Genomic DNA, 57,671 nt, shown 5'->3' on the forward strand with positions numbered 1-57,671 from the left:
GAAAGCGTTCTCCTCCTCCAGCCGCGCCACTTCACGTTTGAGCCGTGCATGTTCGGCCAACTCCAAGCGTTGTGCCTGATCGTCCTGGTCGTGCCGCCGCGCCTGGGCGCGCCAACTGTACAGCTGGGCAGGCTGCAACCCCAGATCACGAGCCACCGTGGTTACCCCTTCTGTGGCCGCTCGCAACAGTGCCTGCTGCCTGAACTCCAGGCTGAACTCCTGCCCCTTTCTGCCTGCCTTGCTCTTGGTCATCGTCCACCTCCTATTGCGATAGTTAATCGCTTATAGGGGTGTCCGTGAAACGGGGGCAAGATCACGTTCCCAAGGGAACACCCCCATGAGCATCGTGATAGGAGAAGAGATCAAACGCTGGACCGCCCGTCGGAAGTCGGCGTTGGTCCTTGAAGTGATTCAAGGTAAGACGTCGATATCGGAAGCCAGTCGTCAGTTCGACCTGCCGCCCTCGGAGATCGAGGGCTGGGTCGAGGATGCGAAGCGCGGCATGGAGAATGCCCTGCGTGCTAAGCCCGAAGACGTCCGCGAGCAGTACGAGCGGCAGTTGAAGGACCTTCATGAAGCCTATGGCGAGGCCATGCTGGAGCTGCGCGCACGAAAAAAATTGAGCTCCCTGCTGGGCAAGGACGAGACCTGATGGTTTCCCTTCAGCAGGGATTGCTTGCCGATGGTTTCGAGGTCTCGATGGTCAAGCTCTGTCGCTGGTTTGGTGTGGCGAGGCGGACGGTCTATTACCGCCCGACCAAGGCATTGCCGAAGATCCACGAGGCGGTCGCCGCGCCGGTGAAAGCCCTTATCGAAGCGGAGCCATCCTTCGGCTACCGGACCGTCGCCGGCCTGCTTGGCATGAACAAGAACACGGTCCAGCGCATTTTTCAGCTCAAGGGCTGGCAGGGGCGCAAACGGCCGGCTGGTCAGCGTCCACGTATCCAGGCACTGCCGTCGGTCGCCACCCGGCCGGACGAGCGCTGGTCAACGGATCTGTGCCGGGTCTGGGGCGGCAAGGACGGCTGGCTCAGCTTGGCTTTGGTCATCGATTGCCATACCCGCGAACTTCTTGGCTGGCATCTGTCGCGCAGTGGTCAGGCCAGCACGGCCGCCGGTGCGCTGGAGCAAGCCTTGATCAGCCGCTTCGGCACCCTGGGCAAGGTCAACGCGCCCTTCCTTCTTCGATCGGACAACGGCTTGGTTTTTACCAGCCGTAAATACACCAGTCCGGTCCGCAGCTATGGCTTGCAGCAAGAGTTCATCACGCCGCATTGCCCGCAGCAGAACGGCATGGTCGAGCGGGTCATCCGTACGTTGAAAGAGCAGTGCGTGCATCGTCATCGGTTCGAAAGCCTGACCCACGCCATGCGCACGATCGGCGATTGGATCCACTTTTACAACCACCGGCGACCGCATCAGGCGCTGAAGATGAAAGCACCCGCCGAGGCGTATGCGTTAGCGGCCTGACCTGTGCAGGATGTGCTGGGTCATTACACCGCGGCGCTCGATCGTCTGGATGGGATCATCGACCAGTGGGCAGTGGATGTGCCGATCATTATCGAGGCCGTGAAGGCGCGTTGATCCCTTGTCGCGAGGTCACCAAGGGCGCCCAAGGCAGAGCCATGCGCCCCAAGAACGCTACCTATCACGGCATGCGTACCCGGCGTCGTTAGCGTAGGTTCCGGAGCACCGGGCGTAGCGGTTGGAGGGTGGGCAACAGCCTGGCCAGGTACCTTTCGACCGGGAACAGGAAGAGTCCCCGGAAGTTCACCAATCCCTCCTGTACCGGCGCGATATGGTGAAGATGGTCCGGCACAGCGAGTGCGGCCATCTCTGGCGGCAGGGTCGTGAGGGAGGCCTGGATCCGGGCCGTCGTCCATCCCATCACGATGTTGCTGAGCAGGGTGATGGACGACGACACGCTGCGAAGGCGGCCGGGCATACGAATCTGATGCCGCGGTACTTTACCCGTCTCCAACGCATGCTCCAGCACATGCACGCGCTCGCCGTGATTGAGCGTGCGCAGAATCTCGCGGCGAAACGCGGGCCGTGTGAACCAGCGGCACAGGTGCAGCGTGAGCAACAAGCGCCCGATCTGGACACCGGCGTCATAGATGGATTCCCCCGCAGCGGCCGACCCGAAGCGCGACAGGATATCCACGGCACTGGCCTTGCCCATCGCCGTGGAGGCAGCGATGCGCACGCATTCATCCCAGAGCGGGTCGAGCTTTTCCGGTTGAGCCCGCCGGGTGGCTAGCACATCGCTCAGGCGGGCCGGCACCACCATGCCCTGCGTGGCATAGAGCTTATGCCCGCTGGCGTCACGTAACCGCGGGCACAGGTCCTTCTGCAGCAATTTGCCCATGAATAGGCCAAATTCGGTTTGACCGTGCGTGTCGACAGCCAACTGCCGGATGACCAGCGCCGATTGCCGAAGCACCCCTTCCAACGCTACGCCCACCTGGCGTTCCCCCAGAACGACCGGTTGATCGTGGAAAATGCCCCAACGGTCATGGATATGGGTGTAGATCCCGATCGACCGTTTCTTCGTCCGCGGATCCCGCCGGTGAAGACGGCTGCCTTTGGCGACCTCCCGGCTCATCATATCCGCGGACGCCAGATCGGCCCGTCCCCAGGTTTCGGCGACGGGATGGCTTTGCATGTACTCGAAGACGGCCGTATTCGCCTCGCGCAACCGCTTTTCCTGCGCCGTCCAGCGCATGCTGTGATGGATGGCTTCCGCCGAGAGGCCGGGCATCATACGTGCCATGTCCGCACCCGACAAGGCGGTGCCGTGGGCCAGGAGACCGGCGTACACCAACCGCAGCTCATCGACCGAGCGCGGCTCGCGTCCCAGCAGAATCCAGCTAAACCGCGTGTGGCTATCCACCTCCATCATGACCGTCGGCAGTTCGGCTGTGCCGATGCGATCCATCAACGCAGCCCGCAGCGGTTTGACCTCTTCCGGCACGTCTTCGGCGACCTGTTTCGCCAGGTGGATACCCTGCCGGTCAATGGCAATCTCGCCGGCATGGGCAGCGTCATCCAGACGCCGCAGTTCGCGCTCGACCTCTTCCACCAAGGGGCCGGTGAACTCCTTGACGTCCCGCGGCAATCTCAGCCGTGCGTAATGGTGTGTCTTGGTCTTAACCCATTCCGCAGGCGGAATCATCATGCTTTCCCGGCTGCGGAAGCCAAAGCTGTGCGCGATGTACACGCTGCCACTTTTCAGGGCGCGCCGGGTCGCCAGCAACGTGGCGACCTCGAAGGCCTGTAAAGCCCGCTGCCGATCGACAGCACCGAGCAGGTCGTCCCACACCTTGCCCAGATGGACGGGAATCGTCTCGGGCAACATCGGCTTTCGTTGTTGGTACAGTTCACGCAGGGCATCCAGCGCCTGAATGACCGGATGCGGTGTCGCGCTCTCGAACGGGAGTGCGCAGAGCATTTTCAACAGCGATCGCGAGTGGCGACTGTTCTGCACAAGAAGCTGTTCGCGCGTCAACTGGGCACGGGTGATTTTCTTATTGCCGCCCACTTTTTCCACCGCGCTCAGAATGGCCGAGCGTAGCTCGTCTTCGCCCAGGGAGCGGTTAAGCGCCAATTGGCGCATATCCTTCGCGAAGGCCGTGAGCGTTCGAACGCGCTCCTCGGCCGACTTGACCACGGCACGTACCCCACCGCTCCAAAGGTCGGCGATATGCTGTCGTGTCATCGCCAGCAAGGTGTCGGTAGCCGTGCATAGCGCGGTTTGGAGAAAACAGGCCACTTCGACCGTCCGGCGCGCTTCGCTGATACGTTTGCTCACCGAAGGTGGACGGTCGATCATCGCGGTGGCGTAGTGACGCTTGATGTGATCCGAGATGGACGGCATCGTGTGCACGGCAACGCCGAGCTGAGTCAGGCGCTGGATTCGCTCGTATTGCTCACGAAGTTGAGGGAACGATTGCCGTCTCGGTGCCTGTGCAAGCCACTCCTGGAGAGAGAGACCCGAGCGATGGGGCTCATCACATGTACTCCGCCAAGCAGCAAGAACGGTAGCGGGCACCTCCTGTTGAATGGATGTACCTAGCCCTTCCTCGGCCAGTTGTAAGGCGACGTTAATCGTGCTTTTTAGAGGACGCTCGCCCTCAATGAGGATGTGGTTCTCGTAGAGCCAGGTTTTGACGTGCGTCATCAGCCGGTGGCGGTCAAACTCGGAGAGGACTTCGATACGCAGATGCCGAACCAGGGCGCGACGCTGGTGTTCGGACATACGAACGAAGCCTAAGGTCTCCATCGCCAGCTTCTGGTGCGTAAACAACGTGCGGCGACCACGGTACAACGACCGCAGCGAAGCAATGTCCGGCGCGGCAATGCCGAGGGTCTCTCCAAGGTGTTTCCATAAGTCCGAAGGGACCATTTTGACGGAGGCGAGTACGCTGCCTGTCAGCCGGATAAATCCCATCTGCAATGCCAACCCGAGGCGATGCAGGGGTTCACGCTTGGCCAGAATGACTCGGCGTTCTTTTGGGGAATAGGTGAAGAAGGCATTGACCTCGAACTGGTTGAGCGCTTTAGGCAACGAACTCAGCCCAAGATAAGGCTTTTGCCAGTGCTGCATGCCCGCCTCCAACCTTCCGAAAGGGAAGGTAAGAGCCTAACAGTAACCATTTGATTTTACGCTAGTTTTGCCAGCAAATCATAAATATAATCATATATTTCAATGAGTTGCGTCATGCAGGGGGCGGCACTATTTGCACGGAAATCAAGGTAACACCATCCACGCCATGGCCTTGCCCGCGTTCTGCGGCCCGACGAGGCCGATGCCCAAGGCGAACGCCCCGGTGACGATCAGGCTTTCCCCACAACCGAGCAGCAGGCGGCCCGCCAGCAGGACGCCCACGGACACATCAGGACTGCCCAGGAACGCCAGCGACATCAGATAGACCAGGCCCGACAACGAGGCGACGACCAGGCCCAGGAGCATCGACGGTCGCCCGCCCCGCGTGTCCGCGAAGTTGCCGGCCCATGCCCGGGACAGCAGGGCCGCAGCGAACTGGATGCCGATCACGGCGCCCACCACGGTGGTGCCCAGGCCCAGCGTTTCATGAATATGCACCGGGAGTACGGGCAAGGAGATGCCGATGGTGAGGAAGCCCACGAACACGGCCAGGGTCAGCGGGATGAGTCGGGAAATGGCGCGCACGCCAGGATCCAGGGCAGCGCCCTGGTGTGGTTGGGTTTGAGACACAAGGAATTCTCGCTCGGGAAAGAAAAGGCTTTTTTCCAGCATAGGTGCGATCCAGCACTTCGGAAATTCGCGTTGCAGGCGCCCTTTTTATTCACTTTATTTTATTCAAATACAATGCATTACATATATTTCATGAAGTGAATTCGAGTCGACTATTCGCGTTCCGTATGGCGACACAGCGGCCCGACCCCTTCGATACCTTCGTCTCGGTTGCTCCGTCATGACGTAATCCATACAATGAGAATGATTCGCGTTCTTGGCGTCCAGAATCCCCTATCCCGACGATGAGCCCCACTCCGACATCACCGCAGCGGTCGCCCCTCGTCGACGCGTTCCAGACCCATTACCACGCCCTGCTGACGGCGGCGGCCCGGGTGCTGCGGTCGCGCGACTGCGCCGCCGACGTGGTCCAGGACGCCTACCTGAAAGTGGCGGCCATGGACGACGTGGCCTCCGTGACCAATCCACTGGCCTTCCTCCATCGCATGACCCGCAACCTGTCCATCGACGTGTTGCGGGAGCGGGAGGTTCGCGACCGGCACATGGAGACGGGCCAACTCCCCGAGCACGTAGCCGACGCCACCCCGGGCGGCGAGCGCCGGGCGATCGCGCAACAGCGACTCGCCCTGCTGGCCTCCGTCGTCGACGAGTTGCCGCCACGCTGCCGCGAGGTCTTTTTCCTGCGCAAGGTGGAACTGCTGCATCCCGAGGACATCGCCAACCGGCTGGGTATCAGCCGGAACATGGTCGAGAAGCATCTGCGCAAGGCGCTGGTACACTGTCAGGCCCGCCTGGAAGAGCTCGAACGATGATGCACGCGCGCCGCAAGGCCGACGCGGAAGCTCTGCGTGACGTGGCGGCCGAATGGGCCATCCGGATCGACGTCAACGACCTGACCGATGCGGACAACGCCCGGCTCGACGCATGGCTCGCGGAGAACCCCGCCCACGCCCCCGCACTGCAGCGGGCCTTGCTGCTGTGGTCGGACCTGGACGCCGCCGCCACCGTGGCGGTGAGGCGTCGCCGTACCCAGTTCCGCGGCATGAAGCGTGGGCATGGCCCGCGGCGTCGGCGCGCATGGGCGGCCGCAGCGATCGTCGTCGGCATCTTCGTGCTGGCATCGGGCGTAGTCATGCGTGACGAGATCGGCTACCGGTTGCGTGCAGATGTCTACACCGGTACCGGCGAGAGCCGCATCCTGCCGCTGGCCGGCGGCGGCACCCTGAAACTGGACGCCCGCACGGCCATCGCTTACCGCGACGACGCCGGGCATCGCGGCATCGAGCTGCTGACCGGCCGTGCACAAATCGAGGTGGGCCATGGGGATCCGCGCCCGTTCCACCTGCTGGTCCGTGGCGCCGAGATCGTGGATACGGGCACTATCTTCCAGGTCGACGCGCGCGACGAGGAGACCGAAGTCAGCGTAAGCCAAGGGGGCGTGAGCGTCAGCGCGGCCGGCCACACGATGATCGCTGGCGCGGGCGAAAGCCTGCTCGTGGACGCCGACGGCATCCCCGGCCATGCCACCACGGCGGACGTGTACACCCTCACCGCCTGGACCCGTGGCCGCCTGGTCTTCGAAGACCTGCCGCTTTCCGATGTCGTCGCCGAGATCCAGCGCTATTACCCGGGCCGCATTGTCCTGCTCGACGCCCGCGCTGGCGAACGCCGCGTCAGCGGTGTCTTCGACGCCGCGCGTCCCTTGGACGCCCTCCACATCATCGAGCGAAACCTCGGGCTACGGCTCAAGCAATGGCCCGGGGATATCGTGACGCTCGACGTCTGATCCGGGACATCCTCTTTTCGGTGGCTCATCCGTCATAGGAATGAGTCTCACTTCCCGGATCCTTCCGAATGCCCGTTTCGCCCCGTCGACACCTTCGTTCCTCGCCCCTGTTCCGTCGCGCCATGAGCCTGGCCATCGTCGCCGCGCTGGCCGTGACCACGGGTGGTGTCAGCGCCGCCGAGTCCGCCCCGCGCGCCACCGAATTCCACATCCCGGCCGGCCCGATGGCCCAGGCCCTGAACCGCTTCGCCCAGCAGAGCGACCTGACCCTGCTGTACGACGCCTCGCTGACCCGCTACCTCCAGGCACCGGCGGTGGACGGCACCTATGAGCCGACGCAGGCGCTGGACCGCCTGCTGGCAGGCTCGTCGCTGGTCGCGCGCGTCGGCGCCGACGGCTCGGTCCGCATCGAGCACGACACCGCCCCGGCATCGACCGCCCCCTCGCCCCAGAAGACGACGCGTCCGAAGATGACGTCGCACGGACGCGTCGAAAACCTCGATGCCGTGGACGTCCGCGCCACCTCGGTCGGATACGCCGCACAGCAGATCAACTTTGGCAAGCTGCCAACCGACCCGCGCGAGATTCCCAGCTCGGTCTCCGTCGTCACCCGCCAGCGCATGGACGACCAGAACATGATCACGGTGGCGGAGGCGCTCAACCGCTCCACCGGCATCACCGCCGTGCCCTACGGCATGGGTACGTCGTATTTCCAGGCGCGCGGCTACCAGCCCGACGTGCAGTTCGACGGCATCCCCGCGAACAACGGCCTGCAATACCAGTCGCAGTTCGACCTGAACATGTACGACGCCATCGAGATCTTTCGTGGTCCGGCGGGCATCCTGCAGGGCCAGGGCAGCCCCGGCGGCGTGGTGAATCTGCTGCGCAAGCGTCCCGGCGATACCTACTCGCTGCTTGGCGCCGTTTCGGCCGGCTCCTGGAACAACTTCCAGGGCAATATCGATATCTCGGATCGCCTCAACGCCTCGGGCACGATCCGTAGCCGGGCGGTGGTTTCCGCGCAGGACACCGATTACTTCTACGACAAGGCCCACTCCGAGCACCAGCTGTTCTACGGCATCGTCGACTTCGACCTCACGCCGGACACCACGCTGACGCTGTCCGGCGCCTGGCAGCGCGAGGACCACGGCCCGCTCGACTGGGGCCAGTCCGTGCTGGCCATCCCCCCGCACGGCAAGGTGCTGGAAGCCCCGCGCTCTCAGTTCTACGGCACCGACTGGAGCGCCGACCAGCCCCATATGAGCGACCTCTACGCGGAGCTGCGCCACGCGTTCTCCGATACCTGGCAGGCCAAGGTCGCCGTGGATCGCCGTTCGAGCACAGATCACACCACCTACGGCTATATTGACGGCCTGATCTCCCCGTTTGAGAACCTTGCGGGGTACTGGTTGCAGCGGCAGCAGACGAAGCTGGCCTGGACCGGCGTGGATGCCAGCGTCTCCGGCCAGTTCGACCTGTTCGGACGCACGCACGAGACGACCTTCGGCATCGACTACGCGCAGAAGCGCAACGACGGGTATAGCGGCGGCTTCGCGGCCAACAACCACATCCCCGTCGACGTGCTCAATCTGCCGGACATCCCCGCGCCAGAGATCCCCTTCGATTCGCACAGCAAGACGCTCACCAAGCAGTACGGCGTGTACGGCGAAGTGCGCCTGCACCCGACCGACGAACTGAGCGTGCTGGTCGGCAGCCACTTCACCTGGTATCGCAATCGCACCCAGTCCGGGTATCCGTACCTGGCTGGCTGGAATAACGACCCCGATGTGAATCACAAGGCGGCGCCCTACGTCGGCCTGGTCTACGACATCAACAAGAACCTGTCGGCCTACGCCAGCTACACGGACATCTTCGTACCGCAGAACAATCCCCGCTACGGCGGCGGCACGCTGAAGCCGCGCACCGGCAAGCAGTACGAGCTGGGCCTCAAGGGCGCCTTCCTCGACGGCATGTTCACCGGCTCCCTCGCCGCCTTCCGCATCCGCGACGAGAATCGCGCGATCGACGACCTCGCCCATCCGAACTACTTCCTCTCCGCCGGGCGTGCGCAAAGCCAGGGCTGGGAAGCCGAGATCAACGGTCGTCCGCTGCCGGGCTGGGATGTGTACGCCGGTTACACCTACCTGCTGACCCGCGTGCTGTCGGATCCGACCGGCCCGGGCAGCATCCTCGACACCGAGGAGCCCAAGAAGACCTTCAAGCTCTGGACCACCTATCGGTTCACGGGCAATGCGCTGGACGGCTTCCGCATCGGTGGTGGAGCGCGTTCAGTCAGCAGCACCTCGCGCGGCACCGTCACTCAGAAGGGTTATACGGTGTTCGACGCTCAGGTGGGTTACCAGTTCAATCCGTCCTGGCTGCTCACACTCACGGTGAACAACGTCTTCGACAAGAGCTATTTCGCTCGCGTGCCCGCCCAGTACTACGGCATCTACGGCGATCCGCGCAGCACGATACTGACCCTGCGCAAGACGCTCTGACCCGACGATGGCCAACGGACGTTCCATTCGTCGCTGGCAGTGGGTGCACACGTGGTCCAGCCTCGTGTGCACGCTGTTCCTGCTGCTGTTGTGCATTACCGGCCTGCCCCTCGTCTTCCACGACGAGATCGACGACTGGCTGCATCCGTCGCCCGTGGCTGCCGGGGTCGACAACGTCGCCCCCGGCGTGCCCATCACGGGCATCCTGGCACGGGCGCAGGCGCTCTATCCGGGCGAGGCCTTTTCGTTCCTCAGCTTTCCCGACGACGAAGCCGTGGTGACGGTCGGCATGCTCTCGCATCCGGGAACGCCGGACGAGCGCAATCATTGGCTCAAGTTTCATCCCGTCACCGGCGAACTGCTAGACGACCCGATGGAACACGGGCGTCGACGCATCGAGTTCATGGACGTGATGCTCAGCCTGCACAACAGCCTCGTCGCAGGACTGATCGGCACGCTGTTCCTCGGCGTCATGGGCCTGCTGTTCGTCGCGGCGCTGATCAGTGGCCTGGTGCTCTATGTACCGTTCATGCGCAAGCTCGCCTTCGGCACGGTACGAATGGCGCAAAGCCGTCGCGCGGGGTGGCTCGACCTGCACAACCTGCTTGGCATCACCGCCCTGGCCTGGATGACGGTGGTCGGCCTCACGGGCGTCATCAATACGCTCGAGCGGCCGTTGTTCGCCGTGTGGCAGGCGTCCGATCTCCAGGCGATGCTGGCCAACACGGGGCGCTCCGCCCAGGTTGGTGGCCAGTGCACGCCCGAGCGCGCGCTGGCCGCGGCCGATGCCGCTACCGACGGTCGTCGTCGCACCAGTGTGCTGTTCCCCAGTGCCACCGCGCATCATCCGTACCATTACCTGGTCTGGTCGCATGGCGATACGCTGGTGACGAAGGAACTGCTGAGTGCGGTACTGGTCAGCGCAGATACTTGCCGCATCGATGCCCGCGGTGAATTGCCCTGGTACCTGCGCACGCTGGAACTGTCGCGGCCCTTCCACTTCGGCAACTACGGCGGGCTGACGCTGAAGCTTCTTTGGGCCGTGCTGGACCTTGCCACCATCGTGGTGCTGGTCAGTGGCCTGGTGATCTGGGTCGGCAAGCGTCGTGGCCGCAAGGAGGTGATCGCATGAACCCGTTGCGCGGCGCGCCGACCTGGTGCGCGATCGCCACGCTCGCCGGCCTGGGCGTGGCCCTACTGGGGCCGACCTTTCTGCGTTTCCCAGCCGTCTTGCTGGTGGCCGTACCGGTGGCGGTGATGCTCTATCACCTGTTGCGCAGACGCTCATGAACAAGGCGGGGGCCTTCGCCCCCGCCTGTTTCTTCAGTTTGCCTTGACGGTCGGCAATGCGATGTAGGTCGGATCGCTGCCGCCGCGGAACACCTTTTGCGTCGCCGACTGATAGTCGCCCGGCGAGGCCAGGAGGATGTTCGGTACGAACTTCTGCGGGTTGCGGTCGTACAGGGGGAACCAGCTCGACTGCACCTGCACCATCACGCGGTGGCCCGGCAGGAAGACATGGTCCACGTTCGGCAGGCTGAAGTCGTACGGTAGCGCCGCGCCCGCCTTGAGTGCCTGGGGCTTGTCGAAGCCCGTGCGGTAGCGTCCACGGAAGATGTCCATGGCGATACCGAGCTGGTATCCGCCCATCTCCGGCTGCACACCCACCCGGTCCGGATAGACGTCGATCAGCTTCACTACCCAGTCGCTGTCCGTACCGCTGGTGCTGGCAACCAGGTGCACGGCCGGCGCGCCGTTGATATGTAGCGGCGCGGTAAGCACGGCACTGGTGTACGTGAGGACGTCCGGTCGCGACGAGGCTTCGCGCTGGTCGGTCGTGAGCCAGTGCTGCCAGGACGGCCCCTCCATCGCGCCGACGGGGCGTGGGACATAGGGCACGGGATGTGCCGGATCGGAGACGTAGCTGTCGGAGCCGGCAGTCGAGGCGGTGCCGCCGATGTCGAGGCGGCCGTTCGCATCGGGCGACAGGCGCACGGCGGTCGTCGGCGACAACGGCCATGCATCGCCACTTTCCCAACGATTATCACCCGTGACGAAGGCATTCACCGGCGCGATCGTGGCCGGTGCGTCCTTGAGGTAGTGCGCGAGGAACGGACGCAGGATGTGTTCACGGAAGTAGCGCGATGTGTCGCTACCGAACTTCACCGCACCCAGGCTGCTGCCGTCGCGGATCTCCTGCCCATGGAACCAGGGGCCGACCGCGAGGAACAGGCGATGATCGGTGTCGTGCTCCTTCATGGCGTGGTACACGGCGAAGGCGCCGTAGATGTCCTCCTGGTCCCACTGGCTTGCCACCAGCATCGTGGGCACCGAGACCGGTTCGCGGGCAAGCGCCTTGTCCACGGCCTGATCTTGCCAGAAGGCATCGTAGGCCGGATGCTTGACGAGCTTGTTCCAGAAGCCGAGCTGCTCCATGCCGTAGCTCTTCGCGACCGCACCGGCCGACACGCCTTCAAGGAACAGCTGGTAGTCGTCCGCGTAGTTCGACCACCACTTCTCGGTGCTCTTGCGCGTGGACGTCTGCTGGTAGATGTAGAGCAGGTTCTGCTGGCGGAACGCGCCGTTGTGGAACCAGTCGTCACCACGCCAGCCATCCACCATGGGGTTCATCGGCACGGCGGCCTTCAGGGCCGGGTGCGGGTGCACGATCGCCATGAGCGGCTCGAAGCCGTCATAGGAGATGCCGGCGATGGCGACGCGGCCATTCGACTCGGGCACGTTCTTCACCAGCCAGTCGATGGTGTCGTAGGTATCCGTCGAATCGTCGACCGGCGTCGGGTTCTGCGGCCCACGTAGCGGGCGGTTCATCACGTAGTCGCCTTCCGAGCCGTACTTGCCGCGAATGTCCTGCACGACGCGGATGTAGCCATCCTCGACCAGCACGTCGGTGGCGAGATCGTCGTGGCTCAATGCCACGTCCAGCTTGCCGCTGTCGACGCCGCTGATCATCTCGGTCGCGTTGTACGGTGTGCGCGTGAAGACGATGCCGGCGTTCTTCGCGCCCTTGGGTACCACGATGACGGTATGCAGCTTCACGCCGTCGCGCATCGGGATCATGACATCGCGCACGTCGTAGTCGTAGGCGGTGCGTACGGGCGTGAAATGTTCGGGAATCTCGCTGGGCAGCGACGCGTAGGTGCCTTTCGCGGGCGGCTCGGCAACGACGGGCGTGGCTAGGGCGATGGCAAGCGCGGCGGTAACGAGCCGACGGCGCAAGAGGATGGACGGATTCAATGGAGGGTCCTGTGATGGCCGGATGGCCTGTAACCCCCTGGTTATATTATAACGCGGCAAGCTGAAACAAGACGCCTTGCAAGCGCAAGAACCTGTTCGTACAACAACGCTTGCTTCGTCCAACATGATCGCAAGCTTTTACGGCAACAGCGGAGGCCGAGGCCTCCGCTGTTGCCTCGTTTCACTGCTTCTCGCGGAAGTTCTCGATCACATCGAGCTGCGCATCCTCCACGCCCTTCGCACCCTTGATCTTGGCGAGCGCCGCCTGTGCGTCCGCGACTGAGGCATAGCGAATCAACGCGCTGCCATCCAGGTCGGAAGCCTGCACGACCTCACCGCCGGTCGTGGCGGCGAGCTTTCTCGATGTAGCCGCATCGTTGGCGAACACCTTCACGCGCGGCGCGACCACCACGGGCTGTCCCGATCGCGTATTCACCGCGACGCCGAACGCGTCGAGATTGCCATCGGCTGTCTTCGTGCTTGCCGCGCTACGAGACGTCGCCGCCCTTTGCGTGGCAACACCCGGCTGGCGCGGCACGATGACGAACGGCCCCACGCTGCCTAGCGCATCCGCGTTCTGGCTCTGCGTTCCACTGGAGCGATTCATCCTCGCGGAGGCCGCCGGCGCGGTACCCGAAGGCGCTGCACGCTGGATGCCCGCATCGGGGATGATCCGGAAGGTCGTGCTGCCGACGGTGAACTGCGGACCGGTCGCGGCTTTGTTCAACGCCTCCGAGTAGTCGTTCTGCGCATGCGCCGCCATGGCGGTGAACAGGCCCAGCGCGATGGCGAGTGCTGTCTTTTTCATCGGTTAGTGCCCCACGACGCGAAGGTTGAAGGCCTGCAGCTGGGCGCTGCCGGACGAGTCGTTCATGTCGAGCAGTTGCAGGGTCCAGGTACCCAACGCCGGTTCGTCGAGGAAGGCGTTGCTGGAGCTCAGGTCCACCGCGAAGCCGCCGGACGTGGCCGACAAGGTGGTGAATGCCGGCAGTACATAGCTCTTCGTGCCGCTGGGCGAGGTCAGGATCGCACGCAGGTTGCGCGGCGTCTTGTGCGTGGTGGTAAAGCCGAACTGCACCGCCTCGACCTTCATGCGCTTGGTCACGGCGACCGTGAGCTTGCTGTTCTGGCTGCCGATGCCCTCGATGGCGACCGGCTTGTCCGCCGTGGCGAGCCAGCCGGAATCCTGCAAGGCCGGCAGCGACTTGAAGTTGCGTGCCTTTTCCACGGCGGCCGAGGCATCCGCCAGGCCGAAGCCGTACCAGTTGCTGAAGTGATGGCCGGCGGCGTTGGTGATCCAGCCCGGGTCCTGCACGGCGCCCTTGTACACGGCCTTCGGCTGCAACGGATCGATCTGGCGGGCGGTAGTCGCGAGGATGTACTTCACGTCGCGCGCCGAGAGTTTCGGGTTCACGCCCAGCACCAGCGCCGTCACGCCGGCGACGGTCGGTGTGGCGGCGGACGTGCCGTTCATGCCGGCCCAGTAGTTGCAGGTCTTGTCGATGGTCGACTGGCTAGTGTCCAGCGCGTTGTCGACTTCACCGTTCGCGCGGTCCGCGTTGGAGCCCGCCGCGCACCCGGTGAGATCGGTAGTGACAATGGCCGGCTGGTAGAAGGTGGCCTTCGCCCAGTCGCCGATATTGGTCAGGTCCGGGTAGTACTTCTTCTGGAAGCCATACTCACCGCCAATGCCCGACACCCATACCGCCGAGCCCGGTGACGAATAGGAAGACCGTATGCCATCCGCGTTCACCGCCGCCACGACCGTCGTCGTGATGTAGTTGTTGGTGGGGTCGGTGTTCGCCAGCGAGCAACCGACGTTGATGGTCAGGCTGTCGGCAGCGCAGAGGTTGAAGCGGAAACCGAGGAAGCTGACGATGAGGGCGCTGAAGTTATTGCCCGCCGCCTTGAGGTAGACGCCACCCTTGCCGTTACGGGTAGACGACATCAGCTTTTCCCAGGACTTCGTTTCCGCGACGTTCACTGCCGGGAACGAACTCGTGCTGATGCCCCAGCTGTTATTGAACACCTGCGCGTCGCGCGCTTCCGGGCCGTTGCCCCACGAATAGCGGATATTGGTGTCCTGGTCGGTCTCGATGCCGTCGGCATCCGACGAGAGGAAGTTGAAACCCTTGAGCTTGGCTTCCGGTGCCACGCCACGGCCACCGACGCCATTCCAGCCCACCTCCGCGATGATGCCGGCAACGGAGGTGCCGTGTTCGCTATTGGGATTGGTGGGCGTGGGATCGTTGGAGCCGTCGACGAAGTTCTTCGAGCCGCCGATGACGACGTTGTCGAGAAGATCGGGATGGCGGATTTCCAGGCCGTCGTCGACGACCGCGACGATCACGCCAGTGCCGCGCACCTTCGCGTCATGCAGCGTGCCGATATCGAGGTCCACGCCCGGCACGGGGCGCGTATCCGCGAAGACTTTCTGTCCCTGGTTGCTCAGGTGCCATTGGTATCGGTACAGCGGATCGCTCTTGGCCTTTGCCGTCGCGGCCTTCGTGACCGCTACCGTGTTTTCCGTCGCATGGGCATGGACACTGACCATGCCGGCAGCCGCCATGGCGAGCAGCCATACCGATCGTTTCCGTATAAGCATCGCGTTGTTCCCCTCGAGGGTTGGTCGGGTTGATGCACACCTCACCTTGGGACAAGGCGGAATGCCTGTCCCATCCCTCTTTACAACGCGATGTCGCCTTGCTTACCTACCCGTGAAAACGTGACGGGGTTGGCGATTGAGCGTGCTGCATCGCACGAGCCGGCTCACTTCGGATGGGCGAGCGCGTAATCGATGGCCGCGCGCACCGCCACCGCCTGGGCCTCGTCGCACTGCTCCGGCGTGGCCTTGGGGCTATCCGGATACACCTCGGTGGTGGTCGTGTAATGCGCGCCGGTGATACCGGCGCAAAGACCAAGATCGTGCAACGGATACTCGATGACGCCGTGCGCCACCACCGGCGAACCGATGATCTCGCCCTGCTCGTCGGCCGGCGCGATATGGGTGACCTTCTCCACCTGCGCGATCACCGCCTGCTGGAATGCCGGCTGGCGATTGGCGGTGTCGTCGACCAGATAGAAACCATCGGGAATGCCGCCTGGCACGAAGGGCTTGCCATCGCGCGCGGCCAACGCCGGACGGAACTCGCTTTCGTCGGAGTCGGTCGTCTCGTGCAGGTCGATATGCAGCGCGAAGCGGCCCCGGTACGGCTTGACCAGCGCCATGAGGGCGGCCGACTCGCGTGCGGGGCTGCCTTCACGGAACGAACGATTCGGGTCGAGCGCGTCGTGATTCCAGCGCTGGATGCGTTCGTACGCCCAAGGGCTCACGCACGGAGCGATCAGCAGGTTGGCACGGCCCGCGAAGGCTTCGGCATAGATTTCGACGAAGCGTAGTGCGCCGTGCACGCCGCTGGTCTCGTATCCATGGACGCCGCCGGTGACCAGCACGCATGGCAGGTCATCATGCCAATGGCGGCTGCGGATGGCGAACAGGTCGTACGAGTCCAGCCCGTATTCGATATGACCGTAGCTGTGTACGTCGAAGCGCTCGCGCAGGGCCTCGATCTTCGGAAGCACTTCACCGGCATACAGGCGCTTGCGGGAGAGCGTCTCCCGCCACTGCGCAACCTCTTCCGGCCCCCAGGGCGTGCCGGGTTTACCGATGGACAGGGGCGTGGCTGCGGTCGCGGTCATGGCGTCGTTCGCTTCGTCGGGACGGGAGAACCACGCAATGTAACACCACCCCTGCCCGACTTCAGCCGCTCCGCCCGGACAACGCCGGGTCGCTCAGCGACGGATGCCCCGTTTCGAGGTGGCCCGCGAAGCGTCGCAGGAAGCGCGGGTCGGTGTCGCAGGTGGCGCTGAGGTCGTACCAGTGCTCACAGGACGCCAGGTTGCGAACGATCTCCAGCCGTGCGCCGGGAGCGAGCGGATAATGCGACGGCGAAGCCTCCGCGTAGTGGTTCGCCGTGAGAGTAATGGTGCAGGCGCGCTCACCCGGGTTCACCAGCAGAAGCTTCAGCTCGTCGGGTCGATGGCCGGCGACGATGCTCACCTCCGGCAGCGCCAGCGTGGCCTTGTCGGCAGCGGCGTCCGGCTGGCTGCCGCCGAACTGGCGGAAGAAGCCGTTGGGACCATGCACGGTCAGGTCGTAGGCGTTGCCGCTGTAGATGCTGGTCCAGTAATCGGAAAGCGACTTGCCAGCTTCCACCGTATAGGTCCACGGACCATCCGATCGCGATACGGACGAGACATGGAAGAACGCGCCCGTACCACCCGTGTTGCTGAAGTCGAGCCAGTAGCGGCCATTGTCGATATCGACTCGACCCGAGGCCTCCACCATGTAGGACAACGGCCGGGTACGTCGACGCCCGGGTTCCTGCTTCGGCAGGTGCTGCTCCGTCGGCGGCGTCGGGACGAAATCGGTGTGGTGCTGGCGGTCCGGCACATAGGACGTGGTGTCGGGCAGATGCGGTACGCCGCCTTCAGGGTGGGTGAAGTCGAAGGCACTGGTGAGGTCGCCGCAGATCGCGCGACGCCATGCCGAGATATTCGGCTCGTGCACGCCGAAGCGCTTCTCCAGGAAACGGATGATCGAGGTGTGGTCGAACACCTCCGAGCAGGCCCAGCCACCCTTGCTCCATGGCGAGATCACCAGCATCGGCACGCGCACGCCAAGGCCGTAGGCGCCCGACACGAAACCACCGCCTCCCGGGTAGATCTCGCCATCGATGCTGACGGTGGACAGGCCCTGCGATCGCGCGGCCGCCGGATACGGCGGGACGACATGGTCGAAGAACCCGTCGTTTTCGTCGTAAGTGATGAACAGGGCCGTCTTGCTCCAGACCTCCGGATTGGAGGTCAGCGCGTCCAGCACTTGGTCGATGTACCACGCGCCATAGTTGGCCGGCCAGCTCGGATGCTCGGTATAGGCTTCCGGCGACGCGATCCACGATACCTGCGGCAGGCGGCCCGACTGCACGTCGTTCTTCAGCAGCTCGAACAGCGATTGGCCGTCCGATGTCTTCGTTCCCGTACGGGCCTTTTCGTACAGCGGGTTGCCCGGCTGCGCGTTACGGTAGTTGTCGAAGTACAGCAACGAGTTGTCGCCGTAGTTGCCGATGTACGGATCGGACGTCCAGCCCCAGTGACCCGCGGCATCGAGACCCTGCCCCACGTCCTGGTAGATCTTCCAGGACACGCCGGCCTGCTCCAGGCGCTCGGGATACGTGGTCCACGAATAGCCCTTCTCGGCGTTGTCCAGCACCGGGCCGGCACCCTTGCCGTCGTTGCCGACGTAGCCGGTCCACATGTAGTAACGATTGGGATCGGTCGAGGACAGCAGCGAGCAATGGTAGGCGTCGCAGACCGTGAAGGCATTGGCCAGCGCGTAGTGGAACGGGATGTCCTCTCGCGTCAGGTAGGCCATGGTGGTCGTGCCCTTGCTCGGCACCCAACCGTCGTAGCGCCCCTGGTTCCAGGCGGCGTGCGTGTCGTTCCAGCCGTGCGGCAGGTCGACGATGAACTGCAGGCCGAGATCGTCGGCCACCGGGCGGAACGGCATGAGGTAGTCGTCGCTACCGGCCTTGACCGGCTGCTCCCACACGCTGCGATCGGCGCTCAACATGAAGGGGCGCGGGTCGCCAAAGCCGCGGACACCACGCAGGCTGCCGAAGTAGTGGTCGAACGAGCGGTTTTCCTGCATCAGGATCACCACATGCTCGATGTCGGCCAGCGTGCCGGTGCGCCTGGCCGCCGGCACGGAAAGCGCCCTGGCGATCGATGGCGGCAGGAGGCCCGAAGCCATGGCCGCGCCTGCGGCGCCGAGGGAGAGCTTGAGGAAGTTCCGGCGGCCGTTCTCGGTCATGGGGTTTCCGTGGGTGCGTGATGATCGGACCGGCTGGCCCTTCGGTCGCATTGTCGGGAGGGTGTATGACAATCGTGTTTGGAGCCCCGTGCATGGATCACGGATTTGTCGATTGGTTCCGTCGCCGGCATTAGACAATTGGCGAACTAGTCGGCGCCATGGGCGACGGATACGCTCCGCCCACCCTCCCCACGCCGGAATCGATTCCCATGAAAAAGAGCGCCATTCAACGTGCTTCCGTGTTTTCTGGTTTCATGCTGGTCGCGGCGCTCAGCGACCCGGCGGCAGCCGTGGTCCGCGTCGCGGTATCGCCCAAAGATGCCTCGCTTCCGGCCAACGGGCAACTGACCTTCTTTGCCGACGTCACCGGTGGCGCGTCCCGCGACGTGGTCTGGACGGTGAACGGCGTCCCCGGTGGCGCACCGGCCATCGGCACCATCGACGAGCATGGCGTGTACCAGGCACCCGCCGGCGAGCCGGGCAGCGTCAAGGTATCCGTCGCGGCCACCTCGAAGGCGGATCCATTGTCATCCGATACGACGACGATGTCCGTCGCCGCGCCGGTGGTGACCGGGGCCACCTACTACGTGGCGACCAACGGCAACGACGGCGGCGCCGGAAGCAGCGACGCGCCGTGGAAGACGATCCAGCATGCCGTGGATACGGTGCCGGCCGGATCGACGATTCAGGTGGCGGGCGGTGTGTACAACGAACGAGTGACCGTGGCCCGCTCCGGCTCGGCCTCGGCCGGCTTCATCACCGTCACGGCCGATCCGAACGACCCGGCCATTCTCGATGGCGAGGGGCGTGCGCCGGAGGGCTCGCCCGGCACCGTCGGCCTCATCACGCTCAACGACGTCAGCTACGTACGCATCCAGAACCTCGAGCTGAGGAACTTCGAGTCCACGGATGCCTCCACGTTTGCGCCGGCCGGTATCTATGTGCAGGGCTCAGGCAGCCATATCGAGCTTCGCGGCAACCATATCCACGACATCCGGACGACCGACGAGACCAAGGACGCCAACGCCTTCGGCCTGGCGGTCTACGGCACGGGACGCACCCCGATCAGCGACCTGATCATCGATGGAAACACCTTGCACGACCTCACGCTCGGGCAGAGCGAATCGCTGCCGATCAACGGCAACGTCACGCGCTGGCAGGTTACCCACAACACGATCTACCAGAACAACAACATCGGGATCGACGCCATCGGGCTGGAGACGACGGCGCCCGTGGACGACCAGGCCCGCAACGGCTGGATCGCCAGCAACGATATCCATGACGTCACCTCGGCAACCAACCCGACCTACGACAACACGCCCTCGGCGGGTGGCATCTATGTCGACGGTGGTACCCGCATCACCATCGAACGCAACAGCGTACGCGCGGCGGATATCGGTATCGAACTGGCCAGCGAGCACAAGGCCAAGATCTCCAGCCAAATCATCGTCAGGAACAACGTGATCCGGGACAGCGTCGTCACCGGCCTGTCGATGGGCGGCTACAAGAAGGCCGCGGGCGGCACGACGTCCTGCTCGGTGATCAACAACACCTTCTTCAACAACGACACCTCAGCCTCCGGTTCCGGCGAGTTGCAAATCCAGTACAACGCCAAGGACAACCTCGTCGCCAACAACATCTTCCAGGCCAATGCCCAGGGACTGTTCCTGAGCTACCAGCCCAAGGACAACACCACCCCGGCGTCGTTCGAGAACAACCTCTACTTCACCACGGCCGACAGCTCGGCGGTGAAATGGACATGGAAGGGTGTCGAGTACGTCGCGCTGGACCGTTTCCAGCGTGAAAGCAAGGCATCCGTGCGCGGACTGATGGCCGATCCGCGCTTCGTCAACACGGGCGACTATCCGCTGAAGATTGCGTCCGGCTCGCCTGCCGTCGCCTACGGAACCAACAAGGGCGCCGCGCTCCAGGGGCTGCTCGACCAGGCCGGATCGCCGCGCCTGTCGACCGACGGCAGCCTTGATGCCGGGGCATACCAGCACTGAAACGCATCGGTCATGGATGACCGATCCCTGCCCCCACGGGCCTTCACGACCCACGTCACAGTTCCCGCGACGACGCATCGTCAGATGCCGTCGTCCGGGATTCCATGACGTCAAATGTAATTGATAACGATTTTCATTTAGATATACTGCACGCCCCCAGAGCTAGCGGTCCCCAGACCATGCGCAGCCTTGTCGGCCTGCTCAACTCCGTGCCATCCCCCCTGCTTTGCGAGATGTTCGGTGCCGCCGGGTTCGATTTCGCGGTGCTGGATCTCGAACACCAGCTGGTGTCGCCCGACGATCTCCAGCACGCCATCCGCGCCTGTGAACTGGGTGGCTGCGAACCATGGGTTCGCGTGCCCGAGGTGGACGTGAAGCTGATCGGTCGCGTGCTCGATGCCGGTGCGAAGGGCATCGTGATCTCCCGCCTGGAAACCGCCGACGAAGCACGACGCGCCGTCGAGGCGGCGCATTTTCCGCCTCTGGGCCGGCGTGGCATCACCGGTGGCCGGGTGACGGGTTTCGGTCGCACCTCGCTCGAGGACTACATCGCTGCCACGCGCGATGGCATCCGCATCGTGCCCATGATCGAGAGCGCCGCGGGTGTCGACGCCCTGCCAGACATCCTCGCCGTGCCCGGCATCAGCGCCATCATGGAAGGTGCGCTCGACCTGGCGCTGGACATGGGTCTAGGTCCGCAGCCGATGCATGCCGACGTATGGGAGCGACTGCTTGCCATGGCCGCGCATTGCGACGCGGCCGGCATCCCGTTCTGTCCCAATCCCCGCACACCGCAGCAACGCGACCACTGGCTTGCCCGCGCACCGCGCTGGGTGCTTGCCGGCGAGGATCGCGGCCTGTTGCTGGGCGCGTTGCGCGCCCGTCGCCGTGAACTCGAACCGAGCGACGGCGCTCCCGCTTCCTGATTCGAATCCCGTCCTATGAGGTGAAAGTGGTCATGGATCTGCATCCGCTCGTCATTCTTGCCCATGTGCGCCACCCTGCCGTCACCGACGGTTTTCTTCCCGCCGCCCGACGCATGGGCCTGCCCGTGGTGATCCTCACGGATCATCGCCACGATCATCTGCGCTGGTTCGACGAACATCCCGACCATATGCCCGCGCGTATCGTGGAGTGCGATGTCTTCAACCCACTGGCGGCCATCGATGCGCTGCGCAGCGCGGGCATCCGCCCTCGTGCGGTGTTCACCAACAGCGATCACCTGCAATCATCCGCCGCACTGGTCGCGGAAGGCTTCGGCCTGCCCGGAAAGGACTGGCGCGTGTGCTACGCCGCCAAGAACAAAGCGGCCACGCGCGAGCGCCTGTTCGAACTAGGCCTTCCCACGCCGTGGTTCCACAGCCTGTCGCCAGGCGCCGGCGTGCCGCTGGACACACCCTGGCCGGTGGTCGCCAAGCCGCGCGAGGGCGTCGCAAGCATGGATGTCGCGCTATGCGCCGACGCATCTGCGCTGGAACGCTACCTCAAGGCATTCTGGCAACGCCATCCGGGGCGCAGCGTGCTGTTGGAGGCCTTCCTCGATGGTCCGCTCTTCACGCTGGAAACCCTCGGCGATGGCGAGCATGTCGAGGTGATCGGCGGTTTCGACGTGACCCTGTCCGAGCCGCCGCACTTCATCGAGCTGGAGGCGCGCTGGAACGGTCCTGCCGTGACGCAGGGACGCGACGAGGCGTTCGCGCAGGTGAAGGCTTTTGGCGCGACCTTCGGCATCTGCCATAGCGAGTTCATCCTCACTGCGCAGGGCCCCGTGCTGGTGGAGATCAACTACCGCAGCATCGGCGACGGACGCGAGTTCATGCTCGACCGCATGCATGGCGGCCACTGGTTCGAGACCTTGCTCCGTCCGCACCTGGGTGAATCGCTGGCCTTGCCCGAACGGCGACGCCACCACGCCCTGGTCCGCTACGTCGTCGCCACGCGCGAGGGCTGGCTGGCGAAGGCCGGCCGCGATGGCAGTGCGACGAATGAACGCTGGCATGCGGATTATCGGGCGCTGCGTCGCGAAGGCGACGAGATACGGTTGTCGCATTCCAACAAGGATTACCTCGGCATCCTCAACGTGGTGGCCGATGACGACGCCGCGCTGCGCTGCGCACTGGCCACCGTCCAGGAGCCCTTACGCTGGGACATCGTCGATCACGCGCCGGGAGTGGCCGCATGACCGCGCGCCCTCCCGTGGAAGCGGGCGACGCAGCCTACATCGTGCGCCGCATCGTGGATTGCTGCCTGCGCGAGAACCTGCGCGGACTGATCAGCCAGGGATGCATGGCGGTACCCGATGCCGTCGTGCTGCGCGCCTGGCCGCATGCCGCACCCGGCACATGGTGGGTGGTCGACCACCTACCCGGTGGTCGCGTCTGGTTACCCGTGGAGCGACGCGACTACATGCAGGCGCTGGGGGTCTCACACAATGGCTGGGTGCGCGAGACGAACGGCGATGTCCACTACGAAGACACTGCCGAGCGTTGGCTCTCGCTGCTCGGTGAAGGGCTGGATCACGAAACGTTCGCGTTGCATCGCGCCTACGCGGAGGAAGCGGCCTGCGCGACGGAGCACCGTACCTTGGCTCGCGAAGGCTACACCGCGGGTGCCGACCGCCTCGCCCAGGCGTTGAGCCATGACGATGCCATCGAGCGCGCCCTGCTCTGCGACCAGGTCGCGAGCCATCGCGATCATCCGTACTATCCGACGGCACGTGCCAAATCGGGTTTCTCGGAAGCTGACCTTCGCGATTACGCACCCGAGTTCGCCCCTACGTTCGACCTGCGCTGGCTCGCAGTACCGAACGACGCGCTGACCCTGACCACACAGCAGCCCGCGTTCTGGCCAACGATGGAGGACATCGGGCTCGATGCGTCGATGCGCGACACGCATGCCGCCATTCCCGTCCATCCGCTGACCTGGCGGCAGCTCGACGACTATGGTCTTCCTGCTGGCGTCGTGCGCGCCCCGCGCGCGTTCATGGCGGTGCGGCCAACGCTGTCCGTGCGCACCGTGGTGCCACTGGACCATCCTCGCCACCACGTGAAGCTGCCGCTGCTGATGCGCACCCTGGGCGCGCTCAACCTACGCCTCATCAAGCCGTCCACCATCTACGACGGCCACTGGTTCGAACGCGTGCTCCGCGCCATCGGATCGCATGACGCCGCGCTCGACGGACGCTACGCCCATGTGGACGAGTCGCATGGCGCACACGTGGAGGATGCCCGGCACCTGGCCTATATCGTCCGCACCTATCCGGCGCCGAACGACGAAACGATCCTGCCGGTGGCGGCGCTCTGCGCGCCCATGCCGGACGGGCGACCGCTCGCGCTGCATGTCGCCGACCGCTTCCATCACGGCGACGCGCTGGCCTGGTGGCAAGCCTACGTCTCGCTGCTGTGCGACGTGCATTTGCGCCTGTGGCTTGGCTACGGCATCGCGCTGGAGTCCAACCAACAGAACGCCGTGCTCTCCTATCGCCCCGGTGTCGCGCCGTCGCTGGTGATGAAGGACAACGACGCCGCGCGCGTACTGCCCGGGCGACTCTTTGCTCGCCTGCCCGCGCTTCGCGCCCTGGGCGAGCCACGCGACGCGCGTATCGTGGTGGACGAGGACGCGGCGTTGGGACGGATGTTCTGCACGATCACGCTGCAACTCTGCCTGCTCGCCGTTCTCGAAGGTGTCGCCGACGATCGGCCGGACCTCCGGCGCCCGTTCTACGCCACGCTGGTCGATACGCTGGAATCGACGCTCACGACGTTGGCCGGCGAAGGCATAGACATCGCTCCCGCGCGTGCCTTGCTCGATGCCGACGCGCTGCCGGTGAAATACCTGCTCAGCGCGGGAAGCCTGCTGAGCAAGCAGGCCACCGGCGCCGCCGACATCAACAAGTTCTACGGCCAGAGCGGCCCGAACTTCATGCACGATACCGCCCTGCGAGGTCGGGACTGATGCGTGTCATCGGTCCCGTCCTGACGGCCCACTACCTCGCGGCGTTCACCGCATTGGGCATGCCGGTGTTCATGCCGCGCGTGCTGGCGGAACTGGCACCGGGCGCGCCGACATGGCTGGCCGGTGCCCTCTATGTGCTACCTACGCTGTGTACCGCGCTGACCGCCACGACCTGGGGACGACTCGCCGATCGCTACGGCCGCCGTCTCTCGCTGTTGCGCGCGCAGGCCGGGCTCGCGTTGGGCTTCGCCCTGGCCGGGTTCGCGCCGAACATCGGATGGTTCGTGGTCGCCTTGGTGATCCAGGGCAGTTGCGGCGGCTCGCTGGCCGCCGCCAACGCCTACCTCTCGACGCAGTTCAGCAAGGAACCCGGTCGGGGGTCGCTTGCCCGTGCGCTGGACTGGACCCAGTTTTCGGCGCGGCTGGCAATGGTCACGGCACCCGCCCTGCTCGGCGTAGCGATGGCCTGGGGTGGTGCGCAGGAGTTGTATCGCTACCTTGCGCTCATGCCGCTCGTCGCCTTCGCGGTGACGCTCTGCCTGCCCAAGGACGACGTGCACGGCGATGCGCCCACGAAAGCGACGCCGACGGCCATTCCTAGCGCATGGCGCGATTGGCGTGGACTGCTCGGCGTGCAGTTTCTGTTCTGCTTCGCCATGGTTGTCACCTTCCCGTACTTCGTGCCGTACACGGAACACCTGGGCGTGGCGCACGACAGCGCCGCGGGCCTGCTTTACAGCCTGCCGCACCTGGTCTACCTCGTCGCCCTGCCGTGGTGGCGAGGCAGTGCGGCGGCACCCGAGCGTCCGCTGCTGCTCGGCTTGGCGCTGTTCTCGCTGGCCTGTGTCGCACAGGCGTCGCTGACGACACCTTTCTGGCTCGTCCCCGCGCGATGCCTTTACGGCGCCGGGATGCTGCTGGCCATCGGCGGCCTGAACCGTGCGCTGGGCGCGCGGGCGGGCGGTGGTCGTGCGGGCCATGTCTTCGGCCTGTTCGACGCCTGTGGCAAATGGGCCGGTGCGGTGGGCGGTGTCGCCGCCGGCGCGCTGGTCTCCCGCATCAGCCTCGCCGCTCCCTTCCTCGCGGCTTCGATCGCCGGCCTTGTCGCCGTGGCGGTCGCCGCCTTCGTCTTCCGTCCCCAGAAGAGGCAGCTCCATGTCCCCGCAAGCGATACGTGAACAGTGGCACCAGGCCCAGGCCGAATCGCAGGCGATAGCCTGCTGGCTCAACTGCTACCTCCGTGAGTTCGCCCTGCCGCGCGGTCTCGCGAACCTGGATTATCGCGGTCAGGACGCGCCCTCCGGACTGCTGCATGGCGAAGGACGCCTGCTGCGCATCGGCTTCACCGATGGTGGTCACGCGCTCTGTGTCCGCATCTCGCGCGGCAGCCGCCTCGGGCGCTGCGACTACGCCTCGGCTCCGTACCTGAAATCGCCGGGCGAACCCTGGCGTTGCGCCGACGCCGCGATGACCGTGCACTTCCTGCTGGAACGCCTCGCCCCCGAATGCGGCTTCAACGCGGAGCTGTTCGCGCAGACCATGAACAGCGTGGAGATCGCCCGCGAGATCCTCAGCCGTTCGCTGGATGCGCCGCTCTCCGACGACGCACTGCTGGACGCCGAGCAAGGCATGCTCTGGGGACACGCCCTGCATCCCACGCCGAAGAGTCGCGAAGGCCTGCCTGTGGCCACCGTCCTGGACGCGTCGCCGGAAGTCCGCGCCAGCGTGCCGCTGTACTGGTTCCGCATCGACCCGCGCCTGTTCCGCCAGCAGGGCCGCGATGTACGCGACACGTTGGAAGCCGCCGGCGGCGCACCGGACCTGTATCCCTGCCACCCCTGGGAAGCACCGCGCCTGCTCGCGCATCCGGCCATGCGCGCCGCCGTGGCGCAAGGCTGGATCGAACCCCTGGGGCCTCGCGGACGCGAGCTTTATCCCACATCGTCCGTCCGCACAATGTACCACCCGGACCTCGACTACTTCCTCAAGCTGTCGATCCACGTGCGCCTGACCAACTGCGTGCGCAAGAACGCCTGGTACGAGTTGGAAAGCGCGGTCGCGCTCACCGCCCTCCTGGCGCCCGCATGGCAGGACATCGGCCGCCATGTCCCGGGCTTCGATGTGATGGTGGAGCCTGCGGCGACGACGCTGGACTTCAGCGCGTTCTCCGACGACGCCGACGAGCTGCGCGACCTCACGGAAGGCTTCGGCATGCTCTATCGCGAGAACCTCTCGGCGCTGCACCGCAAGCGCTATCAACCGCAGGTAGCAGGCGCGCTGTTCACCACCGATCGCCAGGGCCGCAGCGTCTGCCGGGGCATGGTCGAACGTCTCGGCGGCCCGTACGATCATATGGCGCTGTGCTGGTTCGAGGCCTATGCGTCGATCCTGCTGGAAGGCAACTGGCTGGCGTTCTTCCAGCATGGCGCGATCCTCGAACCGCACTTGCAGAACACCGTCGTCGGTTTTGACCGCGGCATGCCCGCCAAGGTGTGGATCCGCGACCTGGAAGGCACCAAGCTCGTCGAACACCTGTGGTCGGACGACCGCCTCGACACGCTGACGCCGCGGGCACGCGCGTCCGTGCTCTATCCGGCCGAACTCGGCTGGAAGCGCGTCGCCTACTGCGCGCTGGTCAACAACCTCGCCGAAGCGATCTTCCACCTGTCCGGCGACGACGAAGCGCTGAAACAACGGATGTGGCAATCCATCGCCCATATCGCCGAGCGCTGGCAGGCCCGCCATGGTCGGCAGCCGCTGCTGCAAGGCCTGATCGACGGCGAGGCGCTACCCAGCAAGAACAACCTGCGCACCCGCCTGTTCAAGCGCGCCGATCGCGATTCGGACTACACCTATCTGCCCAGCCCGATCACGGCCACCGCCCACGCCCTGGTGGCCGCATGAACGTGGACGCATCGCTGCCACGCGTCCGCGAGGCGATCGCCGGACTACGCGCATCCGGTGCCGAACCCGTCTGTGCCTACGTATACGACCTCGATGCACTCGCCAGCCATGTGCGCTGGATGCGCGAACGACTGCCCGATGGCTGCGAGCTTTACTACGCCGCCAAGGCGAACGCGGATGAGCCGATCCTGCGTACCCTTGCGCCTTGGGTCGACGGTTTCGAGGCGGCCTCCGGCGGCGAATTGCGCTGGCTACGCCAATGCCAGCCGGGATATCCGCTCTTGTTCGGCGGCCCGGGCAAGCTCGACAGCGAACTCCTCGACGCATTGGCCCAGCCCGGATGCACGCTGCATGTGGAAAGCCTCGGCGAACTGCGTCGCGTAGCCCGGATCGCCGAGGCATCGAAACGGCCGGCATCCATCTTCCTGCGCATGAACATCGGCATCGAAGGCGTCGGCGATACGCGGCTGATGATGGGCGGCAAACCCACGCCGTTCGGCATGGATGAATCCGATCTCGCCGCCGCGTTGGCGATTGTCCGGCATCATGCGTCGTGGCTGTCGCTGGAAGGCTTCCACTTCCACCTCATGTCCCACCAGCGTGACGCGGCGGTGCAGTTGCGCCTCGTGCAGGCGTATCTGGATACGGTCCATCGCTGGCAAGACATCTATGGCATCACCGTCCAGACGGTAAACGCGGGCGGCGGCTTCGGCGTGGACTACGCCGATCCGTCGCGCTCCTTCGATTGGGCCACGTTCTGCGACGGCCTGCGGACGATGCTCGACGAGCGCAAGGAAACCCTGCGCCTGCGTTTCGAACCGGGCCGCTACGTGAGCGTCGCCTGCGGCTGGTATGTGATGGAAGTGCTCGACATCAAGCGAAGCCACGGCGAACTCTTCGCCGTGGCCCGCGGTGGCACGCATCATTTCCGCACACCACCCGCCCAAGGCCACGACCATCCCTTCGTGGTGCTGCGCGGTGACGCGACGCCGGACATCACCGAGGCAACGGTGACCCTCGTCGGCCAGCTATGCACCCCGAAGGATGTGCTGGCCCGGCAACAGCCCGTGCAGGCACTCGCGGTGGGCGACTGCCTCGCCTTCCCGCTCGCCGGCGCCTACGCCTGGAACATCTCCCACCAGAACTTCCTGATGCACCACCCCCCGACGATGCTCTACCTCCCCGTACGCTCGTCCGAAAGCGACACCCGCCGCCTCGTCGCCTGACGGGAGCGCGGCAATGTGCCGCCCCGCACGAGCGCCCGCGCGCTGGCATCATGCAAGACGTGGCATCGCAGGGTGTATAGGGACGTGAAAGCAGGACGGACATGGCGGCGCTGGTTTGGCTGGCTGGCCTTCGTGGCGGTCGGCCTGCTGTCGTTCGCGCCGCTGGTGTCCGAGCTTCGAGCCAGCGTCCTGGATGGCATTGCCATCGACGCCTGGTGCGAGGGCCACGACGGCCTCGTCCATCATCCGGACAAGGCGCATGCGGGGCTGCTCGATGCCTGCGGCTACTGCTCGTTCCTCGCGCATCATCCGGTGTTGCCGGGTCTTCCCGCGATCCTCATGCGCGCCCCCGCCGGATTACCGCCGGATCGGCTGCCGCTTCCCATCACGCCAAGGTTGTTCACGCCCTGGCTGCTCAATGTCGCTCCCCGAGGGCCACCCACCGGTACGCGCTGAACATCACGGACATGCCGCCCGGCGTGTCCTATCCGCCTGCCTGTGAGGAATCCCATGTCCCATCGCCTCTTCGCGGTGCGCGCCCCTGCGCGTGCCGGTTTCCGACTGTCACCCCTGTGCCTCGCCATCGCGTTCACCTCGCCGGCCATGGCCAGCGACGATCCCCCCACTGAATCGCTGACGCCGATCGTCGTGACGGCTCCCATGCAGACCAGCCCCCTTACGGTGGTCACCGATCCCAAAGCTCCTCGCCAACCGGTGCCGGCCAGCGATGGCGCCGATTTCCTGAAGTCGATTCCCGGCTTCTCGACGATCCGCAAGGGCGGCACCAACGGCGATCCGATCCTGCGCGGCATGAGCGGTTCGCGCCTGAACATCCTCGTGGACGGCGGCCAGATCGGCGGCGGTTGCCCCTCGCGCATGGACCCACCCACCTCGTACATCTCGCCACAGACCTTCGACAAGGTCACCGTGATCAAGGGGCCGCAGACGGTGATCTACGGGCCGGGCAATTCGGCCGGTACGGTGCTGTTCGAGCGCGAGTTCACTCGTTACACCACGCCTACCGTGTCGCTCGACGGGAACCTGCTCGGCGGATCGTGGGGACGCAACGACCAGTCGATCGATCTGCGCGGGGGCACCTCCACCGGCTACCTCGGCATCAGCGCCAACCACACACATTCGCAGGATTACGAGGACGGCGACGGCCGTCGCGTGCACTCCTACTACGACCGCTGGAACGCCGACGCGACCATCGGCTGGACGCCCGACGACGATACCCGGCTCGAACTGGTCGTCGGTCGCGGCGATGGCAAGGCCGCCTATGCGTTCAGTGGCATGGACGGTGCGCAGTTCCTGCGCGAGAGCGCCGGCCTGAAATTTATCCGCCAACGGCTGAGCGAACACTTCACCAAGCTGGAAGTACAGGCGTACATGAACTACGCCGACCACGTGATGGACAACTACACCCTGCGCCATCCCGATCCCGCGTCGATGATGCCGATGGCCATGGCAAGCGACGTGGCGCGTCGCACGGTCGGTGGACGTGTCGTGGGCACCTTCGACTGGGCGGGCTCCTTCTCCCTGGTGACCGGCGTCGACGGCTCGCGAAACACGCATACCGCGCGCAATGGCGGGCCGCCGAACGACATGATGCCCTACTACCGCTCGCTGCCTCGCGAGCGGGACGCACGCATGTCCACGGTCGGCGCCTTCGGCGAAGCCACCTGGCACGTCGCCGAACGCGAGCGTGTGATCGCCGGCCTGCGTTTCGATCGCGCGCAGGCACGTGGCTACGATCTTGCCGTCGCCCCGCAAGGTGGCATGCCGGGCATGGGCATGGCGATGGCGGCACCGGCCACCGTGGACGAGAGCCGCGCGTCCTGGCTGAAAGCCGGATTCATCCGCTATGAGCGCGATATTCGCAGCACCACGCTCTATGCCGGCATCGGCCATGTGGAACGCTTTCCGGACTATTGGGAACTGTTCGGCCAGCATGCCGCGAAGAACGTCGATGCGTTTAGTCGCACACGGCCGGAGCGGACGACACAGCTCGATGTCGGCGCGCAGTACCGGGCCGATCGGCTCCAGGCCTGGGTGTCGGCCTATGCCGGTGTGGTGGATGACTTCATCCTGCTGCGCTACGGCCAGGGCATGATGGACAGCGGGCGGGCCAGCAATATCCAGGCGCGCATCGCCGGTGGCGAAGCCGGTGCCGTCTACGCCTTGACACCGCACTGGAAGATCGACGGCACGCTCGCCTACGCCTGGGGTGAAAACCGCAGCGACGGTCGTCCCCTCCCGCAGATCCCACCGTTCGAAGCCCGCCTGGGACTCACGTACGACAGCGGCGACTGGTCGGTCGGCGGCCTATGGCGCGTGGCCGCCGCCCAGCATCGGGTCGCCATCGGCGACGGCAACATCGTCGGACAGGACCTCGGACCCACCGGCGGCTTCGGCGTGTTCTCGCTCAACGGCGGCTACCGCCTGTCAAAGCAGATGACGCTCAGCGCAGGTATCGACAACCTGCTCGACAAGACCTACGCCGAGCACGTCAATGCGGCGACGGTCGGTCTCGTCGGCTACGTGAACACGGTCCGGGTCAACGAACCCGGGCGCACGGCCTGGATGAAGTTGCAGGTGAACCTGTAGCCGCTCAGCCGTCCTTGCCGAGCCCGGTCTGCTGGAGGATCGTCAGCAACGCGCTGTCGATCCAGCGCCGGGCCAGGCTCTGCCGTTCGCCATCGATCCGTACGCTGGCGGCCCGCTCGGCCGGCAAGGGTTCGTCGAGGCCGTCACCCTCCACCAGCACGCGATACCACACGCCGGCAGGACGCAGCTCCTTCACCGGCTTGGTGGGATTGAGGGCGATGGGGCCGCCGTGGTTCTTCGCGAGCACCAGACTCGGCAGGCGTTCTACCGCGCCACCGTCCATCATCGACACATAGCCACGCAAGGGATGCAGGCTACCTTGAGGGTAGACGGTGACCTCGGCCCCATCGGCAAGTCGAGAACGATCCGCCTCGGACACCAGCACCTCGGCGCGCCAACGTGTGCCACCCACAACGGTCGCGATACGCGTGCCGGGTGACACCCAGCCGCCCTTGGCTAGCGTGGAGTCGATATCGCGGACGATGCCGTCCTCGCTGGCGATCAACTGCAGGCGCCCAAGTTCGGCGGCGCTCGCCTCGCCCTGCGCCGCATAGCGCTGGACCATACGGTCGGCGACGACCTGCTTCGCCACGCCGTCACGATCCAGCGCCACGGCGCCGCGCGCGGCCGACTCGTAGGCATCACGCAACGCGCTGGCCTTGTCGCCGTCGTCCTGCGGTGACGGCGCGGACAGCTCGAACATCACCTTGCCCGCACGCACACGCTCGCCTTCGACCACATGCACGCTATCGAGCTTCGCGGGGTATGGCGTGTACACGGCCTGCACATAGCCCGCCTCGACCACGCCATCGGCGGTGATCCGCGACGACCAGGGGACAAACAACACCACCGCCAGCGCGACCGGCACGATCAGCCGTCGGCGCACCGATTTCCAGCGAATCTCGTCTCGGCGTGCCCACCACACCTTGGTCTCATTGAGCATCGGCTTCACCACGAAGGTCACGATTTCCACCAGGAACAGGATCAGGCCCAGGGCCTTGAAGAAGGCGTGGTACACGACCACGGCGATGCCGACGAACAGGCTCAGGCGATAGACCCACGTCGCGAACGCGAACACCGTGAGGAACGCGGCGAAACGCGGCGAGACGGCATCGGGCCGGGGATCTTCCAGGCCCAGCAGGCAACGCCGCATCCAGCGCTTCGCCCAGCGCCCGGCGCGTTCGTGCAAGCCGGGATAGTCGAGGGCATCGGCGAGGATGAAATACCCGTCGAAGCGCATGAAGGGGCTGACGTTGACCAGCAGGGTCAGCACCCACGCGGTCGTGCCCAGGAAGAACAGCGCGTTGCGGAAGTTGCCATCGGGTGCGAAGGCCCAGAACAACGTGCACCATGCCGCGAGCACCAGCTCGGCGAGCACGCCGGCCGAGGCGATCGCGAGGCGGCGGCGCGAGCGTTCCAGCTTCCAGCTCTCGCCGGTGTCGGTATAGGCCATGGGCCACATCACCAGTAAGGCGATGCCCATATGCCCCACCCTCACCCCGTGGCGCGTCGCCACGAAGGCGTGACCCAATTCGTGCCAGCACTTGGACAGCACCAGCGCACCCGCGAAGGCGACAACGCCATCCCAGCTCATGGCGCCATGCAGGTTCGCCAGCACCGTATCCCATTGGCGCACGGCGAACATGATCCCGATCACCGCGGCCAGCAGCGTCGCGAGCAGGAAGCGCATGCCGAACATCGGGGCGACGAACGGCAAAGCCTTGCGCAGCAGGCGCTCAGGCCGGATCAGCGGAATCCGGATGAACAGGTAGTTCTGCAACAACCAGTGCAGGACCGAGGTCGGCGGCCGCAGCGACGTATCGCGGGTGAGCTGCTGTTGCTGGAGGAAACGGGCGAAGCCTGTGACATCCTCCGGCAGCGGCATCAGCGTCGTCTCCGCCGCCACCGCGTCGGCGATCCGCTCAGGGTCGGCCAGGTGCCAGCGGCGGAGCATCTCGAATTCCAGCCAGCCGATGCGGAAGAACTGGTTGCGCACCGGATCGGCGAGATGCCACGCGGGCGAGCCGTCGCGGTTGCGTCCCGCGACGTGTACGTCCAGTTCCTCGCGCAACGCCGGCCACGGAGCCGCCGGCATCGCCAGCGCCGGTCCGCTCACAGGCCGCACCAGGTCCGAAGCGTCGCCAGCGGGCGGCGCAGCAGCAGGTAGCCGAGCACGCTCCAGTCACCTGAAACACGCGCAGTGCCCTGCAAGCCGATACGTGCCCCCGCCGGTGCGCCGTCGACCGTGCCGCGCAGCAGATAGCTGGCCACGCCGTTCGGTGCCTCGACCGGCTGGTAGCCGGCATAGTCCAGGTGCGCATCGAACGGACTCAGCGGCGCGACCTTAAGGAAGACCTTCATCGCGGCGCCCTGACCGAGGTTGGTCGCCTCGCCCACCGGCGCCCAGGCGCGCACGCCCAGCGCATGCGGGTCGGCGAGCAGGCCGATGCGCTCGCCGGTCTGCACCGGATGCCCCGCCCATTCGTCGGGGTCCGAATAGACGAACACGCCGTCGGCGGGCGCACGGATGGCGAGCTTGTCCACCTCGCGCTGCAACGACGCCACGTCCACCTGGCGCTCGCGCCACTTGCCCTCGGCGAGACCGAGGTCGGCCTTGGCGTTCTGCGTCTCGATGGCCTGCTGCGCGGCTTGGTGCATCTCCACCGATGCCGTGGCGAGCTCCGCCTGGGCCACCGCGAGGCGATTGCGCAGGATCGTGTCATCCAGCTCAGCGAGCACGTCGCCGGCATGCACCGGTGTATTCGGCAGCACCACCATGCGATGGATCACGCCTTCGCGCGGCGAGGCGATGACCTGGCTGCGCGTGGAGATCACCTCGGCGGGCACCAGCGTGTATTCGCGTACGGGCAAGAGCATCGCGAGCAGGATCGCCGCACCCGCGTAACGCAGCTTCCTGCCGCTAATCAACGCCTTCCATCCGCGACGCCAGACGGATGGCCTGGCCACCAGCGACCACCAGGCAAAACCGTAGAGGCTGCCGAGCTGGAGCAACGCGTACTCCGCGCTGTCGGACGTTAGCGTCTGCGGCCAGGGCTGTTCCCTCGCCAGCAGCAGCACGGCGTTGACGGCACCTTCCGGCGACGTCAGCGGCAGCGCCCAGACGAAAGGCGGCAGCCATTCGTTCCAGCCGGCGGCCAGTTCTTCGTCGAGCATGCCCGGCGACAGCGGCAGCACGCGGGCGTTGGCCGGCAGGTTTTCGCAGCGCTTGGCGATGCGCGCCACCACGGCCGACAGCCAGAGGGCATACGGCGTGTTCGGATCGCTCTCCGCCAGGCCAGAGTGCGCGACCAGCTTCGGCGAACGTCCCGGCGATAGCTCCAGCAACGCCGCCTGGCGGTACTCCACGAGCGTGCGCGTGTCGTTGCACATCGTGAAGCCGAGTTCGGCGGCACGCGTCGCCGCTTCCACCTTTGCCGCGACCGCATAGAAGCGCAGCGAGGCGGTTGGCGGCACGGCGGCCTGCGGGTCCATGCCGTCAGCCATGGCCGGGGGACTTCGGCGCGCTGGCGCGGCCGCTCATGCCGGGCAGCACCTGGCTGGTGTCGCCCTGGAAGTCCGCCTCGATCTCCACTGTCTGGCTGACGGCGTCGACACGACCGCTGATGCGTGCAACCGACAGCGTGTACCGGGTGCCGGTCTCGTCCACGATTGCGTCCAGATGGGCTCCCGGCTTCAACCAGCCGATCCAGTTCGACGGTACGTTGAGGCGCGCCTTCGGCACGCCGCCGCCCACGAGATCGATCACTGGCGCACCCGCGGCGACGCCCTGTCCCTCCTTCACGTGCACGCGAGCCACGCGGCCTTCGAACGGTGCGACGAAACGGCACTGCGCAAGCTGCGCGTCGAAGATCCGCACCTGGCTACGCGTGCGATCGACATCGGCGGCGGTCAGTTCCACTTCCAGCGCGGCGGCGGATTGCAGGCCCTGCAACTTGGCCTTCGCCTCATAACGCAACTGGGCGGCGTTGTACTCCGCATTGGCGGCGGCGCGACGTGCCTCCAGGTCGCTGCAATCCAGCGAGGCGAGCACCTTGCCCGCCGCGACTCTATCGCCAAGCTGCACGTTGATGCGTGCGATGCGCCCGGGAACGACGGCCGAGAGCGGGCTCTCGCGGTTCGCCACGACGAGAAAGCGTACGGGAGCCTGAGTCGCGGGCGCCGGATCGGCGGCCGCGGCGGGCAGCGCGGTCGCCAGCAGGCCAAGCGCGAGGCTAAGACGGATCATGCGGATGCTCATGGCTTGGCGGTATCGGCCGTTTCGGGGGCGGCGGTCAGGCGACGAATGTCCGCCATGATCGACAGCGCGGCGGCTTCCGCGAGCGCGGCGACCGACCGGGTGGTGACTTCGTTCGGCACGAAGCTGAGGTAGCTGCGTTCGAGCAGTGGCTTACCGGCGGCGTCCTGCACCGTCATGTCCCACTGCGCACGCGTGGAGGTGCGGCCCGCTGCCGAGCTGAAACGCAATGCCATGGACAGGCCATCGGCACCGTCGCCCAGCGTCACGTGGTTGCCCGTCATCAGGTGGGCGAGCGCGCCGCGCACGGTGTCGCCTTCCACCTTCGCCGGCAGGCCGCTCACGCTGAAGCGCAGCGGACGCTCCACCTGCACGCCGTCCGCGATCTGCGAGAAGACCTGCTTCTCGCCGCCCACGAGGCTGTCCTGGATCGCCTTCGACAGCGTAGCGACGTCGCTGCCCGCGACCTGCTCCGGCATGAGGTCGATACCGACCGAGTTGAGCACGCGACCATAGGCCGACTGCGCGGCGGCATACGACGACGCTTCCTGGAAGCGCGAGACCATCGAACGGGCCTGCGTGCGCAGGGTTTCAAGCTCGCTGGTGAGCTGGTTGCCCGAGCCGGCCTTGGCCACGCTGGCGAGACGCTGGTCGACCTGCGCCGTTGCCTCGGCGAGGCGGTGGTCGTATACGGCGAGCTTGTAGCGCTCGACCGAAACGCGAACCTGGGTCAGCACGGCCATGCTGAGCGCCATGCGACGGGCGTCGTCCACCTTCATGCGCGCGTCGTTCGTGCGACGGATTGCCGGGATGCCAGCCAGGCGGAACAGGTTCATCGACATGCTGACGCCGCCCTGCGCCCAGCTTTCGTTGTACAGGTACTTGTTCGAATCGTGGCCGACGCCACCGAACAGGTTCAGGTTCGGGAATAGCGCCGCGATCTGCTTCTTCGTCTCGATGGCGTCGATGCGCGTCTTGTAGTCTTCCTCACGCAGTTCGGGACGCTGTTCCAGCGCGAGCTGTTCGAGCTGGTCGAGATCGCCCGGTACCTGCGAGAGCGGTGCCTCGCTGGCGTCGGCCAGTTCGAACCTGGTGCCCGGGGCCAGGTTCATCAGCGCGGCGAGTTCGCGACGGGCGAATTCCATTTCCTGGCGCTTCTGGTTGACCAGGGTCATCGCGTCCAGCAGCGCACGCTGGTATTCGAGGCCTTCGACCGGCGGCAGCACGCCGGCCCGCTCGGCCTCGCGGCTCTTCTCCAGGGCCGCCTGGATACCCTCGGCCAGTTGCTGCGACTCGCCCAGCAGGCGCTGCGCGCCGAGCGCACGCCAGTAGGCGTCGCGCACGTCCTGCACGATGTTCTGCAATACCTTGCGGCGACGTTCGTCGGTGACGTTCACGTCGTCCGCCTGCTGCTTGGCGCGGTAGTAGCTCAGCCCAAAGTCGAGCACGTCCCAGGACAGCGTGGCGTCGGCGAGGTAATGCACGCGCTCTTCCGAGGTGGACGGACGCAGGCTGACGATGCGGTCCTGGATGCCGATGCTGGTGCCGCCCGAGTCGTTGCTGCGCCAGCGGTAGCCGGCGTCGGTCATCAGCTTCGGCAGCATGTCCAGCTCGGACACGTCGAGCAGGCCACGCGACAGCGCGGTCTCCATCAGCTTCAGGCGGTAGTCGAGGTTGTACTTCAGCGCGCGCGCCATCGCCTCGGACAGCGTGATCGGGCCGTTGACCGGCTCCTGGTCCTTGTACATCGCCTGCTGGTCGTTCTTCACCCGCGTGGCGACCTCGTCGTGGGTCAGCGGACGGGGTTTCACCGCACCGCAACCGGCGAGGAAGACGGCGGCGGCAACGGCGGCCACCAGCGGAAGCGGCTTCAGGGCATGGAGATGGGACATGTCGATTCGATCCTCGTGGACGGTTCCGGCGGCGCAACGCGCCGCCGGTGCGCGATTAGTGATGGGTGGGCTTCGGGGTGGCGACCGGCGCGGGTACGCCATGGGCCAGCGAGGCGAGACGGGCGGACAGCGACGGCGCGCCCTGGGGCACGGCGTCCGGCTTGGGCAGCTTCACGGCGTGATGCGCAGGCTTTTCCGCGGTGTGACGCGTGCCCTCGTCGTGGCGTTGGGTTTCCGCGATGCGATTCGGTGCGAACGGCGTGAAGTCGTCCCAGAGCACGCGCGAACCCAGGCCGGCGTCACGCAGGGCGACACGGGACTGGCTGCGGACCTCCACCAGCAACTGCCGAGAGAACGCCACGCCGTCGTTCAGCACGAACTGCGCGTTGTCCGGATCCGGTGCGATCGCGGCGAGGTCTGCCTGGTGGCCTGCGCCGACGATGAAGCGACCGAGCTGCCAGCGCTGCGTATCGCGCTGCACGCCATCCACCGCCGGCAGGACGAACAGGCCCGGCTCGTAGCCCTGGCGGATGTCGCGGTCCGGATGCTGGTAGGCGATCGGGAAGATCTGATCGCCCCAGCGCGCCTGGATCGGCGGGGTCGCGCCACGGATGGTGATGACCAGGCGCGCCTGGCTGGTGTCGCCGTCCGCGTCGGTGATCGTATAGACGAACACTTCGCTCAGCGTGCGGCTCGCATCCAGCGAGGCGACCTTCGGATTGCGCGGGTCGACGTCGTAGGTGTAGCTGCCATCGGCATGCAGCGTCAGCGTGCCGTACTGGCCCTGGCTTGGGCCGCCAATCGCACCCGCATGGCCGAGGTTGTCCGAGGTGACGGCCGTGACGGGACCACCCTTGGCCGGGCCATCGGCCCCGATGCGGTCCGCGCCGTCGTGGCTCGCTCCCGTGCCGGTGAACACGTTGCCCGACGTGCTGCCCTGCGCCGCGTCGCGGTCGATGCTTGCCGCGTCGTCGTGGGCCAGCGGACGGTCGTTGACGATGTCCACCACGAGGTTGCCGGTGGCGCGACCGCCGCCTGCGTCGGTGACGGACAGCGCGATGGTATCTGTGCTGTGATCCGCGCCGGGCTGAGCTACCGCGCCGCCGAGCGTATACGTGTACGACAGCGTACCTTCCACCGTCACGCCGCCGACCGTCGCCGTCGTCGTGAAGCCGGTGAGCAGCAACGTACCCTGGCCGGTAACGACGGTCACCGGCGAACCCTTACCCAACGCATCCAGCTGCGCCGGCGTGAGCGTGACACCGCCGATGGTGACCGAGGCAAGACCATCCGGCGCGGAGATCACGATAGTGTCCGATGCGCTACGCGGTTGACCCGACGGACCATCCGGCGTGAGGCCGGATTCCCAGACCGTAGTATGGCCGGTAGTGTCCCTGCCCTCGCCCGGACCGTTGCCGTCATGCGGCACGATCGCGGGTGCGCCGTCCGTGTGACCGACGATGGTGATCGTCAACGTGGTGGTGCTGGTGTCGCCGTCGCCATCCACGATCGTGTAGCTATAGGTTTCGGTGAGCGTGTCGCCGTCCTTGAGTGCATTGACCTTCGGGTTGGCGTTGCCCAGCACATAGGTGTAGCTGCCATCGGCGTTGAGTGTGAGCGTGCCGTAGTCGCCGGCCACGCCGCTGCCGACGTTGCCATGCAGCGGTCCGCTCGCACCGCCATGCACCACACCGGCCACCGGGGTCGGGTTGGTGTCGGCGCCGATGCGATCGGCACCGGGGCCGCCCGTCACCACGTTGCCGCTCACCGGTGCGCCGTCCTCGTGCACGATTGCGGTGTCCGGGCGTGCCGTCGGCGTGTCGTCGACGATGTCGACCACCAGGCTGCCGGTCGAGCTGCCGCCGCCGGCATCCAGGACACTCAACGCGATCGTGTCGGTGCCACCGCCCGCGCGCGGTACGGCATGGTCGAGGGTGTAGGTGTAGCTGAGCGTGCCGGCGGTGGGCACACCACCCGTGCTCGCCGTCGGCTGGAAACCGGTCAGCACCAGCGTGCCATCCGGCGTGCGTACGGTGACCGGCTGCCCGCTGGCCAGCGTGGTGAGCTGCGCCAGGTCCAGCGTCACGCCGCCGACCACAATGCCGGCCAGCCCGTCATCTGCCGTGATGAGGATGTTGCCGCCGGTCGACTGGCTGCCGTCATGCTCGGCGAGGCCCGCCTCGACGACGGTCGCGTGCGCGTTCGCCGCACCGTTGCCGTCGACAGGCAGAATCGACGGCGTACCGTCGGTACGTCCATGGATGGTGATGGTCAGCGTCGTGGTGCTGGTGTCGCCATCGCCATCGACGATGGTGTAGCTGTAGGTTTCGGTCAGCGACTGACCGTCCTTCAGCGCATTGACCGTGGGGTTGGCGTTGTCCAGCACATAGCTATAGCTACCATCGGCGTTGAGGGTCAGCGTGCCGTAGTTGCCCACCACACCCGTTCCGACATGGCCGCTCAGCGGACCCGTGACGTTACCCGCCACCACGCCGGTGACCGGCGTCGGGTTGGCATCGGCGCCGACGCGGTCCGCACCCGGGCCACCCGTGACGACGTTGCCGCCGATGGACGGGCCGTCCTCGTCGATGTCAGCCGTGTCCGGACGGGCCGTCGGCCTGTCGTTGACGATGTTCACGACGAGGTTGCCGTTGGCGCTGCCACCACCCGCATCGTTCACGGTCAACGCGATCGTGTCGGTGCTGTGATCCACGCCCGGCTGATGGATGGCGCCATCCAGCGTATAGGTGTACGAGAGCGTGCCTTCGAGTACCGAGCCACCGACCACGCTGGTGGGCGTGAAATCGGTCAGCAGCAGCGTGCCGCGCGGCGTGACCACCGATACCGGCGTGCCGTTGCTCAACGCCGCCAGTTGCGCCGTGGTCAGCGTGACGCCACCGACGGTGACGGATGACAGCCCGTCCGGCGTCGAGATCGTGATCGTGTCGCTCGCCGTGCGGGATTCCCCCGTGGGGCTGTCGGGTGTCAGGCCCGACTCCCACACCGTGGCGTCGCCCCCCGTGTTCGTCCCGTTGCCAGGATGCGGCGTGACCGACGGCCCGCCATCGGTGTGGCCGTGGATGGTGATGGTCAGCGTCGTGGTGCTGGTGTCGCCATCGCCATCGACGATCGTGTAGCTGTAGGTCTCGGTCAGCGACTGACCGTCCTTGAGTGCATTGACCGTGGGGTTGGCATTGTCCAGCACGTAGCTGTAGCTGCCGTCTGCGTTGAGGGTCAGCGTGCCGTAGTTGCCCACCACGCCCGTTCCGACATGGCCGCTCAGCGGGCCCGCGACGTTACCCGCTACCACGCCGGTGACCGGCGTCGGGTTGGCATCGGCGCCGACGCGGTCCGCACCCGGGCCACCCGTGACGACGTTGCCGCCGATGGACGGACCGTCCTCGTCGATGTCCGCCGTATCCGGACGGGCCGTCGGCCTGTCGTTGACGATGTTCACCACGAGGTTGCCGTTGGCGCTGCCGCCACCCGCATCGTTGACGGTCAACGCGATCGTGTCGGTGCTGTGATCCACGCCCGGCTGATTGACGGAACCGCCCAGCGTATACGTATAGGTCAGCGTGCCTTCCAGCACCGCACCGCCCATCGTCGAGGTCGGCGTGAAACCGGTCAGCAGCAGCGTACCGCGCGGCGTGACCACCGACACCGGCGTGCCGTTGCTCAACGCCGCCAGTTGCGCCGTGGTCAGCGTGACGCCACCGACGGTGATCGAGGACAGGCCATCCGGTGCCGAAATCGCGATGGTGTCGGTCGCACGATGCGACTGGCCGGCCGGGCCATCGGGCGTCAGGCCCGATTCCCACACTGTGGTATGACCGGTCGTCTCCGTGCCGTTGCCTGCACCGTTGCCGTCGTGTGGTGTCACGGACGGCGTACCGTCGGTATGCCCGTGAATGGTGATGGTCAGCGTCGTGGTGCTGGTGTCGCCGTCGCCATCGACGATGGTGTAGCTGTAGGTTTCGGTGAGGAACTGGCCGTCCTTGAGCGCGTTGACCGTGGCGTTGGCGTTGTCCAGCACATAGCTGTAGCTACCGTCGGCGTTGAGCGTCAGCGTGCCGTAGTTGCCGACCACGCCCGCGCCCACGTGGCCGCTTAACGGACCCGCTACGTTGCCTGCCACCACACCGGTGACTGGTGTCGGGTTCGCATCTGCACCGACGCGATCCGCGCCCGGGCCACCGGTGACGACATTGCCGCCGATCGACGGGCCATCCTCGTCGATGTCCGCGGTATCCGGGCGTGCTGTCGGCGTGTCGTTGACGATGTCGACGACCAGGCTGCCGTTGGCGCTGCCACCGCCTGCGTCATCCACCCGCAGGGCGATCGTGTCGAGGCTATGCCCCGTGCCTCCCTGGCCGATGGCTCCACCCAGCGTGTACGTGTACGTCAGCGTGCCCTCCAGCACCGCACCGCCCATCGTCGAGGTCGGCGTGAAACCGGTCAGTTGCAGCGTGCCGTGCGGCGTGATTACCGTGACGGGGGTGCCACTGCTCAATGCCACCAGTTGGGCCGTCGTGAGCGTGACGCCACCCACGGTGACGGAGGTCAGCCCGTCCGGCGCCGAGATGGCGATGGTGTCGGTGGCACGGTTCGACTGGCCCGCCGGGCCGTCGGGCGTCAGGCCCGATTCCCACACCGTCGTATGCCCGGCCGAACCCGGGCCATTGCCGGCGCCGTTGCCGTCGTGTGGCGTCACGGACGGCGTACCGTCGGTATGCCCGTGGATGGTAATGGTCAGCGTCGTGGTGCTGGTGTCGCCGTCACCGTCGACGATGGTGTAGCTGTAGGTCTCGGTCAGGAACTGGCCGTCCTTCAGCGCGTTGACCACCGGCTTGCTGTTGTCCAGCACAGTAGGTGTAGCTGCCATCGGCGTTGAGGGTCAGCGTGCCGTAGTTACCGACCACGCCCGTGCCTACATGACCGCTCAGCGGACCGCTGACGGTGCCCACCGCCACGCCGGTGACCGGCGTCGGGTTCGCATCGGCGCCGACGCGATCGGCCCCCGGACCACCGGTGACGACGTTGCCGCCGATCGACGGGCCGTCCTCGTCGATGTCCGCGGTGTCCGGGCGTGCCGTCGGCGTGTCGTTGACGATGGTGACGTCGATCTTGCCGTTGTCCGTGACGCCGGCGCTGTCGCGCGTGGAGAAGGCGATCGATTCCACGCTGCTGGCAGCGGATTGCGCCACCGGCCCGTTGAGGCTGTAGTGATAGAGCAAGGTGCCGTGGCCGCCGTCCGCGCCGGGCACGTAGCCCGTGACGACCAGGGTGCCGTTGGCTGTCGTGAAGCTGCGATCGGCCAGGTCCACGTGGGCGATGTCGTTGAGCTGGGCGGCAGTCAACGTGATGTAGTGGCCTGCGCCATCGGCGGGCGAGCCGAGGGTCACGCTGGCCAGGTTGTTGAGCAGCGCGAAGGACTGCGCGCCATCCACGCCATCGCTGCCGTTGTGGTCCACCAGGCCGGCCTCGCTGACCTGGGTCCGGCTGTTCACCGTGACATCGATGATGCGCGTGGTCACCAGCGCGTTCGACGTGCCGCCCTCGCCATCCGCGTAACCGTACTCGTCGCCGATGGTGGTCGGATCGGCGCCCGCGTTGGCCGCCGCGTCATCATCCAGCGTCTGCCGGTTGGGACGGTCGCCATGGTTGCCGTTGTCGTTGACCGAGATCAGCACCTGGAACGTACCGTTCCACATGCCGTTGTTGTCACCCGCCGCCGCGGGCGGCAGCTTCACGCCCACGGCGTTGATCGTAGCCTCCACATCGCCGATCGTTCCGGTGATGGTGATCGTGCTGCGTCCCTGCGCGTCCGTGCCGAAGGTGTACGTCGCACCGCCGAAGTGTCCCGAAACACTCGTGGCCCCAGCGACATCGTGTACGTTGAAACCGCTCGGCAACGTGATCGTGGCGGTCACGGGCGCATCGCCGGCATCCGGATCAGACAGCCTCACGTTACCCAGCGTAAACAGCCCGGCGGCGCTTTCGTCCGCGACGTTCGGCCCGGTCACGCCGATGGCCGTGGGGTTGTTGATCGACGACGGGAACACCACGCGGAAGCCCAGGGCCACGTTCTGGGTGAGGCCCGTCGGTATCTTGGCGTATGGATCGACGACGGTGGTCGGCACGGCCTGCACGCCGCCAGCCGCCGCGGCGTTCTGCCCGCCGTTGGCGGCACCGGAACCGTCCAGTGCCCCCGTGGTGACGTCGCGCAGGCGATCGTCGGCGATCACTTCCACGTGATACGCCTGATCCACATTGGTCAGCGTACCGCCGATGGAGACCTGCAAGCCGGCCAGGTAGTCGTTGACCTGCTGGCGCGTGCCGCGGATCACCAGCGCGGAATCCGTACCGCTGTAGGTGCCGTCGACCGTCGCACCGGAGGTGCCTGCGGCGGACGAACCAAGCACGATATCGCCGTAGGCCGAGCGCGGCAGCGGGTTGCCGTTCGCATCGGCGATACGCACGGTGACCTGGAGGAAATCCTTCTCGCCGGCCGCGATGCCACCACCGTCGGTGTAGTCGACATCGCCGATGACGAAGCCACCGACCGGCGTGCTGCCGTTGAGGTAGACCGTTCCCGTTCCCACGGCGACGCTCGGCGGATCGTTCACCGGCACGATATCGATCGCGACCTGGATGTCTGCCGGGTTGTTGGAAACGCTGCCATCGCCGACGTCGCCACCGATCACCGAACCCGTATCGTCGAAATGCACGGTCAGGGTCACGTCGCCCGGTGCCGCGCCGTTGGTATCGTGGTTGACGTTGGCCGCGGTGCGGTACGTCAGGCCCAGCGTGGGGTCGTTGAGCAGCGCCTGGATGTCGCTGGCACGACCGGTGAGCACCAGCGTGCCGGTGTTGTCGCCACTGATGGTGACGGCACGGCTGCCCGCCGCGGCAGCGGTCGCGCTGGTCTGCGCACCGTTGCCGCCGATGCCGAGCACGCCGCTGGGCACGCTGAGGCGGATCGTCACCGGGGTGTCGAACGCCGCCGACTCCGGGTCGCTCACAACGAACGCGCCACCGATGGGCGTGGCCTGGTCCTCATATACCGTCGCGCCGCTCGGACCGCCGAGCGTGCCGGGTTCGTTGACGCTGGACGCACGGACGATGACCGTCGCGGCGCCAAGGTTGCCGTTCTTGTCCGGCACCGCGTCGCGGTACCAGTCGTAGTTGGTCGCATCGACGGCCGTCGTCGGCGTACCGGTGCCGGGCGTCGTGGACTGGTTGACGCTGCCGCCATTCGCGCCGCCGCTAAGCGCACCGGTGTTGTCGCGCAGGCGATCGTCCGCGATTACCTGTACCTGGTAGATGGCGTCACGATCGCTGCCGAAGGTGACCGTCAGCCCAGCCAGCGCCGCGTTGACCTGCGCGCGCGTGCCACTGAGCACGAGGTAGTCGTTGCTGCCGTTGTGACCGGCGCCGACCGTGGCGCCGCCACCGCTGGCGTAGCCGATGCTCACGCCACCCGCCGCCGCATACTCCGCCGCGCTGAATGCGCTGCCATCCGCGTGCAGCAGGCGCACGGTGACCTGCAGGTAATCCGTCTCACCCGGTCCCAGCGTGGCCAGGTCCGGATCGCCGACCGTGAAGCCCGGCACCGGGTTGTAGCGCGGGTCGGCGCTGTCGAGGTCGATCGGGCCATTGGGCGCCGTGACCGTCGGTGCATCGTTGGCCGGCGAGGTGTAGATCCAGAACTGGTTGCCCGCCTGCTCCTTGTCGCCGTCGGACACGGTGAAGGTGAAGCGGTCGTCCGGCGTACCGGGATAGGCCGTGCCGGTCGGCTCGGTACCGTCGTTGAGGTAGTAGATGCGCCCGGCAGTGACGTCCGCCTGCGTAAACGACGAGCCGACACCGAGGAAATGGAAGTTCACGCCATCGGTGGAGTACGCAATGCGGCCATGGCTCGGCCCACCCGTGATGGTGTACTGCACCTGTCGCGCCGAGCTGTCGGGATCGTAGGCCTGGAGCAGCGCGTCGGTGATGCGACCGAAATCGCCCTCCACCACCGTCAGCGGATTGTTGGCCGGCGCGCCACCGATGTTGTTCGGCGAGTCGGACGGCACTGCGGGGTCGGCCTGCGTCGGATCGCGCGCGATCTGCGGCGCATCGTTGACGTTGGTGATCTGGATGCCGACGGTGCCATCGTTGAGGGAACGTTCGCCCCAGCGATCCTGCGCCGCCACGGTGAAGCTGGTGCTGCGCACTTCCGAGCCGTTGCTCACGAAGCGCAGACCGGTGGTGGTCTTGTCGCCGGTGATGATGGACGCATCCAGCAGCGTGTTGGCCGTGACATCCAGCCAGGTGTGGCCACCGTCGGTCGAGTACTGGAGCTTGCCACCCGCCGGCAGGCTGGTGATCAGGAACTTCAGTGCCTTCGCGCCCGTGGCGTCGTTGTTATACGCGTAATTGGGATCGCCGTTGGGCAGCGTCGGCGAATTCTCCAGCCACGGCTCGCTCGTTGCGTCGTCGGGGTCGGTAATGCCGAGCTGGCCCTTGGTGATGTACGCGATATCGCCTTCGGCGATCACCGTGTTCGACGAACCGGTCACCACCGGCAGATCGTTCACCGGCGTCACGTAGATATCGAACGACGGCTTCCAGCTGTCCATCGTCGGCTGGCCGTTCACCGCCGTCACCAGGCCCGCCGACACCGCGAAGTTAGCCGTGGTGTGGAAATCCTCGCTATCGCCATCGTGCTGGAAGCGGATGCGACCCGCGTCGAGGTCGGCCTGGGTGAAGGTGCCGTACGTCGCGATATCGACCCAGGCGCTGCCGACCTGCTTCTGCAAGGTGCCCGCATGTCCCGTGCCGGCGCCGTCGCTGGTAAATCCAAGGAAGGTGTACACCACCTGCGACGGATCCACGCCCTGCGCGGTGTAGCTCAAGCCCGGCATCTTGGTGAAGTCGGTCGGCTGGCCGTTGGTGGTGGTGCCGTGCAGGACGATGCTGCCGCCTTCCGATACCGTGCCGATGGCCGCGCCGCTCGGATCGACGCCCGCATAGGTGGATCCATGCTCCACCGTGGTGACGTCGTGGTTCGGGAAGCTGCCGCCATTGCCCGCCGCGGTGGCGGCGAGGTCGATGACGAAGGTGAAGTCGCGCAGCGTATCCGTCGGCGTGCCACCCGTGTACTCGCCGCCGATGCGCGTGAACGTGCTGCCGTCAGGGTTCCAGCGCAGCGCCGTGGTGTTGTCCACCACCTGGAAATGGAACGTGTCCTGCTGGCCCGTCGCGGCGCCGGAGACCTGCACGTACTGCACGCGGCCATGGCGGATGTCGTCCATGGTGAACGTGGCGCCATCCAGCAGGCGCTCGCCGTTGAGCAGCAGGTAACCGTGGGTCAGTCCCTGCTGGCTGGTGACGAAGCTGATGTTCTGGTCGGGCGAATCCACGTCGGTCGCGCCGATCATGGTCGGCGTGAGCACCACGGAGTACGCGCCCGCGCTGCCGTTGCCGCCCGGCGTGACGCCCGCATGCAGGCTGCTGGTCGGGTCGAGCACGGGATCGTCGTCCACCGCATGCACGTCGAGCACGATCGTGCCGTCGGTGCTGGCCGGCACGCCCGTGCCGCCGCCCATGTCGGTGACGCGCACGCCGAAGCTGTCCTGCGTCACGCCATCCACGCCGTCGTTGGCGTACGTCAGCCGATTGCGGTCGGCGTAGTCGAAGCTCTGGCCGACGGTGACGGCGGTGCCGTTGAAGTACAGCGTGCCGTGCTGCGGCAGGCCCGTGATGGTGATGCGCAGCGCGGTATCCTGCGGATCGCCGCCGCTGTCCGCCACGATGTACTGGCCCACGTTGCCCGTATCGACCGCGTTCGAGGGCTGGCCTTCGTACACGATGCCCGTGCCGCCGATGGTCGGGGCCTGGTTGATGGCGTGGATCTCCAGCGTCACCTTCACCGTGGCGGAACGGTCGGTCGGCGTGGCGCCATCGTTCACCCGTGCGACGAAGCCATCGGCCGTGTCCTGGTCCGCGCCGGTTGCGGTGTGCACATAGGTCAGGCGACCGTCGATCACATCCTGCTGGGTGAATACCGAGCCCGCGCCGAGACGGTTGCCGTCGAGGGCGAGATAGCCGTAGCGCGGCAGGTCCGTAACGCTGTAGACGATCTGCTCGGGCGTCTGCGTGCCGGCGGCTACCTCAGGGTCGATCGCCACGAGGGTCTCGGTGCCGATCACCGTCACGCTCGGGCCGCCGTTGGCGCCGACCTCGTCCACCGTCTTCGTGGCGTCGGCCACCGAGACGGGGTCGTTCGACGGCGTGATCGTCACGTCGAGCGAGTGGCTCCCGGAATGCGAGGCCGAGTCGGTTACGTTCACGTCGATGGTCGTGCGCGCGGCGGTGTTGCCCAGCTCCACGTCGGCGGCGACGAAGGTCAGCTGGTTCAGCCACGCGGTCGCGTCGGCGACGCTGCCGGTGAAACGGTAGCCGCCGGTCACCGTCGTGGCCGGCGTACCCGTGACGAGGCTGCCCTTCGTGGTGTCGGACACGGTGGCCGTCACCGTCACGGTGCCGCTGCCGTCGATGGTCCAGCCGCTGAGCGTGCCGCGATCGGCGCCGGCCGCGTTGAGCGTGCTCGGCTCCGCCACGTTCAGTCCGGTGGCCGACGTGGTCACTCCCATGCCGCCCGCCGCCGCGGCCAGTTCGATGCGCGGCGCCGCCAGCGCCGCCGCATGGCCCGGCTGCTCGGTGGCGGCACTACGGAAGGCGCTCGTATCGTGGCCCGCGTCGGACGGATCGGCGTGGTGGCTGTTCGCCTCCGTCAGCGCCGCGCCGTCGTACATCTGGCGGGGTTCCAGCGCGTAACGGTGGGAACGCGGACGGAAGACGTGCGGATACCTGGTCCCGGTCATGGGAGCGCCCCTGTGCTGAACATGCCCACGAAGCCACCCGCGCGTGGGGCGCAGGGGGCGATCGCGGGCAAAGTCGTTTCATAGTTGTGACACCCGTCACAACGGCGGGCGGCATCCTATGTGTAGGAGACGTGTAGAAGAAGGTAGCCAGGCAGGAACTTGCGTCATGCCACGCATGACAGACAGGCGCCCGGGCAAAAGCCCGGACCACGTCCGGGGCTCACTCGGCCGGGGTGATCTTTGCCAGAGGGGAACGGGCCAGCGACCCAATCAGGGTCAAAAAATGACCGGCATCGACCGGTTTGAGCAGTTCGGCATCGAAGGCGAGCCCCTCCGGCGGCCGCGACGGGCGTGACGAGAGCAGCATTACCGGCAGGCCGGGCCACTCGCGACGGACCTCCGCCAGCCACGTCCACGCCGTCGACTCCGTCGTGACGACCAGGTCGGGCACTTCCTCTTGCATGCGCGCCGAGGCACGGATGCCATCCTCCACCGCCGATGTCACGAAGCCGAAGCCATCAAGCAGGTCGCACAGCATGTCGCGCTTGTCTGCCTGGCCTTCCACCACGAGGATGGCGCGCCCTTCCCCATCGCCGTCCCACGACACCTCGCCCGGAGTGAACACGGACTCGACATCCGCTTCGACGGCCAGCGGCAGCACGAGGTCGAACGCGAAGACCGTACCGCCCTCCGGTCCGGCAGCCGCGTCGAGATGGCTGTCCATCTTCGCCAGCAACTGACTGACGATGGACAAGCCCAGTCCATGGCCTTCGTGCCGGCCGACATTGCCGCCACGGGCGAAGGGATGCGCAAGCCGATCGGACACATCGGGATCGAGGCCGATGCCGCTGTCCTGCACCGCGATATGCAGGTGTACCCGCGCCGCATCGATGGATGCCACCGCCACCCGGAAGTCCACGCGGCCGTCATGGGTGAACTTGGCTGCGTTGCCCAGCACGTTGAGCAACACCTGGCGCAGGCGATGGAAATCCGCCACGACGACGGCGGGTAGTTCGTCGCCATACACGAAGCCCAACTGGTTGCGCTGGCGTTCCGCCAGCAGGCTGGCGCTCTCGGCCACCTCGTGCAGGAATCCATGCAGATAACCCGCGACGGGCTCCAGCTCCAGTTCCACGAGTTCGCCGCGGGAGAACTCCAGCAACTCGTCGATCAGGCTCATCTGCTGGCGGACATGCCGCTCGATGAGTTGCGGATGATCGCGGTCGCCCCATCCCGCACGCCACTGCCGCACGCTGTCGAGAATGGCACCCAGCGGCGAACGCAGGTCATGGCCGATATGGGCCAGCAGCATGCTGCGCGTACGCAGGGACTGCTGCAGTTCGGCGGTGCGCTCGGCCACCATGCCCTCCAGTCGACGCGCATGGTGAATCAGCACGGCCACACGCCAACGCCAGGCGAGCACCACGAGACCGACGACGAGCAAGGCCGCGCCCATCGCGACCCACGGCGAAAACCACCACGGCGGCGCGATGCGCAAGGTGCGGGTGACCGTTTCCGAGATCGTCCGACGATGCACGTCCACCGCCTGCACGTCGAAGCGATAGCTGCCGGACGGCAACGCGGCGTAACGCACCTCGGCCTGGCTCGTCTCCACCCAGTCCTGGTCCACGCCGGACAATCGATAGCGGAAGCGCACCGGATTGCCGGCACTGTTGCCGATCACACCGAAGCGCATCACCAGCGCGGCACCATGCTCGAAAGGTGCGGAAAACGCGCCGGGGCCGGCATCGAGATCGCCGTAATGCATCGACACGACACGAGGCGTCAATACGCGCGAGGCGAGCAACTGCGCAGGCTTGAGTACATGGGTAAGGCCCACGGGCGCGCCGATCCAGACGGTGCCGTCGTCGTCGGCCAGGAAGGCGCCATGGTTGGTCTCGTCCCATAGCAGGCCGTCACGGGCGGACAAGCGCGTCCAGTGGCCATCGTGCAGCACGTCCACGCCGTTGCCGCCACCGGCCCACAGACGCCCATCGCGATCGGGACGCAGGAAATAGAACCGCGTATCCGCCAGGAGCGGATCGTCCACCGTCTCGACATCCACCGCATCGGCGTCGGTGACCCGACCAACGAACAAGCCGGGCTGCAAGGCACTGAGCCAGAGCCGGCCATCCGGCGTGACGGTGACGTTCTCGTACCCGCCCAGCGCCTCCTCGGGCTGAACCGCCACCTTCGCCCAGCCACGGGCATTGTTCCGATACAGGCCCGTGCTGCACGCCAGCCATAGGCGGCCCTGCGGGTCCTCCGCCATGTCCGAGCACATCGTGGAGGGCACAAGATCGGGCGCCACGCGCGTCGCATCGCCATGCTCGGGATCGATGGCGTAAGGGCCGCCCAGCGTATAGACCCAGATCCGCCCCTCGCGGTCCAGCAAGGCGCCACGGATCAGGTAAGGCAGCGTGGCCATCGGCTCGGTACGACCGGTATCCGGCCGATAGCGAACGACACGGCCGTCGAACAGGAAGTACCAGGGACGCCCTTGCCGATCGACAAGCACCGCGTGCGCCTGGTTCGGTGCCGCCACGTCCAGTGGCCAGCGGTGGGCGCGACCGGCGGACGGCACGATCACTTCGCCACCCGATTCGCTCGCGACCCAGATGGACTGGCGATCCGCCCTGGCGATCGACCAGATCAGGCTGTCGTTGAGCCCCTGCGCCGCGGTCCAGTTTTCCACGGCATCGGCGCTGTTCCAGTAGAGGACCCCGCGACCGTAGGTACCCATCCAGACCATGCCGTCGCGATCGGCCATCAGCACGGACACGCCCACGCCGGGCAACCCGTTGCCGGTGTCGAAGCGTTCCCAGCGCGTACCGTCCCAGCGCCCCAGGCCCGTGTCGCTACGAGTGAGGATGCGTCCTTCATGGTCCTCGATCAGGTCGAGGCTCGACGCGGCCACGCGCGCGTGGCCATCGGGCATGTCGCGCGACTCGAAGGCCTCCGCGCCGGGCGCCAGGCGCCGGATGCTGTGGATACCGCGGACCCAGAGGCTGCCATCGCGTGCGTGGAGAAAACCCAGCCAGCGATCCAACGGTACGCCGCGCTCCGCGCCATAGCGTGTCAGCTTTCCCGCCGCGAAACGGCACAACGCGTCGCCGCACCCGAACCAAGTGACGCCATCGCGATGGAACACCGCGGAGACCTGATCCAGCCCGCGCTCGCGTCGCACGAACGCTTCGTCGAACATCGGAGCCGCCTGCCATGCGTTGCCCGCGTCGCGGCGCAGATGCAGCAAGCGATGCCCACTGAGCACGAACATGCCGCCGTCCTCGTCGACGGCCAGGGTCTGCCCTCGATCGGCGAGCAACAGGTGCCCTTGCGGGCGTACCCACTGGAAACGGCCTTCGCGATCGCGTCGCTGGATGCCCGCGCGCGAGGCCACCCACAGATGGGCCGTGCTGTCCTCGGCGAAAGCGATCACCTCGGAGGTCTGGAAACCATCGTCGGCGCCCACGGCCGTGAAACCCACGCCGTCGAAGCGATACAGGCCCTTCTCCGTTCCCGCCCAGACGAACCCGTCGCGGTCCTGCACCATGCGCACGATCGACAGGCTGGTAAGTCCGTTGGATTGGTCATAGGCCGTCAACGGCAACTGCACGGCCGCGCAGGCCATCCACGACCACAGGCAGAGCACGAGGCCGAGCCATCGCCAGCGTGCGGCCAAGAGCCGCTCAGGCCTCATGGGTCTCCTGGCGCGACGCCTTGCGGTACTGACTCGGCGTGACGCCGACGCGTTCGCGGAACGCCGTGGTGAAATTGCAGGCGCTGCGGAAACCGATGTGTTCGGCGATCTCCTGCATGCCCAGCGTCGTATCGGCCAGCAGCTCGCGGCCACGGCGCAGGCGCTCCTCGCGGATCCACGCGAACACCGTCATGCCCAACTGCTGGCGGAAGATCGTCGACAGCCGCTTGTCGTAAGTACCGACATCGGCCGCAATCTCCTCCAGCGAGAACGCCTCGCCCAGCCGCCGGCCGATCAGCCGCATCGCCGCGCGCAGCACGACCTCGTCCGGCGAGACCGCCGTGGATTCCTCATGCGCGCGCGCCGGTGCCTCGTGACGCTGAGCGAGTCGGAGGTGGATGCGCACGCGTGCCAGCAGTTCCCCGGGTGAGCAGGTTTTCAGGATGTAGTCCACGCCACCATGCGTCAGCCCTTCCAGCCGTTCGCCCGGCGAATCCGCCGAGGTGAGAAACAGGATCGGGCATTGGCGTTCGGGCGGAAGCTCCTGCAATAGCCGGCACAACGCGAAGCCGTCCATGCCGGGCATGCGCACGTCGAGCAGGATCAGGTCCGGCGCGAGCAACTGCGCGCGCTCATAGCCCTGACGCCCGTTCGTGGCCTGGCTTACCCGCCAGCGTTCCGCGTGCATGGCGTGCAGCAACGCGCGGATATCTTCCGGCGTATCGTCGATGACCAGTATGTGTGGCGAGTCCAGCGTGGACACGGAATTCCCCCTTCCGAATCGCCGGTCCCCGACCGGCGCGGCGATTATAGGCCGTTACGCCAATCATTCCCCTGCGACAAAAGTACCCTCCCCCCGCGCAAAGGAATAACCCCTGTTACGTCGTTAGAATGCACGACACCGGACCGCGCCATCGTCATGCACGCCATGACGATGCGTCACGCCCGGCAGGTTTTTCCAGGCAGGTGGGGCATGGATCGTATCAATAATCTCAGCGACCTCTACCTGTTCGTACAGGTGGTCGACGCCGGCGGCTTTTCCGCCGCCGCAGGGCGCATAAACACGACACGGTCGCTCCTGAGCCGCCGCATCATCGGGCTGGAGCAGCGCCTCGGCGTGCGCCTCCTGCACCGCAACGCTCGCCAGTTTGCGATCACCGCGGTCGGCGAGGAGGTCTATCGGCATGCCGCGCTGATGTGCGCCGCCGCCATGGCCGCCGAACAGGCCGCGACGGTCGCCAGCACCCCGAACGGCCTCGTGCGCGTGGAAGCCCAGGGCTGGCTGGCCACCATCGTCTCGGGTTGGCTGCCCGCGTTCGCCGCCACGCATCCACGCATCCGCCTGCGCATGGGGTCCGGCCGTAGCGACGTGAGCGCGCTGTTGCGCCAACAGCTGGACGTGGTGCTGGCCGAACGCAAGACGCTGCCCGACAGCACCGACATCGTGGCGCGCGACCTTGGCGAGATGCGCATGGTGACGGTCGCCTCGCCCGAGTGCCTCGAACGCACCGGCCTGCCTTCCGATCCCTGGCAGTTGCAGGACGGCCATTGCGTTGCCCTGGCGATCCACGACACCACGGTGCCATGGAGCCTGTCCGGTCGTGCGTCATGGCGACCGCGCGCGCGCATGACCTGCGGTGATCCCGCCGCCCTGCTCGCCGCCGTACGTTCCGGCGTGGGCATCGCGCAAATGCCGTTGCCGTTATGCCAGGACGACCTGGCCGAGGGCCGGCTGGTGACGGTGCTCGACAGCCACGAACCGGCACCGGTGGCCTTGCAGGCGTTGACCATGTCCGGCCGCGTCGTCACCGAGGCCACTATCCATCTCATCCGCTTCGTGCAGCAACGCTTTGCCTCCCTGGGGAGGCAAAGCGCGCTGGAACACGGCGTGGCTCGCCGTGCCTGAGGACACTCAGGGGCCGAAGTACGAGGCGATCTGCGAGTAGACGCCGCCGAAATCGGAGAAGTAGTCGTTCTTGTTGGCGCTGGACGCGCTGCAGCTCGACGGACCACCGAACAGGCCGCCACGCAGCTGGTAGCTGCCATCGGTCGCGATGGTCAGCAGGCCCGAACCCGACGAACCGCCTTCGGTGACGCTCGAGGTCCAGTTGACCTTGGTCATGTGCGTGCGGCTGCTGTAGTTGGCGTTGACCGCGCCGACCGTACCCAGCGAATACTTCTTCGCATCGCCCGCCGGATGATGGATATCCGTGGTGGACGAGTTATTGGCGATCGATGTGGAGTTCCAGCCCTGGTAGAACACGCCAGCCGGCGGGGTCTTCTTCAGTTCCAGTAGCAGGGTGTCGCGCGAGGCGTCACGATGCAGCAAGGTCGCACCACCGGTCAGCACGGTAACCGCGCTGTTGATGGTCGACGCCGAGCCGTGGCACTGCGTGGTGTTGTAGAACCAGATCGTCTGCAACGAGCTGGCCGTGGTCTGGTCCGCGATGCAGTGGGCGGCCGACCAGAACAGCTGGCGCTTGGGCGAGTTGCTGTTGTTGAGCAGCGTGCCCGTGCAGATGTAGCTGCCGCCATCCGACGAATCGGTGAACAGCATCTTGGCGACGGCCTTCGTGGCGTTGTCGTAGGCGGCCTTGCCCGAGTTGGTGCTGCACACCACGTCGTTCTCGCAGCTGCCGCTGCTGCCGAAGCCATCGCTGTAGCCGGCCTTGTACGGCGAGGCGCCGAAGTACGACACCTGCGGCACGCTCAGGTGAAAATCACCGGGGTGGCTGTCACGCGGCAGCACCAGCTCGACCGTGAGCGAATCGCCTTCCACCGCCGGCGTCCAGTACGACTGGCCCGGTGTGAAGTCCTTGCCTGTTGCCTCGAACACGTTCGCACCCGAGCCGACGAAATGCAGCACCACGCCGTCCGGCACGCGACCGCCGTTCGCTTCCAGGCGAATCGCGGCACGCAGGCCACCCGCGCCGCTGGACGCGACGGGGAACTGCGCGACATGGCGACCATCGGGCAGGTCCACCCAGTTGAGGCCGGCGAGGTCAATATCCGGGCTGGTGTTCTTCAGGCCAAGCCCGACCTGGAGCGGTACGCCCTGCTCGCGCTGGAGCGAGGCGGTGCGAGCGCTGGCCAGCGTGCGCGTGTCGGGCGCGGCGACCTGCACGCGCACCGACGACGGCAGCGCGCGCGGATTGGCGAGCTGTGCCTGGCCGATGCTGGCCGGGTTGGCCTGCTCGATGGCGACATCGCCGGCCATTTCGGTGAGCTTGGCGCCGGCGGTCTGCGCGGCGACCACGCTGGCACCGAGGCCGAGCGCGAGACCCAGGCACACGCTAAGGAACGTCTTCTTACGCATTGGTTTACCCCATGGCGTTCGTTGAAGGATCGTTGGCGGGCCCTTTGCCCCTACCCGCCTGTGATGCAACGTGTTGTCGCCCGCCACCCCACCCCACAAAAACGGCAGGGAACGCGCCACCCATGAACCCCGTCACGTTTCCGGCAACGGACGGGCGATTTGGCGCCGCCACCGCTTCCTGGGGGATAATCGGCGGCCCACCCGCTTTCGAGTCCCCTCCGTGCCCCACTATTCCGGTCCCCTGCTCACCTCGGACATCGCCACCGCGCTGCTCACCGCGCGCGATACGGGCGATACCACGTGGTCGGGCTCGATGGACCTGGGGCGCGGTACCGGCACGGCGTTCCTCGGCGTGGATACTTGGCGCTGGAACGACGTGGACTACCCGTATCCCGAGGGCCTCAAGGACCGCACGGTCTACTACTGGGACGGCGAAGACTTCGACCGCGCCGCGCGCTTCTCCGGCTCACTCATCAAGCTGGTGCCCACCGAATGGGGCGTGCCCACCTTCGAGATCGACGGCATCAAGATGCTGCCCACCTCGAAGGAATCGCCGCTGGACGACGCACGCCGCAAGGTCGCCCTCGTGCAACCCGCCGGCAAGGTCGTGCTCGATACCTGCGGCGGCATGGGCTACTTCGCCGCCTGCTGCCTCGATGCGGGCGCATCGCGCATCGTTTCGTTCGAGAAGAATCCGGACGTGATGTGGCTGCGCACGATCAATCCGTGGTCACCCGATCCCGAAGCCGCGTCGAGCGGCGGGCGTCTCGATTTCACCCGCGCCGATGTCTCCGAAGCCATTCGCGAGATCGCCGACACCTCGGTAGACGCCGTGCTGCACGATCCGCCGCGCTTCGGCATTGCCGGTGAACTCTATGCACAATCGTTCTACGACCAGCTCGCTCGCGTGCTGCGTCGCGGCGGGAAACTGTTCCACTACACCGGCAGCCCCAACAAGCTCACCAGCGGCCGTGATGTGCCGCGTGAGGTCTCGCGACGATTGGAGAAATCGGGTTTCGTCGCCGAGTTGGCGCTGGATGGCGTGTTCGCACGAAAGCGCTAAGTGTGGTCGAACACGAGCGAAGAACGACAACCTCTCACTCGTCGTTCCTGCGAACGCAGGAACCCAGCGCCTCGGTTCGCCAGCACGGCGACAACGCACCATCGGCCTTGTGTAGGTGACGCACCCGTAAAAACCGGCTGCATCGCACTGGGTTCCAGCGTGCGCTGGAACGACGAGACAAACACCTACCGTCGTTCCTGCGAACGCAGGAACCCAGCGCCCCGGTTCACCAGCACGGCGACAACGCACCATCGGCTTTGTGTAGGCGACGCACCCGCAAAAACCGGCTGCATCGCACTGGGTTCCAGCTTGCGCTGGAACGACGAGCCAAACGCCCACCGTCGTTCCTGCGCACGTAGGAACCCAGCGCCTCGGTTTACCAGCAAGGCGACAACGCACCATCGGCTTTGTGTAGGCGACGCACCCGCAAAAACCGAACGCACCGCACTGGGTTCCAGCGTACGCTGGAACGACGTGAGGGGGATTGAGAGGGTTCGCTATAAGCGCGTGCACGATAGCGATGCGGAAAGAAACATCGCAACTTTTGGTCGCGCAGATGGCTCAGGACTACAGACAATCCGGAGATGTTCTGATACGTTCTCCGGCAGTTGTCGATGGATCGGATGCGAAGAAGAAGCATCGACAACCATTGCTCACCATCATGGTGAAAAGCGCAGAGGGGATTCGAACGGCCATCCTAGCCCCCTCCACTGACCTCATCCTCTACAACAGGCATGAAGCTATGTCGAATTCTACGGCATTCCCCCGTCCACCGCTTGGACGCGGCATTCCCCCCGACGGCACGCGAGCGGTCCGGCACATGTCCGGCCACGACTGAAGCGTCTCGACGCCCGTCACCCTTATGCCTTTTGCCTAGCCGTTACCACCCGGCGCGTTGCCGTGTGGCGCGGATAAGGACGACTAACGTCGATCAATCGAGTTCCAGCCGCCCGTAACCCCTTCGCGGGGAGGCGTGGGGCGATAGCGCCTCACCGGTCGAGTGATGAGGAGTACGTCGAGAGGCGTGCTCCGCTCGGCAAGCGCGGCCACAAGGAGAACACCATGAGCGCACCAGACGACCTCTGTCGGCTCGGCGAGGGCAGCTATGTCCTCGATCCCGATGCCAGCCTCGATACCTTGCTCGACGATGCCGGCGAATGGCTGGCGTATGCCGAAGGACTCAATGAGGTGTTGGCGGAAACCTTCGCCGATATGGACCTGCCG

Annotated in this window: 36 protein-coding genes (1 of these 36 running past the window's edge); 19 read left to right on the top strand and 17 right to left on the bottom strand. The window is 66.2% G+C overall.

The window, feature by feature from the left end:
* The coding region (locus GAK28_RS19820) for a transposase (RefSeq protein ID WP_291781585.1) at window positions 1–252 on the bottom strand (252 nt) is incomplete at its 3' end.
* A gap of 85 nt (window positions 253–337) precedes the next feature.
* On the opposite strand from GAK28_RS19820, the gene GAK28_RS19825 reads away from it, so the two are divergent.
* Both GAK28_RS19825 and GAK28_RS19830 read left to right on the top strand, forming a co-directional pair.
* On the top strand, window positions 338–652 hold the full coding sequence (locus GAK28_RS19825; RefSeq protein ID WP_291783484.1) for a DUF1153 domain-containing protein: 315 nt from the start codon (window positions 338–340) through the stop codon (window positions 650–652).
* Window positions 652–1,470, top strand: a complete 819-nt coding sequence (locus GAK28_RS19830) for an IS3 family transposase (protein ID WP_291783488.1) — start codon at window positions 652–654, stop codon at window positions 1,468–1,470. Before GAK28_RS19825 ends, GAK28_RS19830 begins: the two co-directional genes overlap by 1 nt.
* Window positions 1,471–1,672: 202 nt before the next feature.
* On the opposite strand, the gene GAK28_RS19835 is transcribed toward GAK28_RS19830, so the two are convergent.
* Together GAK28_RS19835 and GAK28_RS19840 are read right to left on the bottom strand one after the other, a co-directional pair.
* Window positions 1,673–4,606, bottom strand: coding sequence for a Tn3 family transposase (locus tag GAK28_RS19835; RefSeq protein WP_291783490.1), 2,934 nt, complete (start codon window positions 4,604–4,606; stop codon window positions 1,673–1,675).
* Window positions 4,607–4,750: 144 nt separating this feature from the next.
* Complete coding sequence (locus GAK28_RS19840; protein WP_291783492.1) at window positions 4,751–5,191, bottom strand: MFS transporter; 441 nt, start codon at window positions 5,189–5,191, stop codon at window positions 4,751–4,753.
* A 329-nt stretch (window positions 5,192–5,520) separates the two neighbouring features.
* Between GAK28_RS19840 and GAK28_RS19845 the strand changes: the two genes are divergently transcribed.
* The 5 genes from GAK28_RS19845 to GAK28_RS19865 all read left to right on the top strand — a co-directional run bounded on the left by GAK28_RS19845 (window position 5,521) and on the right by GAK28_RS19865 (window position 10,813).
* Window positions 5,521–6,048, top strand: coding sequence for a sigma-70 family RNA polymerase sigma factor (locus GAK28_RS19845; protein ID WP_291783495.1), 528 nt, complete (start codon window positions 5,521–5,523; stop codon window positions 6,046–6,048).
* On the top strand, window positions 6,045–7,022 hold the full coding sequence (locus tag GAK28_RS19850) for a FecR domain-containing protein (RefSeq protein WP_291783498.1): 978 nt from the start codon (window positions 6,045–6,047) through the stop codon (window positions 7,020–7,022). The genes GAK28_RS19845 and GAK28_RS19850 overlap by 4 nt, the downstream gene beginning before the upstream one ends.
* Window positions 7,023–7,090: 68 nt before the next feature.
* Window positions 7,091–9,523, top strand: a complete 2,433-nt coding sequence (locus GAK28_RS19855; RefSeq protein WP_291783500.1) for a TonB-dependent siderophore receptor — start codon at window positions 7,091–7,093, stop codon at window positions 9,521–9,523.
* Window positions 9,524–9,530: 7 nt separating this feature from the next.
* Window positions 9,531–10,655, top strand: coding sequence for a PepSY-associated TM helix domain-containing protein (locus GAK28_RS19860; RefSeq protein WP_291783502.1), 1,125 nt, complete (start codon window positions 9,531–9,533; stop codon window positions 10,653–10,655).
* A complete protein-coding gene (locus GAK28_RS19865; protein WP_291783505.1) occupies window positions 10,652–10,813 on the top strand; it encodes a hypothetical protein in 162 nt (53 codons plus the stop codon). Before GAK28_RS19860 ends, GAK28_RS19865 begins: the two co-directional genes overlap by 4 nt.
* A 33-nt stretch (window positions 10,814–10,846) precedes the next feature.
* On the opposite strand, the gene GAK28_RS19870 is transcribed toward GAK28_RS19865, so the two are convergent.
* The 5 genes from GAK28_RS19870 to GAK28_RS19890 all read right to left on the bottom strand — a co-directional run bounded on the left by GAK28_RS19870 (window position 10,847) and on the right by GAK28_RS19890 (window position 18,650).
* The gene (locus GAK28_RS19870; protein ID WP_291783508.1) at window positions 10,847–12,778 is read right to left on the bottom strand and encodes a CocE/NonD family hydrolase; all 1,932 of its coding nucleotides are present in this window, start codon (window positions 12,776–12,778) and stop codon (window positions 10,847–10,849) included.
* 181 nt (window positions 12,779–12,959) lie between these two features.
* Window positions 12,960–13,586: a hypothetical protein gene (locus tag GAK28_RS19875; RefSeq protein ID WP_291783511.1), complete on the bottom strand. Its 627-nt coding sequence runs from the start codon at window positions 13,584–13,586 to the stop codon at window positions 12,960–12,962.
* Window positions 13,587–13,589: 3 nt separating this feature from the next.
* The gene (locus GAK28_RS19880) at window positions 13,590–15,383 is read right to left on the bottom strand and encodes a S8 family serine peptidase (protein ID WP_291783514.1); all 1,794 of its coding nucleotides are present in this window, start codon (window positions 15,381–15,383) and stop codon (window positions 13,590–13,592) included.
* A 164-nt stretch (window positions 15,384–15,547) separates the two neighbouring features.
* The gene (locus tag GAK28_RS19885; protein ID WP_291783517.1) at window positions 15,548–16,477 is read right to left on the bottom strand and encodes a M14 family metallocarboxypeptidase; all 930 of its coding nucleotides are present in this window, start codon (window positions 16,475–16,477) and stop codon (window positions 15,548–15,550) included.
* A gap of 61 nt (window positions 16,478–16,538) precedes the next feature.
* Complete coding sequence (locus GAK28_RS19890) at window positions 16,539–18,650, bottom strand: phospholipase C, phosphocholine-specific (protein WP_291783519.1); 2,112 nt, start codon at window positions 18,648–18,650, stop codon at window positions 16,539–16,541.
* 209 nt (window positions 18,651–18,859) lie between these two features.
* On the opposite strand from GAK28_RS19890, the gene GAK28_RS19895 reads away from it, so the two are divergent.
* The 9 genes from GAK28_RS19895 to GAK28_RS19935 all read left to right on the top strand — a co-directional run bounded on the left by GAK28_RS19895 (window position 18,860) and on the right by GAK28_RS19935 (window position 31,347).
* Window positions 18,860–20,656 carry a right-handed parallel beta-helix repeat-containing protein gene (locus GAK28_RS19895; RefSeq protein ID WP_291783522.1) on the top strand — a complete coding sequence of 599 codons (1,797 nt, stop codon included), beginning with the start codon at window positions 18,860–18,862 and terminating at the stop codon, window positions 20,654–20,656.
* Window positions 20,657–20,835: 179 nt separating this feature from the next.
* Entirely contained in the window at window positions 20,836–21,582 is a 747-nt protein-coding gene (locus tag GAK28_RS19900) for an aldolase/citrate lyase family protein (RefSeq protein WP_291783525.1), read from the top strand.
* A 32-nt stretch (window positions 21,583–21,614) separates the two neighbouring features.
* The gene (locus tag GAK28_RS19905) at window positions 21,615–22,838 is read left to right on the top strand and encodes an ATP-grasp domain-containing protein (protein WP_291783528.1); all 1,224 of its coding nucleotides are present in this window, start codon (window positions 21,615–21,617) and stop codon (window positions 22,836–22,838) included.
* Window positions 22,835–24,610 carry an IucA/IucC family protein gene (locus GAK28_RS19910; protein ID WP_291783531.1) on the top strand — a complete coding sequence of 592 codons (1,776 nt, stop codon included), beginning with the start codon at window positions 22,835–22,837 and terminating at the stop codon, window positions 24,608–24,610. The genes GAK28_RS19905 and GAK28_RS19910 overlap by 4 nt, the downstream gene beginning before the upstream one ends.
* Window positions 24,607–25,788 carry an MFS transporter gene (locus GAK28_RS19915; protein WP_291783622.1) on the top strand — a complete coding sequence of 394 codons (1,182 nt, stop codon included), beginning with the start codon at window positions 24,607–24,609 and terminating at the stop codon, window positions 25,786–25,788. Before GAK28_RS19910 ends, GAK28_RS19915 begins: the two co-directional genes overlap by 4 nt.
* Window positions 25,766–27,514: an IucA/IucC family protein gene (locus GAK28_RS19920; protein ID WP_291783534.1), complete on the top strand. Its 1,749-nt coding sequence runs from the start codon at window positions 25,766–25,768 to the stop codon at window positions 27,512–27,514. The genes GAK28_RS19915 and GAK28_RS19920 overlap by 23 nt, the downstream gene beginning before the upstream one ends.
* Complete coding sequence (locus tag GAK28_RS19925; RefSeq protein ID WP_291783538.1) at window positions 27,511–28,740, top strand: type III PLP-dependent enzyme; 1,230 nt, start codon at window positions 27,511–27,513, stop codon at window positions 28,738–28,740. Before GAK28_RS19920 ends, GAK28_RS19925 begins: the two co-directional genes overlap by 4 nt.
* 84 nt (window positions 28,741–28,824) lie before the next feature.
* Window positions 28,825–29,196, top strand: a complete 372-nt coding sequence (locus GAK28_RS19930; protein WP_291783541.1) for a DUF2946 domain-containing protein — start codon at window positions 28,825–28,827, stop codon at window positions 29,194–29,196.
* A 54-nt stretch (window positions 29,197–29,250) separates the two neighbouring features.
* Complete coding sequence (locus tag GAK28_RS19935) at window positions 29,251–31,347, top strand: TonB-dependent copper receptor (RefSeq protein WP_291783543.1); 2,097 nt, start codon at window positions 29,251–29,253, stop codon at window positions 31,345–31,347.
* Between the two features lie 4 nt (window positions 31,348–31,351).
* On the opposite strand, the gene GAK28_RS19940 is transcribed toward GAK28_RS19935, so the two are convergent.
* The 8 genes from GAK28_RS19940 to GAK28_RS19975 form a co-directional block, all read right to left on the bottom strand.
* Entirely contained in the window at window positions 31,352–33,463 is a 2,112-nt protein-coding gene (locus GAK28_RS19940; protein ID WP_291783546.1) for an HlyD family efflux transporter periplasmic adaptor subunit, read from the bottom strand.
* Window positions 33,460–34,851, bottom strand: coding sequence for an HlyD family efflux transporter periplasmic adaptor subunit (locus GAK28_RS19945; protein WP_291783548.1), 1,392 nt, complete (start codon window positions 34,849–34,851; stop codon window positions 33,460–33,462). Before GAK28_RS19945 ends, GAK28_RS19940 begins: the two co-directional genes overlap by 4 nt.
* A complete protein-coding gene (locus GAK28_RS19950; protein WP_291783550.1) occupies window positions 34,844–35,593 on the bottom strand; it encodes an efflux RND transporter periplasmic adaptor subunit in 750 nt (249 codons plus the stop codon). The genes GAK28_RS19945 and GAK28_RS19950 overlap by 8 nt, the downstream gene beginning before the upstream one ends.
* Before the next feature lie 8 nt (window positions 35,594–35,601).
* Entirely contained in the window at window positions 35,602–37,494 is a 1,893-nt protein-coding gene (locus GAK28_RS19955) for a TolC family protein (RefSeq protein ID WP_291783552.1), read from the bottom strand.
* Window positions 37,495–37,549: 55 nt separating this feature from the next.
* Complete coding sequence (locus GAK28_RS19960; RefSeq protein ID WP_291783556.1) at window positions 37,550–42,379, bottom strand: VCBS domain-containing protein; 4,830 nt, start codon at window positions 42,377–42,379, stop codon at window positions 37,550–37,552.
* A complete protein-coding gene (locus GAK28_RS19965; RefSeq protein ID WP_291783559.1) occupies window positions 42,273–48,368 on the bottom strand; it encodes a cadherin-like domain-containing protein in 6,096 nt (2,031 codons plus the stop codon). The genes GAK28_RS19960 and GAK28_RS19965 overlap by 107 nt, the downstream gene beginning before the upstream one ends.
* A gap of 220 nt (window positions 48,369–48,588) precedes the next feature.
* Window positions 48,589–52,068, bottom strand: a complete 3,480-nt coding sequence (locus GAK28_RS19970) for a hybrid sensor histidine kinase/response regulator (RefSeq protein ID WP_291783564.1) — start codon at window positions 52,066–52,068, stop codon at window positions 48,589–48,591.
* A complete protein-coding gene (locus GAK28_RS19975) occupies window positions 52,058–52,831 on the bottom strand; it encodes a DNA-binding response regulator (protein WP_291783567.1) in 774 nt (257 codons plus the stop codon). Before GAK28_RS19975 ends, GAK28_RS19970 begins: the two co-directional genes overlap by 11 nt.
* A 210-nt stretch (window positions 52,832–53,041) precedes the next feature.
* Here GAK28_RS19975 and GAK28_RS19980 point away from each other — a divergent pair, with 210 nt between their 5' ends.
* Complete coding sequence (locus GAK28_RS19980; protein ID WP_291783570.1) at window positions 53,042–53,974, top strand: LysR substrate-binding domain-containing protein; 933 nt, start codon at window positions 53,042–53,044, stop codon at window positions 53,972–53,974.
* Between the two features lie 6 nt (window positions 53,975–53,980).
* On the opposite strand, the gene GAK28_RS19985 is transcribed toward GAK28_RS19980, so the two are convergent.
* A complete protein-coding gene (locus GAK28_RS19985) occupies window positions 53,981–55,384 on the bottom strand; it encodes a serine protease (protein ID WP_291783571.1) in 1,404 nt (467 codons plus the stop codon).
* A gap of 220 nt (window positions 55,385–55,604) precedes the next feature.
* Here GAK28_RS19985 and GAK28_RS19990 point away from each other — a divergent pair, with 220 nt between their 5' ends.
* On the top strand, window positions 55,605–56,447 hold the full coding sequence (locus GAK28_RS19990) for an SAM-dependent methyltransferase (RefSeq protein ID WP_291783574.1): 843 nt from the start codon (window positions 55,605–55,607) through the stop codon (window positions 56,445–56,447).
* Window positions 56,448–57,509: 1,062 nt separating this feature from the next.
* A protein-coding gene (locus GAK28_RS19995) for a hypothetical protein (protein WP_291783575.1) crosses the window boundary here: on the top strand, window positions 57,510–57,671 show its 5' portion. The gene runs 126 nt beyond the window's last position; the window shows 162 of its 288 coding nt (coding positions 1–162); it begins with the start codon at window positions 57,510–57,512; its stop codon lies off the right edge, out of view.

This window comes from Luteibacter sp. (assembly GCF_009912395.1).
Lineage (GTDB): Bacteria > Pseudomonadota > Gammaproteobacteria > Xanthomonadales > Rhodanobacteraceae > Luteibacter.

Coding starts and splice junctions, on each gene's coding strand:
- GAK28_RS19825 (WP_291783484.1), top strand. CDS start 338: ATGAGCATCGTGATAGGAGAAGAGATCAAACGCTGGACCGCCCGTCGG.
- GAK28_RS19830 (WP_291783488.1), top strand. CDS start 652: ATGGTTTCCCTTCAGCAGGGATTGCTTGCCGATGGTTTCGAGGTCTCG.
- GAK28_RS19835 (WP_291783490.1), bottom strand. CDS start 4,606: ATGCAGCACTGGCAAAAGCCTTATCTTGGGCTGAGTTCGTTGCCTAAA.
- GAK28_RS19845 (WP_291783495.1), top strand. CDS start 5,521: ATGAGCCCCACTCCGACATCACCGCAGCGGTCGCCCCTCGTCGACGCG.
- GAK28_RS19850 (WP_291783498.1), top strand. CDS start 6,045: ATGATGCACGCGCGCCGCAAGGCCGACGCGGAAGCTCTGCGTGACGTG.
- GAK28_RS19855 (WP_291783500.1), top strand. CDS start 7,091: ATGCCCGTTTCGCCCCGTCGACACCTTCGTTCCTCGCCCCTGTTCCGT.
- GAK28_RS19860 (WP_291783502.1), top strand. CDS start 9,531: ATGGCCAACGGACGTTCCATTCGTCGCTGGCAGTGGGTGCACACGTGG.
- GAK28_RS19865 (WP_291783505.1), top strand. CDS start 10,652: ATGAACCCGTTGCGCGGCGCGCCGACCTGGTGCGCGATCGCCACGCTC.
- GAK28_RS19875 (WP_291783511.1), bottom strand. CDS start 13,586: ATGAAAAAGACAGCACTCGCCATCGCGCTGGGCCTGTTCACCGCCATG.
- GAK28_RS19880 (WP_291783514.1), bottom strand. CDS start 15,383: ATGCTTATACGGAAACGATCGGTATGGCTGCTCGCCATGGCGGCTGCC.
- GAK28_RS19885 (WP_291783517.1), bottom strand. CDS start 16,477: ATGACCGCGACCGCAGCCACGCCCCTGTCCATCGGTAAACCCGGCACG.
- GAK28_RS19890 (WP_291783519.1), bottom strand. CDS start 18,650: ATGACCGAGAACGGCCGCCGGAACTTCCTCAAGCTCTCCCTCGGCGCC.
- GAK28_RS19895 (WP_291783522.1), top strand. CDS start 18,860: ATGAAAAAGAGCGCCATTCAACGTGCTTCCGTGTTTTCTGGTTTCATG.
- GAK28_RS19900 (WP_291783525.1), top strand. CDS start 20,836: ATGCGCAGCCTTGTCGGCCTGCTCAACTCCGTGCCATCCCCCCTGCTT.
- GAK28_RS19905 (WP_291783528.1), top strand. CDS start 21,615: ATGGATCTGCATCCGCTCGTCATTCTTGCCCATGTGCGCCACCCTGCC.
- GAK28_RS19910 (WP_291783531.1), top strand. CDS start 22,835: ATGACCGCGCGCCCTCCCGTGGAAGCGGGCGACGCAGCCTACATCGTG.
- GAK28_RS19920 (WP_291783534.1), top strand. CDS start 25,766: ATGTCCCCGCAAGCGATACGTGAACAGTGGCACCAGGCCCAGGCCGAA.
- GAK28_RS19925 (WP_291783538.1), top strand. CDS start 27,511: ATGAACGTGGACGCATCGCTGCCACGCGTCCGCGAGGCGATCGCCGGA.
- GAK28_RS19935 (WP_291783543.1), top strand. CDS start 29,251: ATGTCCCATCGCCTCTTCGCGGTGCGCGCCCCTGCGCGTGCCGGTTTC.
- GAK28_RS19945 (WP_291783548.1), bottom strand. CDS start 34,851: ATGGCTGACGGCATGGACCCGCAGGCCGCCGTGCCGCCAACCGCCTCG.
- GAK28_RS19950 (WP_291783550.1), bottom strand. CDS start 35,593: ATGATCCGTCTTAGCCTCGCGCTTGGCCTGCTGGCGACCGCGCTGCCC.
- GAK28_RS19955 (WP_291783552.1), bottom strand. CDS start 37,494: ATGTCCCATCTCCATGCCCTGAAGCCGCTTCCGCTGGTGGCCGCCGTT.
- GAK28_RS19960 (WP_291783556.1), bottom strand. CDS start 42,379: ATGGCAGCTACACCTACTGTGCTGGACAACAGCAAGCCGGTGGTCAAC.
- GAK28_RS19965 (WP_291783559.1), bottom strand. CDS start 48,368: ATGACCGGGACCAGGTATCCGCACGTCTTCCGTCCGCGTTCCCACCGT.
- GAK28_RS19970 (WP_291783564.1), bottom strand. CDS start 52,068: ATGAGGCCTGAGCGGCTCTTGGCCGCACGCTGGCGATGGCTCGGCCTC.
- GAK28_RS19980 (WP_291783570.1), top strand. CDS start 53,042: ATGGATCGTATCAATAATCTCAGCGACCTCTACCTGTTCGTACAGGTG.
- GAK28_RS19985 (WP_291783571.1), bottom strand. CDS start 55,384: ATGCGTAAGAAGACGTTCCTTAGCGTGTGCCTGGGTCTCGCGCTCGGC.